Source organism: Hydrogenophaga palleronii, from assembly GCF_031457455.1.
GTDB classification, from domain to species: Bacteria; Pseudomonadota; Gammaproteobacteria; order Burkholderiales; family Burkholderiaceae_C; genus Hydrogenophaga; species Hydrogenophaga palleronii_A.
The window spans coordinates 1-55,874 of sequence record NZ_JAVDWU010000004.1 but is presented as its reverse complement, the minus strand read 5'-3'; the positions used below and the strand labels follow the sequence as shown (position 1 = coordinate 55,874).

At 64.1% G+C, this 55,874-nt stretch carries 53 protein-coding genes and 1 pseudogene (1 of these 54 running past the window's edge); 20 read left to right on the top strand and 34 right to left on the bottom strand.

Features of this window, described 5'->3' with window-relative positions; translation table 11 throughout:
• The 5 genes from J2W49_RS10390 to J2W49_RS10370 form a co-directional block, all read right to left on the bottom strand.
• A protein-coding gene (locus J2W49_RS10390) for a HEAT repeat domain-containing protein (RefSeq protein ID WP_310315381.1) crosses the window boundary here: on the bottom strand, window positions 1–545 show its 5' portion. 433 nt of this gene lie to the left of the window's left edge; the window shows 545 of its 978 coding nt (coding positions 1–545); the start codon lies at window positions 543–545; its stop codon lies off the left edge, out of view.
• A gap of 2 nt (window positions 546–547) precedes the next feature.
• Window positions 548–781, bottom strand: coding sequence for a 4Fe-4S dicluster domain-containing protein (locus J2W49_RS10385; protein ID WP_056273822.1), 234 nt, complete (start codon window positions 779–781; stop codon window positions 548–550).
• 28 nt (window positions 782–809) lie between these two features.
• On the bottom strand, window positions 810–2,546 hold the full coding sequence (locus J2W49_RS10380) for a fumarate reductase/succinate dehydrogenase flavoprotein subunit (RefSeq protein WP_310315373.1): 1,737 nt from the start codon (window positions 2,544–2,546) through the stop codon (window positions 810–812).
• Between the two features lie 49 nt (window positions 2,547–2,595).
• Entirely contained in the window at window positions 2,596–3,354 is a 759-nt protein-coding gene (locus tag J2W49_RS10375) for a GntR family transcriptional regulator (RefSeq protein ID WP_310315370.1), read from the bottom strand.
• 273 nt (window positions 3,355–3,627) lie between these two features.
• Window positions 3,628–5,823: a heavy metal translocating P-type ATPase gene (locus J2W49_RS10370; RefSeq protein WP_310315366.1), complete on the bottom strand. Its 2,196-nt coding sequence runs from the start codon at window positions 5,821–5,823 to the stop codon at window positions 3,628–3,630.
• A 140-nt stretch (window positions 5,824–5,963) separates the two neighbouring features.
• Between J2W49_RS10370 and J2W49_RS10365 the strand changes: the two genes are divergently transcribed.
• The 4 genes from J2W49_RS10365 (at window position 5,964) to J2W49_RS10350 (ending at window position 8,019) form a co-directional block, all read left to right on the top strand.
• On the top strand, window positions 5,964–6,155 hold the full coding sequence (locus tag J2W49_RS10365) for a heavy-metal-associated domain-containing protein (protein WP_310315362.1): 192 nt from the start codon (window positions 5,964–5,966) through the stop codon (window positions 6,153–6,155).
• A gap of 99 nt (window positions 6,156–6,254) precedes the next feature.
• A complete protein-coding gene (locus tag J2W49_RS10360) occupies window positions 6,255–6,797 on the top strand; it encodes a Cu(I)-responsive transcriptional regulator (RefSeq protein ID WP_310315359.1) in 543 nt (180 codons plus the stop codon).
• A 184-nt stretch (window positions 6,798–6,981) separates the two neighbouring features.
• Entirely contained in the window at window positions 6,982–7,395 is a 414-nt protein-coding gene (locus J2W49_RS10355) for a hypothetical protein (protein WP_310315356.1), read from the top strand.
• A 129-nt stretch (window positions 7,396–7,524) separates the two neighbouring features.
• Complete coding sequence (locus J2W49_RS10350) at window positions 7,525–8,019, top strand: hypothetical protein (protein ID WP_310315354.1); 495 nt, start codon at window positions 7,525–7,527, stop codon at window positions 8,017–8,019.
• 61 nt (window positions 8,020–8,080) lie between these two features.
• Here J2W49_RS10350 and J2W49_RS10345 read toward each other — a convergent pair whose 3' ends face one another.
• Window positions 8,081–8,230 carry a hypothetical protein gene (locus tag J2W49_RS10345; protein ID WP_310315351.1) on the bottom strand — a complete coding sequence of 50 codons (150 nt, stop codon included), beginning with the start codon at window positions 8,228–8,230 and terminating at the stop codon, window positions 8,081–8,083.
• A gap of 11 nt (window positions 8,231–8,241) precedes the next feature.
• Between J2W49_RS10345 and J2W49_RS10340 the strand changes: the two genes are divergently transcribed.
• Window positions 8,242–10,587 (top strand): heavy metal translocating P-type ATPase, encoded by a 2,346-nt coding sequence (locus J2W49_RS10340; RefSeq protein ID WP_405001008.1) that lies wholly within the window; start codon window positions 8,242–8,244, stop codon window positions 10,585–10,587.
• Window positions 10,588–10,685: 98 nt separating this feature from the next.
• Here J2W49_RS10340 and J2W49_RS10335 read toward each other — a convergent pair whose 3' ends face one another.
• From J2W49_RS10335 to J2W49_RS10300, 8 genes are all read right to left on the bottom strand, one after another.
• A complete protein-coding gene (locus tag J2W49_RS10335) occupies window positions 10,686–11,444 on the bottom strand; it encodes a carbonic anhydrase (RefSeq protein ID WP_310315348.1) in 759 nt (252 codons plus the stop codon).
• Window positions 11,445–11,776: 332 nt separating this feature from the next.
• Complete coding sequence (locus J2W49_RS10330; RefSeq protein ID WP_310315345.1) at window positions 11,777–12,016, bottom strand: hypothetical protein; 240 nt, start codon at window positions 12,014–12,016, stop codon at window positions 11,777–11,779.
• Window positions 12,013–12,225 carry a hypothetical protein gene (locus J2W49_RS10325; protein WP_310315341.1) on the bottom strand — a complete coding sequence of 71 codons (213 nt, stop codon included), beginning with the start codon at window positions 12,223–12,225 and terminating at the stop codon, window positions 12,013–12,015. The genes J2W49_RS10330 and J2W49_RS10325 overlap by 4 nt, the downstream gene beginning before the upstream one ends.
• 185 nt (window positions 12,226–12,410) lie before the next feature.
• The gene (locus tag J2W49_RS10320; protein WP_310315338.1) at window positions 12,411–12,680 is read right to left on the bottom strand and encodes a GlsB/YeaQ/YmgE family stress response membrane protein; all 270 of its coding nucleotides are present in this window, start codon (window positions 12,678–12,680) and stop codon (window positions 12,411–12,413) included.
• Between the two features lie 105 nt (window positions 12,681–12,785).
• Window positions 12,786–14,069 carry a phospholipase D-like domain-containing protein gene (locus tag J2W49_RS10315; RefSeq protein WP_310315336.1) on the bottom strand — a complete coding sequence of 428 codons (1,284 nt, stop codon included), beginning with the start codon at window positions 14,067–14,069 and terminating at the stop codon, window positions 12,786–12,788.
• Window positions 14,070–14,326: 257 nt separating this feature from the next.
• Entirely contained in the window at window positions 14,327–15,055 is a 729-nt protein-coding gene (locus tag J2W49_RS10310; protein ID WP_310315333.1) for an anti-sigma factor, read from the bottom strand.
• Window positions 15,052–15,621, bottom strand: coding sequence for a sigma-70 family RNA polymerase sigma factor (locus J2W49_RS10305; protein WP_310315329.1), 570 nt, complete (start codon window positions 15,619–15,621; stop codon window positions 15,052–15,054). The genes J2W49_RS10310 and J2W49_RS10305 overlap by 4 nt, the downstream gene beginning before the upstream one ends.
• Before the next feature lie 83 nt (window positions 15,622–15,704).
• The gene (locus J2W49_RS10300; protein ID WP_310315326.1) at window positions 15,705–16,124 is read right to left on the bottom strand and encodes a COG4315 family predicted lipoprotein; all 420 of its coding nucleotides are present in this window, start codon (window positions 16,122–16,124) and stop codon (window positions 15,705–15,707) included.
• A gap of 277 nt (window positions 16,125–16,401) precedes the next feature.
• Here J2W49_RS10300 and J2W49_RS10295 point away from each other — a divergent pair, with 277 nt between their 5' ends.
• From J2W49_RS10295 to J2W49_RS10270, 6 genes are all read left to right on the top strand, one after another.
• Window positions 16,402–17,100 carry a succinate dehydrogenase iron-sulfur subunit gene (locus tag J2W49_RS10295; protein ID WP_310315323.1) on the top strand — a complete coding sequence of 233 codons (699 nt, stop codon included), beginning with the start codon at window positions 16,402–16,404 and terminating at the stop codon, window positions 17,098–17,100.
• Between the two features lie 283 nt (window positions 17,101–17,383).
• Window positions 17,384–18,244 carry a c-type cytochrome gene (locus tag J2W49_RS10290; protein ID WP_310315319.1) on the top strand — a complete coding sequence of 287 codons (861 nt, stop codon included), beginning with the start codon at window positions 17,384–17,386 and terminating at the stop codon, window positions 18,242–18,244.
• Between the two features lie 71 nt (window positions 18,245–18,315).
• Window positions 18,316–19,695, top strand: a complete 1,380-nt coding sequence (locus J2W49_RS10285) for a cbb3-type cytochrome c oxidase subunit I (protein WP_310315315.1) — start codon at window positions 18,316–18,318, stop codon at window positions 19,693–19,695.
• Between the two features lie 20 nt (window positions 19,696–19,715).
• On the top strand, window positions 19,716–20,534 hold the full coding sequence (locus J2W49_RS10280) for a CbbQ/NirQ/NorQ/GpvN family protein (protein ID WP_405001016.1): 819 nt from the start codon (window positions 19,716–19,718) through the stop codon (window positions 20,532–20,534).
• A 12-nt stretch (window positions 20,535–20,546) separates the two neighbouring features.
• On the top strand, window positions 20,547–22,580 hold the full coding sequence (locus J2W49_RS10275) for a nitric oxide reductase activation protein NorD (protein WP_310315313.1): 2,034 nt from the start codon (window positions 20,547–20,549) through the stop codon (window positions 22,578–22,580).
• Window positions 22,581–22,969: 389 nt separating this feature from the next.
• Complete coding sequence (locus J2W49_RS10270) at window positions 22,970–23,137, top strand: H-NS family histone-like protein (RefSeq protein ID WP_310315310.1); 168 nt, start codon at window positions 22,970–22,972, stop codon at window positions 23,135–23,137.
• 48 nt (window positions 23,138–23,185) lie between these two features.
• Here J2W49_RS10270 and J2W49_RS10265 read toward each other — a convergent pair whose 3' ends face one another.
• Both J2W49_RS10265 and J2W49_RS10260 read right to left on the bottom strand, forming a co-directional pair.
• Window positions 23,186–23,638: a cupin domain-containing protein gene (locus J2W49_RS10265; RefSeq protein WP_310315308.1), complete on the bottom strand. Its 453-nt coding sequence runs from the start codon at window positions 23,636–23,638 to the stop codon at window positions 23,186–23,188.
• 11 nt (window positions 23,639–23,649) lie between these two features.
• Window positions 23,650–24,048 (bottom strand): tautomerase family protein, encoded by a 399-nt coding sequence (locus J2W49_RS10260; RefSeq protein WP_310315305.1) that lies wholly within the window; start codon window positions 24,046–24,048, stop codon window positions 23,650–23,652.
• A 113-nt stretch (window positions 24,049–24,161) separates the two neighbouring features.
• Between J2W49_RS10260 and J2W49_RS10255 the strand changes: the two genes are divergently transcribed.
• Window positions 24,162–25,112, top strand: a complete 951-nt coding sequence (locus tag J2W49_RS10255; protein WP_310315302.1) for a LysR family transcriptional regulator — start codon at window positions 24,162–24,164, stop codon at window positions 25,110–25,112.
• On the opposite strand, the gene J2W49_RS10250 is transcribed toward J2W49_RS10255, so the two are convergent.
• The 3 genes from J2W49_RS10250 to J2W49_RS10240 all read right to left on the bottom strand — a co-directional run bounded on the left by J2W49_RS10250 (window position 25,088) and on the right by J2W49_RS10240 (window position 28,000).
• Window positions 25,088–25,675, bottom strand: a complete 588-nt coding sequence (locus tag J2W49_RS10250) for a dihydrofolate reductase family protein (RefSeq protein ID WP_310315299.1) — start codon at window positions 25,673–25,675, stop codon at window positions 25,088–25,090. The genes J2W49_RS10255 and J2W49_RS10250 overlap by 25 nt on opposite strands.
• Before the next feature lie 113 nt (window positions 25,676–25,788).
• Window positions 25,789–26,844, bottom strand: coding sequence for an RNA polymerase subunit sigma-70 (locus J2W49_RS10245; RefSeq protein WP_310315296.1), 1,056 nt, complete (start codon window positions 26,842–26,844; stop codon window positions 25,789–25,791).
• A gap of 133 nt (window positions 26,845–26,977) precedes the next feature.
• Window positions 26,978–28,000, bottom strand: a complete 1,023-nt coding sequence (locus tag J2W49_RS10240) for a saccharopine dehydrogenase NADP-binding domain-containing protein (protein ID WP_310315292.1) — start codon at window positions 27,998–28,000, stop codon at window positions 26,978–26,980.
• Window positions 28,001–28,066: 66 nt separating this feature from the next.
• On the opposite strand from J2W49_RS10240, the gene J2W49_RS10235 reads away from it, so the two are divergent.
• Window positions 28,067–28,759 (top strand): TetR/AcrR family transcriptional regulator, encoded by a 693-nt coding sequence (locus tag J2W49_RS10235; protein ID WP_310315288.1) that lies wholly within the window; start codon window positions 28,067–28,069, stop codon window positions 28,757–28,759.
• A 223-nt stretch (window positions 28,760–28,982) separates the two neighbouring features.
• Here the strand turns inward: J2W49_RS10235 and J2W49_RS10230 are convergent, their stop codons facing one another.
• From J2W49_RS10230 to J2W49_RS10210, 5 genes are all read right to left on the bottom strand, one after another.
• Entirely contained in the window at window positions 28,983–29,456 is a 474-nt protein-coding gene (locus J2W49_RS10230; RefSeq protein ID WP_310315285.1) for a VOC family protein, read from the bottom strand.
• Window positions 29,457–29,651: 195 nt separating this feature from the next.
• The gene (locus J2W49_RS10225; RefSeq protein ID WP_310315282.1) at window positions 29,652–30,035 is read right to left on the bottom strand and encodes a VOC family protein; all 384 of its coding nucleotides are present in this window, start codon (window positions 30,033–30,035) and stop codon (window positions 29,652–29,654) included.
• 191 nt (window positions 30,036–30,226) lie between these two features.
• Window positions 30,227–30,595 carry a hypothetical protein gene (locus J2W49_RS10220; RefSeq protein WP_310315279.1) on the bottom strand — a complete coding sequence of 123 codons (369 nt, stop codon included), beginning with the start codon at window positions 30,593–30,595 and terminating at the stop codon, window positions 30,227–30,229.
• A 440-nt stretch (window positions 30,596–31,035) separates the two neighbouring features.
• Window positions 31,036–31,446, bottom strand: coding sequence for a hemerythrin domain-containing protein (locus J2W49_RS10215; RefSeq protein WP_310315276.1), 411 nt, complete (start codon window positions 31,444–31,446; stop codon window positions 31,036–31,038).
• A 58-nt stretch (window positions 31,447–31,504) separates the two neighbouring features.
• Window positions 31,505–33,805, bottom strand: a complete 2,301-nt coding sequence (locus tag J2W49_RS10210) for a nitric-oxide reductase large subunit (RefSeq protein ID WP_310315272.1) — start codon at window positions 33,803–33,805, stop codon at window positions 31,505–31,507.
• A gap of 244 nt (window positions 33,806–34,049) precedes the next feature.
• On the opposite strand from J2W49_RS10210, the gene norR reads away from it, so the two are divergent.
• The 4 genes from norR to fdxA all read left to right on the top strand — a co-directional run bounded on the left by norR (window position 34,050) and on the right by fdxA (window position 37,829).
• On the top strand, window positions 34,050–35,648 hold the full coding sequence (gene norR / locus J2W49_RS10205) for a nitric oxide reductase transcriptional regulator NorR (RefSeq protein WP_310315270.1): 1,599 nt from the start codon (window positions 34,050–34,052) through the stop codon (window positions 35,646–35,648).
• A 271-nt stretch (window positions 35,649–35,919) separates the two neighbouring features.
• Window positions 35,920–37,137 (top strand): NnrS family protein, encoded by a 1,218-nt coding sequence (locus J2W49_RS10200; RefSeq protein WP_310315266.1) that lies wholly within the window; start codon window positions 35,920–35,922, stop codon window positions 37,135–37,137.
• A 64-nt stretch (window positions 37,138–37,201) separates the two neighbouring features.
• Window positions 37,202–37,495 carry a DUF2249 domain-containing protein gene (locus J2W49_RS10195; RefSeq protein ID WP_310315263.1) on the top strand — a complete coding sequence of 98 codons (294 nt, stop codon included), beginning with the start codon at window positions 37,202–37,204 and terminating at the stop codon, window positions 37,493–37,495.
• A 10-nt stretch (window positions 37,496–37,505) separates the two neighbouring features.
• Entirely contained in the window at window positions 37,506–37,829 is a 324-nt protein-coding gene (gene fdxA / locus J2W49_RS10190; RefSeq protein WP_310315261.1) for a ferredoxin FdxA, read from the top strand.
• A 76-nt stretch (window positions 37,830–37,905) separates the two neighbouring features.
• Here fdxA and J2W49_RS10185 read toward each other — a convergent pair whose 3' ends face one another.
• The 3 genes from J2W49_RS10185 to J2W49_RS10175 form a co-directional block, all read right to left on the bottom strand.
• On the bottom strand, window positions 37,906–41,067 hold the full coding sequence (locus J2W49_RS10185; protein ID WP_310315258.1) for an efflux RND transporter permease subunit: 3,162 nt from the start codon (window positions 41,065–41,067) through the stop codon (window positions 37,906–37,908).
• Window positions 41,068–41,209: 142 nt separating this feature from the next.
• Entirely contained in the window at window positions 41,210–42,328 is a 1,119-nt protein-coding gene (locus J2W49_RS10180) for an efflux RND transporter periplasmic adaptor subunit (protein ID WP_310315255.1), read from the bottom strand.
• Window positions 42,325–43,755, bottom strand: a complete 1,431-nt coding sequence (locus J2W49_RS10175) for an efflux transporter outer membrane subunit (protein ID WP_310315252.1) — start codon at window positions 43,753–43,755, stop codon at window positions 42,325–42,327. The genes J2W49_RS10180 and J2W49_RS10175 overlap by 4 nt, the downstream gene beginning before the upstream one ends.
• A gap of 219 nt (window positions 43,756–43,974) precedes the next feature.
• Between J2W49_RS10175 and J2W49_RS10170 the strand changes: the two genes are divergently transcribed.
• A complete protein-coding gene (locus tag J2W49_RS10170; RefSeq protein WP_310315249.1) occupies window positions 43,975–44,343 on the top strand; it encodes a DUF1428 domain-containing protein in 369 nt (122 codons plus the stop codon).
• 53 nt (window positions 44,344–44,396) lie between these two features.
• Here J2W49_RS10170 and J2W49_RS10165 read toward each other — a convergent pair whose 3' ends face one another.
• From J2W49_RS10165 to J2W49_RS10135, 7 genes are all read right to left on the bottom strand, one after another.
• The gene (locus J2W49_RS10165) at window positions 44,397–46,097 is read right to left on the bottom strand and encodes a response regulator (RefSeq protein ID WP_310315246.1); all 1,701 of its coding nucleotides are present in this window, start codon (window positions 46,095–46,097) and stop codon (window positions 44,397–44,399) included.
• Between the two features lies 1 nt (window position 46,098).
• Window positions 46,099–47,151, bottom strand: a complete 1,053-nt coding sequence (cheB, locus tag J2W49_RS10160; RefSeq protein WP_310315243.1) for a chemotaxis-specific protein-glutamate methyltransferase CheB — start codon at window positions 47,149–47,151, stop codon at window positions 46,099–46,101.
• A gap of 114 nt (window positions 47,152–47,265) precedes the next feature.
• The gene (locus J2W49_RS10155) at window positions 47,266–49,587 is read right to left on the bottom strand and encodes a hybrid sensor histidine kinase/response regulator (protein WP_310315240.1); all 2,322 of its coding nucleotides are present in this window, start codon (window positions 49,585–49,587) and stop codon (window positions 47,266–47,268) included.
• Window positions 49,588–49,610: 23 nt separating this feature from the next.
• Window positions 49,611–51,338, bottom strand: a complete 1,728-nt coding sequence (locus tag J2W49_RS10150; RefSeq protein ID WP_310315238.1) for a methyl-accepting chemotaxis protein — start codon at window positions 51,336–51,338, stop codon at window positions 49,611–49,613.
• Between the two features lie 42 nt (window positions 51,339–51,380).
• On the bottom strand, window positions 51,381–51,941 hold the full coding sequence (locus J2W49_RS10145) for a chemotaxis protein CheW (RefSeq protein ID WP_310315235.1): 561 nt from the start codon (window positions 51,939–51,941) through the stop codon (window positions 51,381–51,383).
• Window positions 51,938–53,404: a CheR family methyltransferase gene (locus tag J2W49_RS10140; protein ID WP_310315232.1), complete on the bottom strand. Its 1,467-nt coding sequence runs from the start codon at window positions 53,402–53,404 to the stop codon at window positions 51,938–51,940. The genes J2W49_RS10145 and J2W49_RS10140 overlap by 4 nt, the downstream gene beginning before the upstream one ends.
• A complete protein-coding gene (locus tag J2W49_RS10135; protein ID WP_310315230.1) occupies window positions 53,401–53,871 on the bottom strand; it encodes a chemotaxis protein CheW in 471 nt (156 codons plus the stop codon). Before J2W49_RS10135 ends, J2W49_RS10140 begins: the two co-directional genes overlap by 4 nt.
• A 405-nt stretch (window positions 53,872–54,276) precedes the next feature.
• Between J2W49_RS10135 and J2W49_RS10130 the strand changes: the two genes are divergently transcribed.
• On the top strand, window positions 54,277–55,152 hold the full coding sequence (locus J2W49_RS10130; RefSeq protein WP_405001007.1) for an alpha/beta fold hydrolase: 876 nt from the start codon (window positions 54,277–54,279) through the stop codon (window positions 55,150–55,152).
• Window positions 55,153–55,519: 367 nt separating this feature from the next.
• Window positions 55,520–55,874, top strand: a pseudogene (locus tag J2W49_RS10125) (IS110 family transposase); the annotation flags it as partial.

The window sequence follows — 55,874 nt, the reverse complement described above, 5'->3', positions numbered from 1 at the left end:
ACCGCCACCCGCCGCACTTCAGGCTCGGCATCGTGGGCGGCGATCTGGGTGAGATCCGCGATGGCCTGAGGCCGTTTGAGGTAACCCAGCACGCCCACGGCTTCGCGCCGCACTGCGGGGTCCGCATCACTCAGTGCCTGCAATGCAGGCTCGAAGGCCTCCTCCACCCGCAAGGCCTTCACGGCATGCAGGGCCGCCGCCTTGACGCCCGGATCGGCATCGACCAGGTAAGGCAGGAGGGGTCCCGCCGACGCCGACTCTTTCAGTTCTGCCAGGGTGTAGGCCACAGCGTCGCGCACGTCGGCGTCGCTGTCCTTGAGCAAGGGCACCAGGGCGATGAGCACTTCCGGCTCTTCGATGCCCTCGAGCGCCTTGGCGGCCTCCAGCCGCACCAACGGGCTGCTGTCGCCCAGGGCTGCAATGAGCAGCGGCGCGGTGTCGTCTTCTTCGTCGGTGTAAGGGAGTTCGAGCACGGCGACACGGCGCACGCCCGGGTCGCTGTCCTGCAGGCGCTGGCGGATGCTCTGGTGAAGGATCTGGCTCATGCTCACCTCACCAGGTAGGGAATGTTCACGTGCACGGCGCCGGTGGGGCAGTCCTTCTCGCAGGGCATGCAGTACCAGCATTCGTCGAACTTCATGAACGCCTTGTTCTTCACCAGGTCGATGGCCAGCACATCGAGCGGGCAGACATCGACGCAGACGGTGCAGCCCTTGTCGGCGATGCACTTGTCGTCGTCAACGACGACGGGTGCCTGGGTGCGTGTGGTGGTGATGGTCATGGTGGGGCCTTTCTGTGATTGGGGCGAGTCAAGCGGCTTTCGCGGTGGCAGGGCTGGCCACGCGCAGCCGTTGGTAGGCGGCCTTTTCCTGGTCGTTGAGCTCGACCACGTACGGCTCGACCTCGCGCTTGCGGAACCTGGCGTTGCCGTTGGCGTCGCTGGTCACGTTGGTGTGGCAGAACCAGTTGGCGTCGTCTTTTTCCGGGTGGTCCACGCACAGGTGGTACAGGCCCCAGCGGCTTTCGGTGCGGAACAGCGATGAGCGCGCAGCCAGTTCAGCGCAGTCGCGGATGGTGTGGGCTTCCATGGCACGCATGAGTTCGTGCGGGTCGGCGGCCACCATGTGGTCCAGGTCTTCGCGGATCTCGTCGAAGCGCTGCAGGCCAATCTCCATCTTGCGCGTGACCTTGGGCGGCTGCAGGTAGTCGTTGACCACGCGCCGGGTCTTGTATTCGACCTGGAACGGCGTGGGTCCTTCGCTGCGCGACAGCGGTGCGGCGACGCGTTCACGCTCGATCTGCACACGGTCCTGATCGATGCGCGGATCGCTGGCGCCGGCCACGTAGTCGGCCGCGTTCTCGCCGCAGAACTTGCCGTAGACGAAGGCGCCCAGCATGTAGTTGTGTGGAATGCTGGCGCAGTCACCCGCCGCGTACAGGCCAGGGATGGAGCACTCGCCACGCTCATTGGTCCAGATGCCGGAGGCGCTGTGGCCACTGCAGAAACCGATCTCGGAGATGTGCATCTCGATCATGGCCTTGCGGTAGTCGGTTCCGCGCCCTTCGTGGAAGCGGCCACGGCTGGGCCGTTCGTTGGTGTGCAGGATGTGCTCGATCTCGCTGATGGTTTCTTCCGCCAGGTGGTCGAGCTTGAGGAACACCGGGCCCTTGCCGCCTTCGAGTTCGTTGAAGAACTCCATCATCATCTGGCCGCTCCAGTAGTCGCATTCGATGAAGCGCTCGCCCGCGTTGTTCGAGGTGTAGCCCCCGAAAGGACCGGTCACATAGGCACAGGCCGGGCCGTTGTAGTCCTTGATCAGCGGATTGATCTGGAAGCACTCGAGGTTGGTGAGTTCGGCGCCGGCGTGGTAGGCCATCACATGGCCCTCGCCGGTGTTGGTCGGGTTCTCGTAGGTGCCAAACATGTAGCCGGAAGCCGGCAGCCCCAGGCGGCCCGCAGCGCCGGTGCAGATCACCACGGCCTTGGCCTTGATGACGTAGAAGTCGGCGGTTCGGCAGTCAAAACCCATCACGCCCGTGATCTCGCCACCGGCACCGGTGAGCAGCCGGGTGGCCACCACGCGGTTGGTGATCTCCACGCGCGCTTTCTTCAGCTGGCGGTAGAGCACGCGCTTCATGTGGTGGCCTTCGGGCATGGGCAACACATAGCTGCCGATGTGGTGCACCTTGCGCACCGCGTAGTCGCCGGTCTCGTCTTTCTCGAACTTGATGCCCCACTTGTCCAGCTCCTCGATCATGGCGAAGCTGTTGGCCGCATAGGCGTACACACCCTTCTGGTCCACGATGCCGTCGTTGGCCACCGTGATTTCCTTGGTGTACTGCTCGGGCGTGGCGTGGCCCGGTATCACCGCGTTGTTCAAACCATCCATGCCCATGGAGATGGCGCCGCTGCGTTTCACGTTGGCCTTGTCCAGCAGCAGCACACGCAGCTTGGGGTTTTTCTCCTTGGCTTTCACCGCAGCCATGGGGCCGCCGGTGCCGCCACCGATCACCACAATGTCGTACTCAAGTTCGATGGTTTTCATGTTGACCTTTCCGGTTGTTCAAGGCTGAGAAGCGGATTCAGACAGGCGTTCAGATGGGCGCGCGATCGACGCGCACCTTGTACTGAAAGGCGTCGCCGCGGTAATAGAGGTGTTCGTAGTCGATGGGTTTGCCGTCGGTGGTGTGCGTGGTGCGCTCGATCACCAGCACCGGCGAGCCCTCTTCCACCTGCAGCTGCCCGGCCAGGCGCTCGTCGGCCAGCGTGGAGCCAATCTGCAGGTCGGCATGCCCCAGCGACATGCCGTAGTCGTTTTCCAGGATCACGAAGATGTCGCGGCTGGCGAGGTCTTCCTTGGCCAGGCGCGCGCCGATGTCGGCGGGCAGGTAGGTGACGTCGAGCGAGATGGGTTCGCGGTTGAGGAAGCGGATGCGCTGCAGCTCGGTCACCTTGGCCCGCTTGCTCAGCTGCAGCCGCTCCTGCACCTGCGCCGATGGCGCCACCGTGCGCATGGACACCACACGCGCGAAGGTCTCATAGCCCATCTTGCGCATGGCTTCACCAAAGCCCTGCAGCCGGCCCAGATCCTGAAAGGCCTTGGGCTTGGACACGAAAGTGCCCTTGCCATGAATGCGGAACACCAGACCTTCGTTCTGCAGGTCGTTCAATGCCTGGCGCACCGTGATGCGGCTCACATTGAAGGCCGTCATCATTTCGCTCTCGGAGGGCAACTGCTCGTGCGGCTTGTAGGTGCCATCGAGCACGCGAGCACGCAGGATCGCTTTGATCTGCTCATACAAAGGCGTCGGCGAGGACGCCTGTATTTCGTCCACCGTGCGTGGGAGAGGCAAGTTGGTGACAACTGCACGCAAACCGTTTGAGGCCATTCGTCTGCTCACTTCTCAACTCGTTATGACAAGTCATGTTGAGCAAAAGCTGTGCCAGGCCAAAAACCGACATTTCGCACTGCAAATGAGCACCTATTGCGCCAAATCAACGACATCACGCCGCCGCTGGTGCATGCCCATCCCTAGGCTGGTGCATCGCGGGTGGCCGCCATCACGTTCTTGTGCGTTCGGCCTCCCATTGATTCACTCATGCGCCACCCGGATTCTTTGAGGGCCTCAGCCTCGCCGCTGCCAGCCCCGCAGAAGCAGCGCATTGCTCACCACACTCACGCTGCTCAGTGCCATGGCCGCGCCGGCCACCACCGGGTTGAGCAGGCCGGCCACGGCCAGTGGGATGCCAATGACGTTGTAGGCAAAGGCCCAGAACAGGTTCTGGCGGATCTTGCGGTAGGTGCGGCGCGAGATGTCGATCGCGTCGGCCACCAGCGCCGGGTCACCGCGCATGAGCGTGATGCCGGCCGCGTGCATGGCCACATCGGTGCCGGTGGACATGGCAATGCCCACATCGGCCGACGCCAGGGCCGGCGCGTCATTGATGCCGTCGCCCACCATGGCGACTGAGCGGCCCCCTTCCTTGAGGCGGTTCACGATGGCGGCCTTGTCCGCCGGCAGCACCTCGGCCTCGATATGGTCGATGCCCAGTGCGCGACCCACGGCCAGCGCACTGCCCAGGTTGTCGCCGGTGATCATCACCGTGCGCACACCCAGGGCCTGCAGGCTTTTCACGGCGGCCGCCGCGCTGGCCTTGGGCGCATCGCCAAAGGCCAGCATGCCCACGAGCACAGGCGATGCCGTCACGTCCGCCAGCCAGGACACGGTGCGTCCTTCATCTTGAGGCTGTCGAGCGGCTTCGCCCAGCACGGATGTGTCCACCCCCAGCTCCTGCATGTAGCGCGGGCTGCCCAGGCGCAATGCGTGGCCCTGCACTTCGGCCGACATGCCACGCCCCGGCACGGCACTAACCTTGGCGGCCGAGAGCAGCGGCAGGCCGGCCTGCTCTGCCGCCGTCATCACCGCACGGGCCAGCGGGTGTTCGCTGCCGGCCTGCAAGGCCGCGCTCCACGACAGCAACCGGTCTTCATGGCCCGGTGCGGCCAGGGCGGCCACCAGTGTGGGCTTGCCTTCGGTGAGCGTGCCCGTCTTGTCAAACGCCACGGTGTGGATGCGGTGCGCGATTTCCAGCGCCTCGGCGTCCTTGATCAGAATGCCCTGGCGCGCGGCCACGCCGGTGCCGGCCATGATGGCCGTGGGTGTGGCCAGACCCAGGGCACACGGGCAGGCAATCACCAGCACCGCCACAGCGTTGAGGATGGCCTGCTCCCAGTCACCGGTGGCCAGCCCCCAGCCCAGCAGGGTGAGCGCCGCGATCAGCAGCACCACTGGCACAAAGACGGCACTCACCTGGTCCACGATGCGCTGGATCGGGGCCTTCTTTGCCTGCGCCGACTCGACCATGCGCACGATGCGCGAGAGCGTGGATTCGGCACCCACGGCGGTGGTTTCCACCAGCAGCAGGCCTTCGGCATTGACGGCACCGCCGGTGACCTTATCGCCTGCGTGCTTGGGCACGGGCAGGCTCTCGCCGGTGACGAGCGACTCGTCCACCTGGCTGGCGCCGATGGTGACCACGCCGTCCACCGGAATGCGCTCACCCGGGCGAACCACCACGAGATCGCCCGCCTTCACCTGTGCGATCGCCACCTCCACATCGCCGTAGGGCATGCGCACGCGCGCCACTTCGGGCTTGAGCGCGTTGAGGGCCGCAATGGCGGCGGTGGTCTGGCGCTTGGCGCGCGATTCCAGCCACTTGCCCAGCAGCACCAGCGTGATGATCACCGCCGAGGCTTCGAAGTACAGGTGCGGCGTACCGTGGTCGGCATGCTTGAACAGCAGGTACACGCTCAGGCCATAGCCGGCACTGGTGCCCAGGGCCACGAGCAGGTCCATGTTGCCTGCGCCGGCACGCAGGGCCTTCCAGCCTGCGCGGTAAAAGCGCGCACCCAGCCAGAACTGAACGGGTGTGGCCAGCACGAGTTGCAGCCAGCCGTTGATCGTCCAGTCAGCGCCAAAGAGCATGGCGATCATGGGCAGCACCAGGGGCACAGACAGCACGGCGGCCAGCGCCACCGGCCACCAGGGTTCTCCTTTGCTTCTGGCGGGCTTGGCGTGGGGGTCAGCGCTGGGCGCCTGAGTCACTTCGTAGCCCGCCTTCTGCACGGCAGCCACCAGGCTGGCGGCCAGGGTGGACGGCTCGGCATTCACCGTGGCCCGTTCGGTGGCCAGGTTGACGCTGACGGCCTTCACGCCGGCCACGGCCTTCAAGGCCTTTTCAACGCGGCCGACGCAGGAGGCGCAGGTCATGCCTTCGATGGGGAACTGGTGCTCGATGAGCGATGCGGTTGCAGTGTTCATGAAATTTCTCCATGGGTGGGTGATGGAGAGGCGGATGTTTGGCCTTGCCACGGTGTCAAGCGCAAGCCTGCCGTGCGCTTGACCTTGCCCCCGTGGCAATGCCCAGAGTGAGGTCTCCCTCAACTCTTACGGAGTCATCCATGCACGAATTTCATCTCCCCGACATGACCTGTGGCCACTGCGCCTCCAAAGTGAGTGTCACTCTGAAGCTGGTCGATCCGGCTTGCGAAATCGAGGTCGATCTGGCGCAGCACCGCGTCGCAGTGAAAAGCACCGAAGTCCGCGAAACCCTGCTGGAAGCCCTCACCGACGCCGGCTACCCGCCGGGCTGAGTGGCTGCCACAAGACCCTCCTGGCGAGGGTCTTGACCTTCCCACGGTGGCAAGGTACATCATTCACCTCACGCAGCCCCCCGGAACACGGAGCACACCATGAACCCCCTCATGAACATCGGCGAAGCGGCCAGCGCCGCGGGCGTGTCGGCGAAGATGATTCGCCACTACGAACAGATCGGCCTGTTGCCTGCGGCCGAGCGCAGCGATGCGGGCTACCGCCTGTACGGCGAGCGCGAAGTCTCGGTGCTGCGATTCATCCGGCAGTCGCGGCGGCTGGGGTTCTCAGTCCCGCAGGTCGCAGAGCTCATCGGCCTGTGGAGCGATTCGCAGCGCAGCAGCCGGGAAGTCAAGACCGTGGCTCAACGCCACCTGGCCGACCTGGAAGAAAAGCGTCGCGAAATCGAGCAGATGATGGATGGGCTCTCCGTGCTGGTGAAGGCCTGCCATGGCAACGACCAGCCCCACTGCGCGATTCTGGAAAAACTCGCGTGGGGCAGCCCGGCCGAGCACCGGCCCCAACACAAACCACAGATCAAGAAGACCCATGGCAAGGCAGAAGAGCCAGGTACGGGCGCCGCCAGTCACATCGATCTCATGGCCTGGATGCGAGGCGTGCAGGTGCACCATGATGCGCATTGAACCGGGCAGCCTGTCACGGTCGCGGTGCAGCGATCCGTTCGGTGGCCAACCGACGGCGGCAGCGCGCGGTCGCACACTGCCCAGGCTGAGCTTCGTGCCATGGTCGCCTTTCTTGACCTGCGTCAAGGCGACAAGAGCGCCAAGATTTAGCCTTGGTTCGCTGCCTCCCCAACCCTGAACGAACATGCTCCTGTCCCGCCGCCCGCTGCGACACATCACCAGAATGATCCTGGCGGTGTGGCTGTTTGCGTTGGGCGCAGGCGTGGCCAATGCCTGCCTGTTGAACTCGCCGGACCACGGCAGCGAGACATCGTTCTCTGCAGCATCCTCCAGCACATCCCTCGCCCATACCCATCAAAAGGAACCGCCGGATCCCGGCACCGCCGGATGCTTCAAGTTCTGCGATGAACCCGCGCTGGCCATCAAGAAGCTGGAACCGCCCATCGGCGATGGTGGTGCAGGCATGGTGGGCACCCTGCCCCGGGCACTGGCACCCGCAGTGACTTCGGCCACAGCCAATCGACCTTTGGTGCTCAGCCACCGACCCGCGCATCTGGCCTTGCCCATTGCGGCGCGACCCCATCGCTTGACGCTATAGGACGCATCGCGGGCCACCGCGATCAGCCCTCCTGCACGCTGGCCGGTCCCAGTGGCCCGCCCCTTTCCAGGTTTCCCCCGTCTTGTCGCCTTTCCCGGCGGCGCCCCTATTCATTCACAGGACACCACCATGAAAAAGCTTGTCACCCTCATTGCGCTCTCCACCACAGCCTTCCTGACCGCATGCGCGAACCCCACCCCACCGGGCGCAGGCCTCGCGCCGGCGACAGACGGCGCCGCGCATGCCGAGCACCATCCAGCCACGGCAGCGGCTCCCGCGCCTCCAGCACCTGCACCGGCAGCCGCTCCCGCCATGGACGACCGCATGAAGCAAATGCAGGCCATGCGCGACAAGATGATGAACGCCAAGACGCCTGCCGAACGGCAGGCCTTGATGGACGAACACATGAAAGCCATGCACGAAGGCATGGCCATGATGAAAGGCATGAAGGGCAAGAAGGGCATGGGAAACATGCAAGGCATGGGGGGCATGAAGGACATGCCGATGAAAGACATGGCCAAACACCATCAGATGATGGAGATGCGCATGGACATGATGCAGACCATGATGGAAATGATGATGCAGCGCATGCCAGGTGCTGCCACGCCTCCTGCGGAGAAATGACTGGCCGCCGCCCACTGAGACATGCGCCCCCCCCCGACAACCGCTTCTTCTTCGTGGCCATTCAAGGCAGTCGGAAAAACCCTGGCAATACGGTGAGCGTGATCGACCTGGCGGGCGCTGGACCCAATGACATCAGCGTGACGCCCTGAAGGTCGGCCAGCGACGGCGCAGCGGTGAGTGGATCGAACGGGTTGAAATAAAGAATCAGCAAGGAGCACCTCCATGGACATGACAGCACACCGGCACCCCGCCGGCCATTCTGAGGACCACCAGAACGATCCGGCAGCGCTCAAGGACCGTGTTTGCGGCATGAAGGTGACCGAGCAATCGGCTCACCGCACGGTGCACGGAGGTCAGACCTTTTATTTCTGCAGCGCGAAATGCCAGGGCAAGTTCGTGGCGAATCCCCGGCAATACCTCGCCCCGGCGCCTGCGCCAGCCCAAGCGCCTGCGGCGGCGGGCACGGTGTACACCTGCCCCATGCACCCGGAGATCCGGCAGGACCATCCCGGCAACTGCCCCAAGTGCGGCATGTCGCTGGAGCCCCTGCTTCCTGAACTTGAGGAACAGGAGAACCCCGAACTCAAGGACTTCCAGCACCGCTTCTGGTGGACCCTGCCACTCACCGTGGTCGTCACCGTGCTGGCCATGTTTGGCCACGGCCTGGGCTGGTTCGACATGGCGGTACAGAGCTGGATCGAACTCGCGCTCACGGTACCCATCGTGTTGTGGGCGGGCTGGCCCTTCTTTGTGCGCGGCGCGCAGTCGGTGGCGAACGGAAGACCCAACATGTGGACCCTCATCGGGCTGGGTACCGGGGCGGCGTTTGTCTACAGCACGGTGGCCACGGTGACACCCCAGGTGTTCCCCGAGTCGTTTGTATCGATGGGACGGGTGGCGGTGTATTTTGAAGCCGCTGCGGTGATCATCTCGCTGACCCTGCTGGGGCAGTTGCTGGAACTCAAGGCGCGCTCACAGACCTCGGCCGCCATCCGCTCGCTGCTGGGCCTGGCACCCAAAACCGCGCGGCGTATCAAGGCCAACGGGCAGGAAGAAGACGTGCCGCTGGCGCATGTGCATGTGGGCGACCTGCTGCGCGTGCGCCCAGGTGAGAAGGTGCCTACCGACGGCACCGTGGTTGAAGGCGCCAGCGCGCTGGATGAATCGATGCTCACGGGTGAACCGCTGCCGGTGACGAAACGGGTCGGCGACAAGCTGATCGGCGCCACGCTCAACACCAGTGGCGCCTTGGTGATGCGGTCTGAACATGTGGGCTCCGCCACGGTGCTCTCGCAGATCGTGCAGATGGTGGCCATGGCACAGCGCTCGCGCGCGCCCATGCAGCGCATGGCCGACCAGGTGGCTGGAAAATTTGTGATGGGTGTGGTTGCGGTGGCTCTGCTCACCTTTTTTGTCTGGGGCCTGTTCGGCCCCGAACCCCGTTGGGTTCATGGACTCATCAACGCCGTGGCCGTGTTGATCATCGCCTGCCCATGTGCCCTGGGCCTGGCCACACCCATGTCCATCATGGTGGCCACCGGGCGCGGCGCCACCAACGGCGTGCTGTTTCGCGATGCCGCCGCCATCGAGAACCTGCGCAAGGTGGACACCCTCATCGTGGACAAGACCGGCACCCTCACCGAGGGCAGGCCGCAGTTCGAGCGAGCGATCGGCCATGGCCGGTTTTCCGAAACCGAGGTCCTGCGCCTCGCGGCCAGCCTGGACCAGGGCAGTGAACACCCGCTGGCCGCCGCCATCGTGGCCGCGGCCAGGCAGCAGGAGCTGGAGCTCGACAAGCCCGAGCAATTCGACTCCGAGTCCGGCATTGGTGTGCGCGGCGTGGTGAGTTCGAACACCCTGGCCCTGGGCAACACGGCGCTGATGCAACAGCTGAACGTGGACGCATCGCCCATGGCCACTGAGGCCGAAGCCCTTCGTTCAGAGGGTGCCAGTGTCATGTACCTGGCGGTGAACAACACATTGGCCGGCCTGCTGGCCGTGTCCGACCCGATCAAGTCCACCACGGCCGAAGCGCTCGCATCGCTGCGCCAGGCCCACATCCGCGTGGTCATGGCCACCGGCGACGGCCTGACCACGGCGCGCTCGGTGGGCCAACGCCTGGGCATTGACGAAGTCCACGGCGAGGTGAAGCCGGAGGACAAACTCAGACTGGTGGAGAAGCTACAGGCTGAGGGCCGCGTGGTGGCCATGGCGGGCGACGGCATCAACGACGCGCCGGCACTGGCGCGGGCTGATGTGGGCATTGCCATGGGCACCGGCACCGATGTGGCCATGAACAGCGCACAGCTCACGCTGGTCAAAGGCGATCTTCGCGGCATTGCCACGGCCAGGGCGCTCTCGGTGGCCACGGTGGCCAACATGAAGCAGAACCTGGCGTTTGCCTTTCTCTACAACGCACTGGGCATTCCGCTGGCCGCTGGCCTGCTGTATCCCTTCACCGGCTGGCTGCTCTCGCCCATGATCGCTGCCCTGGCCATGAGCCTGAGCTCTGCCTCGGTCATCGGCAATGCCTTGCGGCTGCGAGGGGCGGCGATCCGGGACCGGTGAGGAGCAGGCAGATCACGCAGTCCACTTGGGAGCCTGCGCCTGCCATCAGCCAAAGCACCACAGAGCATGGTCTCCTGGCGCCATGCGGCAAACCGACGTCAGACGCTTTCCTTGACCACGCGCCCGTTGAGCGGCTGCAGCGGTCGCGCGTTGGCGTTGTACAGCTGGCGGAAGGCCTTGATCTGCTTGTCGCCCAGCTTCACGGGCTCCTTGAGCACCATCCATTTCACGCCCTCGGAACAAGGTGGCGTGGTCAGCGAACCGGCAAAGCTGTAGTAGCCCTTCTTGGTGGGCAACAAAGCGCCAGGATTCAGCGTGAGGCCGTCCACAGTCAAGGTTTCGCCCATGCGGGGCAGGTGCTCGAAGATGGGTGCCCAGGCCGCGTTGGTCTTGCCTGGCTGGATCAGCACGGCCACCACACCAAGGGCGCCGTCCGTGTCCTTGTGCACAAAGTGCGCCACCATGGCCGCGCGCTTGCCACCAATGGCCTCTTCGCTGGGGGTGTGGAAGTGGAACTGCAGCAGCTCCATGGCCTTGCCTTCCACCACCAGCTTGCTGCCTGCGGGCATGTTGACCTGCACGGTATGGCCGTTGTTGACCAGCGTGGGCGCACCGGCGGTGTACTGGAAGTCCAGCGCGGGCAGTTCTTCTTTCACGGTGTTGCGGATGTCGATCGGGCTTTGCGACGCGCCGCGTGCGCAAGCCTCAAAACCAGGCTCCAGTTCGCCCCAGTGGGCGGCGCCGTGTTTGCCCTCGTATTCCCAATGGGGGCGAGGCCCCTCGGCGTTGGCCCAGGTGGCGGCGCAAAGTGCCAAAGCGGCCATTGTGAAGTGTCGAATCAGTTTTTGGAGTTTCATGGTTGGTTTGAAGACAGGTGAAGAAACGCTGGAGCCTGTCTGCCCATCCACCGCGTGCCCCGGGGCCCGCGCCCTGCCATGCAACCTGGAGAATTTCTGGCGGCACAGTCCAAACACGCAGACTGGCACGCAGCGTCGGCACCCACACAGCGTGCAGGCCCGACCGGATTCTCGACAAAGAAAATTACGAAATAATTAAAATCAGTGAGACCATGACGTCATATCGGGTACTTGGCCAAGCGAGACCGGCCCCATCTTCCAACACGCACCGATCCCCCGCATGGCTTCTGCGCCATCACCGGTCCTCATGGCAATTCATGTGTCAACAGACCCTAAGAGCCGTTCGACAACGGTGGCTTGTTGCGGAAGCCGGGCACCAGGCAGGCGCGGATTTTCGCGTCCAGGCTGGCGGTCGCCAGCAAGTCGGCGTCGAGGTAGTGCCTGGCATTCACCGTCAGGTGCAAGGGCTCCTCGGGGGCGACGTCCGTCGATCCGCTGCGTTCTGGAGACAGATCCCGGTCTTTGAGTGGCGAGCGCCCGGCACCCTGCCGGGCTCCAGGGTTCTGGCTCATCCGGCCACTTCGATGGCGCTACGGGCGCCCTGGATCGGCAAGGTCTCGTTCGCACCGGGGTTGGGGGCGCGCTCCTGCTCGGGATCGTCCGGGATGAAGGCAGGAACCGGCCCTTCGTCGGGTTCGACAGGCGGCGCACCGGGCTCGAACTCTTCCGGCACGTCTTTTTCAGGGTGGTGGGGCTTGTGCAGTTGGGTGCGAGACAACATGGTGATGTCCTTCTCAAACAGGGTGTGGCGCCGGCAGACGCCACGGCTGGTGCGGCTCACTGCGACGTGCTGAGCGGCGCCGAGTGATCGTTGTTCTGCCCGGGATCGGTTTGAGCACTGGCATCGCTTCAGGTTCCTGTGAAGGTGGACAGCTTGCGCTGTGTGCGTGGAACCGGGGCCGTCCATCAGCGAGCACGACCGCGATGGAAAGCATTCACGACCGCCAGCAGAATCGCGGCGCCCAGGAATGAAACGATCAAATCGGGCAGGCTGAAGCTGCTCTGATCGATGGTGCCCACACCCGTCAGCGGTGAGATGAACAAGCCTCCGAGCATGGCGCCAACCACGCCCACGCCCACGTTGAGGAACACGCTTTGCTGGTCATGGGTCCTCATCCACATGCTGGCAAGCCATCCTATGGCGCCGCCGACGAACAGCCAGATGAGAAAGTCCATGGCGAGCGCTCCTGAAAACCGGGGGTGTCCCATGCGGGATGCGCAGGACTCAAGTGACCAGTTTCTCGCCGAAGCCCGGCTTCGTCTGTACGCCTGCGAACATGGTCAGAGTTGCGTGTCGATCAGCGAGGCCAGCCACTCGGTGAGCCTCTCCCGTGCGGGCCTGGCCTGCCACTCGTCGTAACTTACCCGGTGCGACAGGGCGAGATCGGCTTCAAAGGCAGCGGTCTGGGCGCTGGCGAATGCCTTGTCGACGATGTTCAGCGTCGCTTCGTCGTTGAGGCGAAACGACCGGTTGTCGAAGTTGGTTGAACCCACGGAAGTGAGCAGGCCGTCGACGATCATGAGCTTGCAGTGGTACATCGTGGGCCCGTATTCGGCAATGGTGGCACCGGCTTCGAGCAGCGGCCCCCAGGTGGCCCGAGAAGCCCTGCGCACCGTCTCGCTGTCGATGTGCTTGCCGGGCACCACAATGCGCAGCTTGACGCCCCGCTTCAGTGCGTCGGACAAGGCCTGCAGGGTCAGCTCGTCAGGCACAAAATACGCTGCGGACAAGTCGATCGAACGCGACGCCGCCGTCACGGCCAACAGGTACATCAGCTGCATGCTCTCGCTGCCCCCGCTCGGTGAACTGCTGAACATCTGCGCCCATGCCGGGCCGGCCGGCGCCAACACGGGAAAGTAGTCCGGGCCATGGAGAACATCGCCTGTGACCTTGATCCAGTTGTCAATGAAGACCGACTGCATCTGTGCGACCACGGGACCTTCAACTTCAAAGTGAGTGTCCCGCCAGTGATCGGGGTCCTGTGCACGACCCGTCCATTGCGGTGCCACCCCGACGCCACCTGTGAAGCCGACGCGGCCGTCGGCAATCAGCAGCTTGCGGTGGGTCCGGTTGTTCATGCGCCCCAGGTTCGACCAGTGCGGTGGATGAAACCGCCTGACCTGAACGCCGGCCTGCTCCATCGTGGTCACCAAACGGGTGTCCATCTTCTCGCTGCCAACCCAGTCGAGCAGCACATGGACCTTCACGCCCTGGCGCGCCCGCTCGGCCAGGGCCTCAGCAAACGCGCGGCCGATGTCGCCCGCCCAATAGATGTAGGTTTCGAAGGTGATCGAAACCTGGGCAGCGCTGATCGCCGCCAGCATGGGCGGAAAGATCTCATCGCCGTTCATCAGCGCACGAACCTTCGTTCCCTGCAAGAAAGGTGGCCCGAGCAGCACGCCGAGCTCTTGCACGAAGCGGGGGTCATCGAGCGGATACAACCGCTCGATGCGGCGCTCGACCTTCGTTTCACCCCCCACGAAGTTCGAGACCAGCAGCCCGACAACCAGGCATAGGCCGGCCACGACACCTGCGATCAGTGCGCATCGGAACTTGTGACGCATGAGATCAAGGCCGCAATCAGCCACATGCTCATGAAAGGATCTTTCTTCAACCAGGGAGTGGGCATGTCTTTCCTTTGGTGGTGGGTGATCTCAGGGTCTGAGGCCGATCGCAAACTGCCCCTCGACAAGAAAGCATCTGGAACAGTCACCTTAGTGAGGCAGGCCGTGCCGGGTCTGTGCGCTTGCGCACGCGGGCCATGTCGATGCGCACACTGCCGTTGCGGCAGTGTCAGATCGCGTGGGATGCTGCGGGAGGCTCAGCGCCAGAGCTTGCCGCACAGCCCGCGATAGACAAAGGGCTGAGAGGGTGCCGCGGGTTGAGCTCCCACAGGCTCCAGGGACACGGCCAGCTCCACCGCCGGAAAAAACACCTGCTCGGCGGTTTCGGTCAATGTCAGGTGCGTGAACCGGCCGTTGGGAAGGGGTCCCACCGCAGCAACATCGCCCGCCTTGTCGATGCGCCACAGGTACAGCGTCTGTCCTTGTGGCACGTTGACCGGCGTCACCTGCTTGATGTCAACCACCTTGCCCCGACGCAAGCTGGAAATGATCAGGCCCGGTTGCCCCTGGGCCGTGCCCAGCACACCCACGTAGCTGTCGGGCAGTTCCATGCCGCGCTGATAGTCGCCGTGGGCTTGCCACACCGCCGGCACCAGGGTGCCCAGCAACAGACCCAAAGCCAGGGCCGCTGCGGGTACCGGCGCCAGCAGGCTGCGCCACCAGGGCATCTTGGTGATGGGGGTTGTTGCAGAGGCGGTCGCGGTAGCCTTCGATATGCGGCCCCACAGCTCGGCGCTGGGCGTCTGGGCTGGCAGGGCGCTGTGCAGCGGTGCCAGGCGTTGTGTCCAGTCGTTCACGGCTGCCACCAGGGCCGGCTGGCGCTGCATGACGGCTTCGAAACGGCGGCGCGCCCTGCCCTGCAGCGTGCCCGCCACATAAGCCGCGGCCAGTTGATCCACCACCGAAGGATGCTGGTACCAGTTCATGCCAGGGCCTCCATGCAGCCCTTGAGCCGCATCAAGCTGCGCCGAGTCCAGGCCTTGACGGTTCCCAGGGGCCGCTGCATGCGCAGCGCGATCTCGGGATGGGTCAGGCCATCGTAAAAGGCCAGCAGCAAGGCCCGCCTGGGTTCGGGCTCGAGGGTGCCCATGCAACGCGTCAACCGCGCATCGTCTTCATGCCCCAGCAGCTGCTCCATCGGAGATGCGCCTTCCGCCTGGACATCGTGCATGTGCTCTTCTCCCTCCTCGTCCCGCCAATACAGCGATGCTTCGGGTTTGCGCTTGCGCAGGAGATCGATGGCCCGGTGGCGCGTGACCACGCACAGCCACGCCAGCGTCCGGTGCTGCCCGGGTGCCGCCGCTTCGGACCGGTTCCAGATCGAGACGAACACCTCTTGCAGCACATCCTCGGCCATAGCGGGCTCTTGCGTCACGCGCAGGGCGACCGCCATCAGCCGGCTCGCGACCAGAGAAAAAAGGGCTTCGAACGCTTTCGCATCTCGCAGCGCAATGCGCGCCAGCAACTGGCTCACTTCATCACGGTCATCCATCAGGAAGAGCTCCGGGGGTGCTAGGTGGATGAGCATATCGCACCGACACGCCCATCCCCTGCCCCAGCCACCGGGCGTCCGGCTCAGTAGGTCAGGCTGACGGCCGCCTTGGGGTCGGGCTGGGCGTCAAGCCGGGCGACAGGTTTGGCAGGAACCACATGCCACACACCGCCCTGACCATTGCCGTTGCGGTCGCCGGGCTTGGCGTCGCCGGCAAAGTAATAGAGCGGCTTGCCGTTCACCGTCCACTGGCGCACACCGTTGGCGTTGATCAGGCCAAACTCACCCTTGGCCACCGCCTCGGGTTTGGCGGTGAAGGCCGGCCAGGCGGTCAGGCAGGCACCACTGCAGTTGCTCTTGCCTGCTTCGTCCTTGTCAAAGGTGTAGACCGTGCGGCCGGTCGCGTCCGCCAGCACGCCCTCCCGCATGACTGGCTGCGCCTGGACGGCACCCGCGACGAAGATGGAGAGAGCGAAGGCGGCCAAGTGTGAGCTGTGTTTCATGATTTGATCATCCTGTGGTGTTGGGTTTGAAGGTCGCAACATTGCGTCCCACCTACAGAACGGCTTGAAATGGCGCCTGGATGCAGGGGCCTGAAAAAAAATGCAAAGGTGATCCGAGGTCGCTGGGTTCGCTGCCGCACAGACGCTCAGGGGCGCTGGGCACAGCCTGCGCTTTGATGGTCCTTGATGCGTCAGGTCGGCGCCTGGAAGCTGTGTCGCTGACTGCACTTCGTTCGCACCAGGGGAAACGTGTTGACCAGTCAAGTCCCCGCCCCCCATGCACACTTTCAAGATCTACCGCTACAACCCCGACACCGACGACAGACCTTACATGCAGGAGATGGCGCTGGAGGTGGGCGGCGGTGACCGCATGCTGCTGGATGTGCTCATGCGACTGAAGTCCGTCGACCCGAGCCTGAGCTTCCGGCGCTCCTGCCGCGAAGGCGTGTGCGGTTCAGATGCCATGAACATCAACGGCAAGAACGGACTGGCCTGTGTGACCAACATCCACTCGCTGCCGAACACCGTGGTACTGAAGCCGCTGCCGGGGTTGCCGGTGATCCGCGACCTGTTTGTGGACATGAGCGACTTCTTCAAGCAGTACCACTCCATCAAGCCGTGGCTGATGAACAGCGATCCCCCGCCCGAACGGGAACGGCGCCAGTCACCGGTGGCACGCGATGAGCTCAACGGCCTGTACGAATGCATCCTTTGCGCCTGCTGCTCCAGTGCCTGTCCGAGCTTCTGGTGGAACCCCGACAAGTACGTCGGGCCGGCAGGGCTGTTGCAGGCCTATCGCTTTCTGGTGGACAGCCGTGACCAGGCCAGCAGCGAGCGACTGGACGATCTTCAGGACCCCTTCCGCCTCTTTCGCTGCCGCACGATCCTGAACTGCAGCGACGTCTGCCCGAAGGGTTTGAATCCGGCGCTGGCGATTGGAAAGATCAAGGAAATGATGGTGCGGCGTAGTGTCTAGCCCTGCACCCGCGACCGGTTGGCTGCCGGCTTGCGCAGGCCCTTCGTACGCTACCGAACGGACAGCGCAGACCTGACTGAACAACATGCCCTCCTGAGGCCGCACTCCACCCCGGGCCTTTGCAGCCGAACCTTTCAGAGAGGCCTAAACCATGAGTGCGTACCAGGGCATCAGGATCTTCAGCAGTGTCGTGCTCGGTTTGATGGGCGCCGGCATTGCCTACGCAGCCTACATCGCGGTCACCTACTGGACGGGCATCAGCGTCTGACGCGGGTGCAGACACATGAACAAGCGCCAGGCACGTTACTTTGCGATCGGTTCCACCCTGCTGGCCACACTGGTGTTTCTCGGTCTCACGCTCGACAGCCACCGCCAGTTCCCGAAGCTGACCAACGCGCAGAACATCACGCCGGCCGTTACGCTGGGCAAGGATGCCTGGCACAAGCACAACTGCATCAACTGCCACACCATCTTCGGTGAGGGTGCGTACTACGCTCCTGACCTCACCAAGATCGCGCAACAGCGCGGTGCGCCCTACCTGCGCGCCTTCCTGAAAGACCCCTCAAAGTTCTACGACGAGCAGCGCCACCGTCGGCTGATGCCACAGCAGAACCTGAGCGACGAAGAAATCGATGGCCTGATCGCATTCCTGGACTGGGTCAGCAAGGTCGACAACCAGGGCTGGCCACCGCGCCCGATCGTGGTCACCGGCCTGGGCGCAGGCGCAGCCAACGCGACGATTCCTTCAACCACCACCGCCACAGACCCGTCCACGTCTGCAGAAGGAGCGGCAACGGCCATGACCGGCAAAGACCCGGTGGCCTTGGGCGAGCGCGTGTTCATGGCCGCTGCACCGGCCTGCACCGCCTGCCACTCGCTCACCGCAGGCGCCGACATGGCGGGCCCATCTCTGGCCGGCATTGCCACGCGCACAGAGAAAACACTGGCGTCGCCCGACTACAAGGGCACCGCCACCGACCTGACCTCCTTCATTCGCGAATCCATCACCCAGCCGAGTGCACACCTGGTCCCGGGTGCCATGTATTCCGCCAACGGCGCGTCCTTCATGCCGGATACCTATGGCAAGGACCTGACACCCGAGCAGATCGATCAGCTCGCTGCCTACCTGGCGACCTTCAAGTAGCGGGAGAGGCCGCGAATCCGTCCAGCCCACAAAGACTACGGGCCACCGCTGCCCCATCCAGGAGTTTGTTCATGCGCTACAGGTCTCAATCGGTTGCCTACTGGTATTTCGCGGTGGCCATGGTGTTGTTCGGGTTGCAGCTGGTGTTCGGGCTGCTGTCGGCCGCCAAGTACCTGGGCCCCGATCCGCTGCTGAATATCCTGCCGTTCGATGTGACCAAGGTGATCCACACCAACCTGCTGATCGTGTGGGTGCTCACCGGGTTCATGGGTGCCACCTACTGGATGGTGCCCGACGAATCGCGCACCGAGCTCTACAGCACCAGGCTTGCCTACATTCAGCTGGTGCTCTGGACCCTGATGGGCGCGACCGCCGTGGTGGGCTATCTGTTTCGCTATGGCACCGGCAACAAGCTGCTGGAACAGCCGCTGCCCCACAAGATCGTTATCGTGATCTGCATGCTGATCTTTCTCTACAACATCGGCATGACGATCTGGCGCTCCAAACGCTTCACCACCACCGAAGGCGTGCTCGTGCTCGGCCTGGGTCTGGCCGCGTTGTTGTACCTGCCCGCGCTGCTGCACTACGAGAACTACACCGTTTCCATCTACTACCGCTGGTGGACCATCCACCTCTGGGTGGAGGGCGTGTGGGTGATGATCCAGGGCGGCTTCCTGGCCTACCTGTTGATCCGATTGTCAGGCGCCGACCGCGAGGTGATGGAGAAGTGGCTGTATGTGATCGTGGGTCTGGTCTTCATCGCCGGCATTCTGGGCACGGCGCACCACTACTACTGGGTGGGCGTGCCGTCGTACTGGTTGCCCATTGGCGGCATCTTCAGCGCGCTGGAACCTGCGGCCCTGGTGGGGATGGCGATGTTCGCGTATTCGGCCATGCGGCGCGCCGGCTTTTTGCACCCCAATACGTTGGCCCTGCACTGGACCATCGGCAGCGCGCTGTTCACCCTGTTCGGTGCCGGTCTGCTGGGTCTGGCGCACACCTTTCCAGACGTCAACAAATGGACCCACGGCACGCTGATCACCGCCATGCACGGACACGCCGCCTTCTACGGTGCCTACGCCATGATCGTGCTCGCGATGATCACCTACGCCTTGCCTGCGATGGTGCCGGGGCGCAGCGAAAAGGGCAGCAGCCTGGGCTACTGGGCTTTCTGGATGCAGCTGGGCGGCATGTTCGGCATGACGCTGTCGTTTGCCACCGCCGGCATTGCGCAGGTGTATCTGGAACGCATCATGGGCATGGGGTATCTCGACGCGCAGCTGAAGATACAGGTGCACTTCGTCATGCTGGTCGCCACCGGTTCGTTGTTTGCCGTTGGCGTGGGGCTGTTCATCTACGACTTCTTCCGCCATGCTCCGCGCTTCGATGTGGAGCCGGGTGCCCCTGAACCACACGCTGGCCACGCCGAACCCGTCCTTTCGACGCCGTGAGAGCTCCCTTGGCCGCGCCCCTGCTCCACACCGTTGTCCCGCCACAAGGATCCGTTCCGTCGTCCCCCGAGCCGTACTACCTGCCATCGGGTGCGGAGGTTTCCATCTTCGCGCACTGTCATGCGCTGGAGCTGGCTGTGATGCTCAAAGGCCCCACCGGGTGTGGCAAGACGCGATTTGTGGAGCACATGGCTTGGAAGCTCAAACGCCCCCTGATCACCATCTCCTGCCACGACGACCTGAGCGCGAGCGACCTGATCGGCCGCTTCCTGATCCGCCACGACGGCACCGCGTGGCAAGACGGGCCACTGACCCGTGCCGTGCGCGAAGGCGCCATCTGCTACCTGGACGAAGTGGTCGAAGCACGCCAGGACACCATGGTGGTCCTGCACTCCTTGACCGACCACCGCCGCAGCCTCCCCATCGACAAGACGGGCGAGTCGTTGGTGGCCGCGCCCGGGTTCCTGCTGGTCATCTCCTACAACCCGGGCTACCAGCGCATGCTGAAAGACCTCAAGCCCAGCACCCGCCAGCGCTTCGTGGCACTCGACTTCGACTTTCCGCCGGCATCGCGTGAGGCGGCAATCATTGAGCGTGAATCCGGCACGGACCATGGCACGGCCATGGCGCTGGTGTCGCTGGGGCAACGCCTGCGTGCACTGCGCGACCGGGGCCTGGCGGAAGTGCCGAGCACCCGGCTGCTGATCGCAGCGGCCGCGCTGGTGGTCAGTGGCATACCCATTCGGCAGGCATGCCTCAGCGCGGTGGTGTCGCCGCTGTCGGACGACGAAGCGCTGGTCAGTGCGATGCGCGATCTGGTCGACGCCACCTTCGTCTGACGACGCCACCCGATGGCCGAAGCCGAGGATGTGATCACCGACGTGGCGCGGCATGTCACCGTCTTCACGCATGGCTTGTGGCAGCGTCACAGAGCCAAGGCGCCCACCCGGCCCGTGACCCTGCTGGCAGACGTGGCGCCGCGGCTGGACTTGCTGATCGAGGCGGTGTTCGGCACCTCATACCGCTTGCGCACGGCGCAGCTGCCGGCGCGCCCCACCTTGCTGGCCCAGGCGTTTCAACGGGCATCCTTCCCGCGAGCGCGTGTGGCGCTGCCGGCCACCGATGGCCAGTGCCTCTGGTTGCCGCCGGAAACCGGCCTCGCGGACAGCAATCTGGCCATGGACCGCTTTCGCGCCCTGGCCCTGTCGCAGGCCATGCGGGCGAGCCGAGGCAGCGCCGCAGGCCTGGCTCTCTGCGCCTCGCCGCTGGTGCGGGACATCTACCTGCTGGTGGAGGCCATTGCGGCCGACGCAGCGCTGGCGCAGCTGTTGCCCGGCATGGCGAGGTCCTTGAATCACTTGCGCAACGCAGCACTCACAGCCCGCCCACCCCGGGGCCAGTTCGCCAAATCGCGCCTACCGCTGGAGGACCTGGCACGGAGCTGGATGGCGCTGCTTTGCGATCAGCCACCTGCGCAGGCGCCTTTCAGCGGGTCGCCGAACCACTCGGTGCGCCTGGCTCAACGCCTGGCCGCTGACATGGTGCGCGAGCACCCCGGCATCGCCCGCCTGGGCCCATCGCCCTTGTTTCGCGACTGCTGGACCGGCGACTTGCGCAGCCCCGGCGCAGCCACAGACGCCACCCTTGCCGACCGCAACGGCGAAGGCGACGCCGCCACCCGAGCACCGCGCAGCGCACGGCTGACGCGCCGCCCCGAAGTGCGCGAAGGCAGCGAGCAGGAGGACGAGAAGTCGCCTGGCGCGTGGATGATCCCGCCCGACGTGCCACACGAACAGGCCGAAGATCCGCTGGGCATGCAGCGGCCCACCGATCGCGATCAGGCGGCGGGTGCCGACGAGTTCGCTGACCTGGTCTCCGAGCTGGCACAGGCCCGCTTGATCTGGACACCGGGTCAGGCCCCGGAGGTTCTGTTGTCCGATGACCCGCCGACCACGCGTCCCAGGCACAGCAACAACAATGCGTCAGGCGCACCCCATGCCATCTGCTACCCCGAGTGGGACTTCCGGATCAAGGCCTACCGCCATCCCGGCGCCACGGTGCGGCTACGCGAAGCACCGTCTGGCGCGCAGCAGTGGGTGGACGACACCCTGGCTGCGCATAGATCTCTGCTCGGCGCCATCCGACAGCGCTTCGCGGCCCTGCGCCCCCAGCGCACCTTGCGGCGCCGCCAGACGGATGGCGACGACATTGACCTGGAAGCCTGCGTTGAAGGCATGGCGAACATGCGCGCCGGTTGGCCCATGGCACAGGACCTGTATTGCTCGCAGCAACGCACCCGGCGCGACATGGCCATCCTCATCCTCATCGACGTCAGCGGCTCCACCGATGGCTGGATCTCCAACAGCCGCCGCGTCATCGACGTGGAACGCGAGGCCTTGCTGCTGGTATGCATCGCCCTGGGAGCGATGGGTGAACCCTTCGCCGTACAGGCCTTTTCCGGCAATGGCCCTGCCGGGGTGAGTCTGTGGGACATCAAGCGCTTTGACGAGCCTTATGGCCCTCCGGCGTCTCTGCGCATTGCGGCGCTGGAACCCGATCAGTACACACGCACGGGCGCCGCCTTGCGCCACGCCAGCGCCACGCTCATGCGCGAAGGTGCCGCGCACAGGCTGCTGCTGCTGTTGTCCGACGGCAAGCCCAATGATTGCGACGTCTATGAAGGGCGCTACGGCATCGAAGACACCCGTCAGGCCGTGACCGAAGCCAAACTTCAGGGCATTTCACCGTTCTGCCTGGCGGTGGACAGGCAGGCCGCCAGCTACCTCCCTGACGTGTTTGGCGCGCACCACTATGCTCTGCTATCGACCCCTGGCGCATTGCCTGCCGTGCTGCTCGACTGGCTGCAGCGATTGGTGAAAAGCTAGGAACCGCCGCGCATACAGGTTGCGCATGAAACCATTTTCCGGGCAGCGCATCAGAGCATTTGTGTATGGATGAGACGGAGTGACACAAGAGACTGATCGAGTGGCCGCTTGCTGGACGGTCGTAGCGAAGCGCCGCACCTGATTCCGGTGCACAGAGAAGTGGTGTCGGTCTTTGCCGACAGGCCGCTGCGACCATGGCAAATGGGTGTAACAGACGGGGTTTGGTGCAATTGCCTGCATGCCTGAGTGTAAAAATCAGCGGCATCGCCCACCTGAAGTGGGAGTTTCGAGATGCCAGGACCGGCCGTGAAGGCCTTGCAAACATGAATGTTCAGAAGCAACGCGACCGCAGCAGAACCGAGCCGCCTCGCTCCCGAGCGAAGGAGCCCATGGATGAGTCACGGTACCAGGAGCTCATGCGCAGCCTGAATCACCTGTTCGTTGAATCCGAACACGACACACAGGCCCAGGCCGCCGCCGAACGCCAGCGGGTGATCGGAGAAATCAAGGCCCTGATGAATCACCATGGCCTGACGGTGGAGGACCTGGACGGTTGATTGAATCTGGACACGGCGCCGTTTGGCCGGCACCAAGAGTCGCACCTGCTACGCCAGCTTGTTGGGCTTGACGCCGATCACCGCGCAATGTTGGTGGTAGTCGGCGACGCGGTCGGCCGCCGTGATCCGTTGCAACACGCTGTGGTGAGCGCCCAGGTATTCGACGCTGCCTTTGACAACCACGTGCACCAGCAGGTCTTCGTGACCAATCGCCTCCCACCAGTCCACGTTGCCGGCTGGCTCGAAGATGTAGTCGCCGGCTCGCACGATACGGCCGTCGTTCAGGCGCCGCTGGCCCGCCAGCGTCAAGGCGTGGACCTCGCCGGTGTGGCGGTGCAGACCCAACCGGGTACCGGGCTTGAGGCGCATCAGCTCCACCCAGCCTGAACCGTCGGGCAGGAACTGAAGCGGGAGGGACCATTTGCCCTCGCCTTCCGGTATCCAGGTGCAGAGGCCGGCGCGGCGCATTGCCGTGTCCACGAGGACAGTTTCGAGTTTCATGGTGTGTCCTTTCATTGGTCAGGGTGTTGGTGACGGTATTCCTGCGTGCGCCCGCCATAGCCGTAGGCAGAGGCACGCACATCCTGTACATACACGTAGCTTTCGGGGTGCAGGTGGCCCAGGATTCGCTCGAAGGCCGCGAAGGCTTCGGCCACAAAGCGGGCCTTCTCGGCCTTGGTGTTGGTTTCGTCCACCACCTTGACATCGAAGTAGAAGCTGGCCATCTTCAACTCAGCCAGCGACTGGCCGGCGACAAACCAGTCGCGCGGGTCCACATAGTCGATCACCACCGCAGTGAGATCACGGCGTTTTCCGAGCACCTGGCTGGACAGCTCAAGCAAGGTTTCGGTGATGCGCTGGGAGAGTTCGGGCGTGCGGTTCCCAGAGACTTTGACATTGAGGATGGGCATGGCGGTTTTCCTTTTGCGAGGTGGGTAGGTGCACCGATTCTGAAAAAAGCTGCCCGGCCCGGAAACCCTCGCGCTTCATAATTGGTTTTGCTCCAAACGCAAAGGCAAGCCCCATGAGACATTTCCTGCCGGACCCTTCCGACCTTCGGTGGCTCGTTCGATCGATCGAACTGCAGTCCTTCTCAGCGGCCGCAAGAGAGCTGGATGTGGCGGTGTCGGTCGTCACGCGCGGCGTGGACCGCCTGGAAGCCGGTTACGGTGCCACCTTGTTGCGCCGATCCACCCATGGGCTGACACCCACCGCAGAAGGGCTTGAGCTCGCGCAGGAAGCGCGTGAGCTGCTGTCGCGGCTGGAGGACATTTCGGCCTCAATGCTGAAGCAGCGAAATCGCGTGGTCGGCGCGCTGCGACTGGCCTCGAGCCACGAAATCTGCGAAGAACTGGTCGTGCCGCAGTTGGCTCGCTTGCGAGCGAAACACCCGCAGTTGCGCATCGAGCTGGTGGCTGAGGATCGCGTTGCCGACCTCGTGACGGACGGCATCGATGTGGCCCTGCGCACGACGGTGGGCAACAGCGAGGCGGTGGTGGCCCGGGCACTGGGCGCCTTCGAGCGCCGCCTGTTTGCCTCACCGGAATATTTGCGCCAGAAGGGGGTGCCGGCCCACCCTCATGAGTTGCACCAGCACCAGACCGTCGCCCATACCGCACAGGGGCCTGTGGTGACCTGGGGCTTCCGCAAAGGGGGCAAAAAGCTTCAAGTCACCCTGAGGCCGCCCCTCGCAGCGAATTCCACCGCTCTCGTGCATCAAGCCCTGCTGGCCGGCGCGGGCATCGGGGTGCTGTCTGTGCCCTTGGCCGCGGCAGACGTGGCCAAGGGCCATCTGGTGGAAGTACTGGCGCCGTACGCCGCCGGTGCGACCCACACCATGTACGCCGTGTCACTGCCCAACCTGCGCAATGCAGCACGGGTACGGGCCGTGATCGATTTTCTTCAGGAGGCCGCCCGCCGGCATTGGGGCATGGCGAAGGAGAACCCGTCTCAGACCGGAGGGACGCCGGCGTAGCGCAGCATCACGATATCGGACCCTTCCAGCCGGCGTTCCTCGATCAGCACCAATGCGGCTGGCAGGCCCGATTCGAAGAGACGCACACCTTCTCCCAGCACCACATTGCCCATCAGCAGTCTCAACTCGTCGACCATGCCCTGGGCCAGCAGGTCGTTCATCAACACATGGCTGCCATAGGCCAGCAGATCTCGATCGCTGTTTGATTTGAGCGCCTGGATTCGCGCATGCGCCTGCGCGCGGCCAACGACTTCAGCATCCCCCCAAGGGGCGGTCGCGGGCAGAGCGAGTGAGTCGCTGACGACGAGCTTGTCCAGCCGCCCGGTCAGGGCCGCGATCTCGGCCAGCACCGGGCCTGCCGACGCATCCTGTTCGACCTGCGGCCAGAAGTTCTGAAACAGACCGAAGGTGATGCGACCGAAGACCAGCGTACCCGCCGTTTTCAGCAACGCCAGGTTGTGTTCATCGAATACCGGGCCCATGGGCAGGCGGCTGAGGTCGCCGCCCGGGCCAGCGCAGTAGCCATCGAGCGAGACAAGGTTGCTGAAAATGAGTTTGGCCATGAGGGAGTCACCTTTCTGTCGGATTCAGGAGGTCACGGCCCGGGACATCCGGAACGTGCCATCTCTTGAGAGACAGGGCGACGCCCAAACTCATCGGTCAGGGCGGACAGAGATCAATCCATCGCTTCGGCCAGGCCGAATCGCCGGTGCAGCACCGGGTCAAGAAAGCTGTGCAGGCCAGCGATCCGGCCCGCGCGCAGGTTCAACAGCAGGATGGCCCCGAGCCGGAACACGTCGTCGCCTTCGGCCAACATGTAGCAGGCAAAGCCCGCCTGCCCGTTGGCCCACATCGGCACCAAGCGCCAAGGTGTGGCAAACACCCGCTCTGCGATGAACTTCTGGACGAAGACAAGGCCATCAAACCAGGCTGGCAGCGGCGGCATGGTGAAGCGCACGTCTTCAGTGAAGAGGCGCACCAGATCATCGATGTTGCGGCTTTCCCAGGCGGTGACGAACGCGCCCAACAGGTGGTCGAGATCTTCCTCGCCCAGCGACCGCAGCTCGGTGGCCTGCGACACAGCGGGCAGCTTGCTCTTCATCGTTTTCTGCGCACGCTGCAACGCACTGTTCACCGAGGAGACCGTGGTGCCCAGCATGTCGGCGGTTTCAGCGGCCGAATATTCGAGCACATTGCGAAGCAGCAGCACTGCCCGCTGCGTGCCAGGCAGATGCTGAAGCGCGGCGATGAAGGCGAGCGTGACACTTTCACGCCGCGCGAGCCCCTCGGCCGGATCTTCGTGCGCAACGCCATGCCAGGGTGCTTCGTCGTCCGGCAGCGGCTCCAGCCACACTGGCCCGCCGACCATCTGGCCCAGGTCGGCGGTGGTGTCGAATGCTGGTCCGTGGTCAGGCGACATCAGGCGGCGCGAGCGCCGCGAGATCAGGCGAAGGCAGGCGTGGGTGCTGATCTGGTGGAGCCAGGTGCCGAACGCACTGCGTCCTTCGAAAGAACCGATGCTGCGCCAGGCTGCGAGCAATGTTTCCTGCAAGGCATCGTCGGCATCGTGCGGAGAGCCGAGCATGCGGTAGCAATGGGTGTGGAGCCGGCGGCGGTACGGCGCGACGAGACGATCGAAGGCGCTGGCGTCGCCTGCGCGGGCTTGCGGCAGCCATTGCAGGTCAGATGAATAGAGGGCCTCCGGTGGCAACTTGGTTGATTTCCTGTTCATTACCCCATCCTCTCAGAGAAAGGAACCTGCTCAAGAACCCATTCCTCGGTGGTGCACCACCATGCGACCCGCGAATCTGCTCAAGCTTAGGCTCATCCCCGACTTGGCCTTCGTGCCATGCGCAGACCGTGATCTACCCAGGGAAGGTGTCTCCAAAGAGTTGAAGTGCCGATCCGTTCAATGCACGGAGAAGCTCTCTCGGTTCGACTGCTTCTGCCACGGCCAGTGCACCACTGCGCTGATACGAAGGATGCATCAAACGCAACGCGACCTCGGTCACGATCGGCGCCGTCACGGCGTAGATGTCTTGCCCTCGAACACCGGCTGTCTTGATCGCTCCGCCTTGAGTGAGGCGGACCACCAGTTCGAATCGCTGGGCCGAGCGCCCCAGTTCGTCAGCCGCTATGGGAGACGGCGTCGACGCATCCCGGATATCGGCCAGCGCCGAGCTGTTGAGCAGGGAGCGAACCTTTCTGACCTGGAGGTGGTGGGCCAGTGTGATGACCTCACTGAAGGGCATTTCAACCATCGCTTGTCTGCCCAATGGCGCTGAGAACGTCCAGTGCTGTGCTTCATTCGAGGGCTGGAACGGCACCAGGCGCCCGTCCTTCACGACGAGCCTGGGGGCCTTGTTTCGCTCGCCTGTTTTGCGCGTTCCTTCGGTGGGCCACCAGCGATCAAGACCGATCGCAATCGTGATTTCATCAATGACCCCTTCGGTTCCAAGCGCACTGGCCAGAAGGTCGGCCAATCCACCGTAGAAGGCCGCCGCTGGCACCACCACACGGCCAGCCTGACGTGCCGGCTCGTCCAGATCGGCGAACGTGGTTTGCACGCTGGGTTGCTCAGCGGTGACGTCGATGTAGTGGCACTTGGCGTTCAGCGCTGCGCGGGCCACGGCCGCCGCTGTGTCCATGAAAGGGCCAGCGCAGTTGATGACTACCTCGCAGCCAGCAAATGCCTGCTCAAGACTGTCTGGATCATCAATGGCTGCGGTGCGGCGTTCCGCGACGTCGGGCAGCAGTGCTTCAAGCCGTGCCTGGTCGCGCCCGACAGCGACGACCGACACGCCTCGACGCAACAGTTCTTGAACAACGAATCGACCGGTGTGACCAGCAGCACCGAATACCGCGACGCATTTGTTGGCGAAAGTCATGAAAAGCTCCTTGAATAAAAGATACAGACCTGTCTGTTCTTCTTAGATTACAGACAGGTCTGTATCATGTCAAGCATGCAAACAAAATTCTCTTCGCTGCGCTCTGGAGATGAAGCGGGCACCAAGCGCCCAAGCGGAGCTCAGATGCGTCGATTCACCGCAGATGCAGAACGCAACTCGACGGCCGAGCCGGCGCTCGATGTGCGCAATCGCATCCTGGAAACCGCTTCTCGACTGTTCTATGAACGCGGCGTACGCGCGGTCGGTGTTGATCTGGTGGTGCTGGAGGCCGCTGTGGCGAAAACCAGTCTGTACCGGTATTTCCCCACCAAGGACGATCTCATCGTCGCATTTCTGGAGAGGGAAGATCTCGAGTTCTGGGAGCAGTGGAACCGTGTTGCCACGCAGTTTCCTGAAGATCCCCTGGAGGAACTGGATGCGCACATGCGTTGGATCGGTGAGCGGTTGGCTCGCTCCAACTACCGCGGCTGTCCCCAGATCAACGTGGCGGCCGAATTCGCCGAGCAAGACCATCCGTCGCGCCAGGTGTCGCGGCGACACATGCAAATGCTGCGCGAGCGTTTGCTGCACACTGCGCAGCGCCTGAAAGTTTCACAGCCCGATCAACTCGCCGCTCAACTCGCCGTGTTCGTGAACGGCGCATTTGTGAGTTCGGGACTGCTGAGCGCCGCAGAGGCGACGACAGTCTTGCAGTCAGCGGTGAAAGCGCTGGTGGCTGCGGCGCGAAGGAATGCGTGAGCGTAGCGGGCTACCTTTACTCGCGAAACGTCCATGCCTTCTGCGATCGGCGTGCCCATAGGCCGTCGGCACCGTATCCCGTCAATCGATTGCTCCGAGCCTGCAATCGAAACTGCGAGCGGTAACACCAAAAGATGAGCATCCTTCGGCGCCACCTCCCTCGAGGTGGCATCGACAAGCGAGCCACGCGGGCCCAGGAGAGCGCGCGATGACGCGCGGCGGACTACACCGCCTCACGAACCGCTGCTTCGATCGCGGCGATATCGATCTTCCTCTGTTTCATCATCGCCGCCATCGCCGAAGCAGACACCTTCTTGTCGGAACTCGTCGTCAACTCCGTCAGCCGCCGAGGGAAGATTTGCCAGGACACGCCGTAGCGATCCTTCAACCAGCCGCAGACGCTCTCCTCGCCGCCATCCGCAGTCAGCGCCTCCCATAACCGATCGGTCTCTGCCTGGTCATCGGTCGCGACCGATATCGACACCGCCTCGGTCAGCGTGAAGGCCGGCCCGGCATCGAGAATCTGGTAGGGCACCCCGCCCAGCAAAAAATCGATCACCGAGAAGCTGCCGTGCCCGGCATCGCCAGAAAAGCTCGACTCGACCCGGCTTCCCGGGATCAGAGAACAGTAGAAATCAGCGGCCTCACGGCCCCGCCCGTCGCGGAACCAAAGACAGGTACGGATGGAATTGCTCATGGTGTTGCTCCTTGCTCAAGTGGATGAATGGGTCTGAGAGACTGCGCCGGCGATCACCACCGCCTGCGCGGGTATTGCGATCAGTTCTCCCGCGTCAGCACCACATGGGCCCGGCCCCGTAGCCGTCGAGCGACAGAGAAAAACTGCGTACGTCAAATCGGCTCATGGTTGAAACTCCTGTCCTCATGGCAAGCCTCAGTCGTCACCGCCATAGGGCCGGGTGATGATCTCGAGGTAGTGGCCGTCTGGATCGTTCCAGTAGACGCCGCGGCCGCCGTCGTGGTGGTTGATGCTGCCCGGTCGCTGGTGCGCCGGGTCGGCCCAGTACGGCAGCCCACGGGCCTGGATGCGCTCGAAGATCTGGTCAAACTCAGCCTCGCTCACGAGAAAGGCGTAGTGCTCGATGGTCAGGTGCTGATCAGTTTGGATAAACGCCAGCGTGACGTGGTTGTCGAGCTCGACGTCCCAGAACGGACCGAATCGGACGGGGGCCGGACGACCCAGCATCTCGCTGAGGAAGGTGGCCGATACGAACGGATCGCGGGCGTGAACAATCGTGTGGTTAAGGTCAATCGACATCACATGGCTCCTTGCAAGGGTTCGCAACCACTCTGAGCCTTCATCGTGTCCGAACCGATCGGCTAATGTCTGCGTCACCGACTGTTGTCACTGGCTTCGGCGAGGTCTTTGATCTTCTCCTGTTGGCGGTTGTCGACATAGGACTGTGCCTTTCTCTGTCCCATGTTTGCCGTTGCGAAGGCTTGCCCGGTTCAGATGCAGCCAGGTGCGTCCGAGTACTCCATCTCAAGCACCACCCATTCACGTCGCGCGGCGCCGAAGCGCTGTTCGATCTCACACAGGCTGCGGTCCAACTGTTGCAGTGGCTTCAGAGCCGGTGCCAGGGGCAGGCGCGGCGCGTCCAGTCTCGCCGCGTCCACGGCAATCGGCATGCCGCTGCGCAGCCGGGCGGTGCCGGGCGACGCCGATTCGGCCCGCACGCTCACTCGCCCGGTGCGCGACCAGGCGTCCGCGACCAGTGCGAGGGTGATGTCGTCCATGCCCTCTTGCACATCCACGCCCCAATCCTCACGCGACCACAAGGCCACCTTGTTGATCAGGTAGTTCGCACCCCTGCGCAAGTTGAGCGCAAAGGGTGTGCTGTCGTGTTCCGGTGTCCACGAGCTGGTGCCCAGTTCGGCCGCGAGCGTCGCGGCCTACGAGCCCTCATGACTGTGGTGACCAGCGCGCCCCTGCACCGTCGGCACCGTGCCTCCGTCAACTAGGGCCTGTTCACACTATTTTTCCAAATGCGAGTGGGTTGAAAACAGCGCCAATCTAGGCGCGCGACGACGGCCAGACTGGGTGTCTGGCCTAGGAGTGCAACGACGAGTGGCGCTGTTTTCAACCCATTCCCTTCGGGTTGCGGCCAAAAAGGCCATGCGCCGCGTTGCGAAGCCTTGCCGGGGGGGCGACCCCGGCTGCGTTTCGCGCCTTGCGCATGACCTTTTTGATCCGCAACGCATCTTGGAAGAATAGTGTGAACAGGCCCTAACTGCTCCGAGCCAGGGTAAGCAGCCGATCACGCTGCCTCAATCCGCGGATAGAAGTCACGGTTCTCGCGTTGCATGCGCTCGTACAGCATGCGCAGCACGCGGTTGACGTCGTCGCGAAAGCCCTGCTCGTCGCGGCGCACGTTCTCGGGCTGGTTCCAGCGCTTGGCGAAGGCATCGTAGGCCTGGGCGATCGGGCCCATGTCCTTTTGATACTGCTGCCCCATGCGCGCCAGCTCAGGGTTGGCGCCACGCTGCAGCGCCGGGTACAGCGCCGGGTCTTCTACGGCCAGGTGCAGCTTGACGGTGGCGCTCATGCTGACGATGAGTCCTGCGATATGGGCGGCGTTTTGCACCACCCCAGCCTGCGCCAGACCGCGCAGGGCCGAGATGTTGCCCAGGATGTCGGCGTGCTGGTGTTTGAACTTTTCGATATTCATGGAATGCTCCGCAGAAGAAGTGGCCGGCCGGGAGAACCCATGGCCCCCGGCCGGAGGATCATCGCCGTGCACCAGCCAGCGTGACGCCCGTGGGCGCAGCCGGTGCGCGTGCGCCGAACACGCCAATCACCACCTGCCAGGCCACCGAAAGCGCGCCGACGATGAAGACCACGTCACCGAAGGTGCGCACCCAGCGCAGCGTTTGAATGAACGGTTGCTGCATGAAGGCCTCACTGCGCGCGTACCACAGACCTTCGCTCACACTGGCGTGGAACTGGTACAGGGCGATGGGCAGCAGGCTCGTGGCGATCATCAGCACCAGGCCGGCGTTGAGCCACCAGAAAGCCGTCTTCATGAGGCGCTCGTTGAACACCAGATTCGGGCGGATGTAGCGCAGCACCAGCAGCGTAAAGCCCAGCGCCAGGAAGCCATACACCCCGAACAGCGCGGCGTGTGCATGCATGGGCGTGGTGTTGAGGCCCTGGAGGTAGTACAGCGCAATGGGGGGGTTGATGAGGAAACCGAAGACGCCCGCACCCAGCATGTTCCAGAAGGCCACGGCCACAAAGAAGGCCAGCGGCCACTTGAGGTTGGCCATCCACGGCGCCCGGTGCTGCAGGCGCCAGTGTTCCCAGGCCTCATGGCCCAGCACCACCAGCGGCACCACTTCCAGTGCGCTGAATGCCGCGCCCACGGCCATCACTGGCGTGGTGGTACCACTGAAGTACAGGTGGTGGAAGGTGCCCGGAATGCCGCCCAGCATGAACAGCGATGCCGAGGCCAGGCTGGCCGTGGTCGCCATGCGCACCGACACCAGGCCCAATGTGGAGAAGATGAAGGCCAGCGCCGTGGTGGCGAACACTTCAAAGAAGCCTTCCACCCACAGGTGCACCACCCACCAGCGCCAGTACTCCATGACCGAGAGGTGGGTGCGCTCCCCGTAGAAGAAGCCCGCACCGTAGAACAGGCCGATGGCCACCACCGAGGCGGTGAGCAGCGCCAGCAGGTTCTTGTCGGCCCCGGGCGTGCGCAGGGCGGGCACCACCCCGCGAAGCATCAACACAAGCCAGAGGACGATACCGGTGAACTTGCCGATCTGCCACAAGCGGCCCAGGTCCACGTATTCGTAGCCCTGGTGGCCGAGCCAGAAGTTCCACTCGACGGGCATGATCTGGGCGATGGCCAGGTAGTTGCCAGCGAAGGAGCCCACGACGACAACGAAGAGCGCCCAGAACAGCACATCGACGCCAAGCTTCTGGAACTTCGGGTCCTTGCCGCCGTTGATGAGCGGCGCAAGGAACAGGCCCGCAGCCAGGAAGCCCGTGGCGATCCAGAACAGCGCGCTCTGGATGTGCCAGGTGCGCACCAATGAGTACGGGAACCACTGGGACACGTCAATGCCGTAGAACTGCTGCCCTTCCACCGTGTAGTGCGCGGTGAAGCCCCCCATCATGACCTGGAAGGAAAACAGCGCCACGACGAGGAACAGGTATTTGCCCAGCGCGCGCTGCGAGGGCGTGAGCGGCACGCGCGAGAGCGGGTCGTGCGGCGGCGGCACGGGGTCTTGCTCGTCGTGTTTTCTCAGGAAGGCCCAGGCCCACACCAGAAAACCCACGCCCGCGATCAGCAGCACCACGCTGACGACGGACCAGATCATGTTCTCGGCCGTGGGCTTGTTGTCGATCAGCGGTTCGTGCGGCCAGTTGTTGGTGTAGGTGGCGCCGGTGCCGCCGCCCACGTCTGCAGGGCGCTCGGTGGCGGCGGCCCAGGCGGTCCAGAAGAAGAAGCCTGCCATCTGCGCACGCCGCTCGGCGCTCGGCAGGGTGTTTTCCTTCATGGCGTAGCTCTCGCGCGTCTTGCGGAACGCCGGCGCGTCGCTGAACAACTGGCTGTAGTACGTCACATTGCGGGCAATGGCCTGCTCGCGCAGGCTGGACACTGTCATCGAGCCCGTGCTTACGTCGTAGGTGTTGGTACGGTATTCCTTCTTCAGGCGCGCACGCAGCACGGCCTGGCCGTCTGCATCGATCTGGTCGAACGGTTTGCCATACGCCTGCTGCGCGGCCAGGTCCAGCCAGGCCAGCAGTTCGCGGTGCAGCCAGTCGGCGGTCCAGTCGGGCGCCTGGTAGGCGCCATGGCCCCAGATGGAGCCGAGCTGCATGCCACCCACCGACTGCCAGGCGGTCTGGCCGTCGAGGATGCCCTCATCGGTATAGAGCACGCGACCGTCTTCGGTCTGCACAGTCTGCGGAATGGGCGGAGCGGTGCGGTACACCTCAGCCCCGTAGTAGCCCAGCAGGCTGAAGCAAACGATCATCACGCCGATCAGCGTGAACCAGAGCTTGCGGTAGTTACCCATGGGCCACCTCCGCTGCGGAATGTCCGCTTGGGGCGGGGTGCGCCGTGGGTAGATCGGGGCGCCCCCTCAGGCGCAGGAATGCAAGTGTGTGGTGCATGAATGTGGTCTTTTGCAAAAGTGAATGACGAATGCATATTTGCAAAGAGCGGGCCAACCTGGAAGACTCAACAAATCAGGGGGTTTACAAGCATGCCGGGTGATACTTACCCTGAATGGTCATGGTGATTGATACCATTCAAGGGTAATGAATACCCATGATGCTGCCGCCTGGCTGGTCGACCTGACCACCGAACTGCCCTCCAACCTGCGCCTGCAGCGCCTCATCGGTGGCCTGCGCGCACACTTCCGCTGCGGAGCCGTGGCCTTGCTGCGCCTGGAGGAAGGCCACCTGCAACCGCTGGTGGTGGATGGGCTGGTGAGCGAATCGCTGGGACGCCGCTTTGCCGTGGACCAGCATCCCCGGCTGGCGGCCATTCTGGCGCGCGGTGAAGTCACCTCCTTTGACCACGACAGCCAACTCCCCGACCCCTATGACGGTCTGCTCGACACCCTGGTGGGCGAGCCGCTACCGGTGCACGATTGCATGGGTATCGCGCTGCGTGTGGACGGGCGGCCCTGGGGCTTGCTCACGTTAGACGCACTGCAGACGGGCACCTTCGACGCCGCGGCGCGCGCCTCGCTGGCCCGATGCGCCGTGCACGTGGAGGCTGCCGTGCGCGTCACCCGGCTGGAGCAGCAGGTGCACGCGCTGAGCCGCGCTTCCAGCCTGCACCTGATCGAGCCCGCCGACGAGCAGCTCCTGCGCTCTGCGCTGGACGACAGTGAAATCCTGGGCCAAAGCGAGGCCCTGCTGCGCCTGCTGGAAGAGGTGAAGGTGGTGGCCAGCTCCGACCTGCCCGTGCTCCTGCTGGGCGAAACGGGTGTCGGCAAGGAGCTGTTTGCGCGCTTTCTTCACCGTCATTCAACGCGCCAGGACAAGCCGCTGGTGCATGTGAATTGCGCAGCGCTGCCCGAGTCGCTGGCCGAAAGTGAACTGTTCGGTCACCGTCGTGGCGCCTTTTCTGGCGCGGTGACGGACCGGCCCGGGCGGTTTGAGGCGGCCGAGGGCGGAACCCTGTTTCTGGACGAAGTGGGCGAACTGCCCTTGCCGGTGCAGGCCAAGCTGCTGCGCACGCTGCAGAACGGCGAAATCCAGCGCCTGGGCGCCGACGAACCCCGGCGCGTGAACGTGCGCGTGGTGGCCGCCACCAACCGCAGCCTGCGCGAGCTTGTGCGCGACGGCAGCTTTCGTGCCGACCTGTACCACCGCCTCTCGGTGTATCCCGTGCCCATCCCGCCGCTGCGCGAGCGCGGCGACGACGTGCTGCTGCTGGCAGGGCGCTTTCTGGAACTCAACCGCGCCCGCCTGGGCGTGCGCAGCCTGCGCCTATCAGCCAACGCACAAAGCGCACTGCGCCACTATCACTGGCCAGGCAATGTCCGCGAGCTGGAGCATGTGATCAGCCGCGCCGCCCTCAAGGCCCTGAGCCGCGGCGCAAGCCGCAATGACATTGTCACGCTGGAACCCGCGTTGCTGGACCTGGACGCCCAACAGCCCTCACCGGGCGCCGCAACACCGGTCGCGGCATTCCCAGCAATCCCACCCGCGCGGACCTTTCCCTTCATGCCTTTCACGCCCCATGGTCCCATACCTCTGCGCCAAGCGCTGGACGCCTGCCAGCGCCAGACCATCGAAGCGGCTCTGGCCCGCCATCGCGGTCAGTGGGCCGGCGCCGCGCGCGAGCTGGAGATGGACCCCAGCAACCTACACAAGCTGGCCAAGCGGCTAGGGATGAAAGCATGACGCATCGGCTGCGGGTCGAGACGGTCGACCAGGCGGAAATCGCTCTCTGAACTGCTCGACCAGCTCGCGGATGCGCACCCTTTGATGCGGGCAGCCGCGCAGCACATCTGCACGCGCAAGCTGTCGTCGGTGTACCCGGCAAGTCGCATGGATACCCCTAAAGAGTCACCAAGCTTGCTTCTTGCCAGTCGTTTTGGATATAAGATTCATTTCATGTGAATCTTATAAAGTTTGCAGATGCACCCAACGGTTCCTGCAACGCCCACACACCATGTCCGCCTCCATCTTGCATGCCCAGCCGACTGAGCCCTTCGCCACGCCACAGCCCCCGGGCTGGCCGTTTCTGAGGCTGGGATTCAGACCCTTTTACCTGGGGGCTGCGTCGTTTGCGCTGCTGTCGATTCCCCTCTGGGTGGCGCTGTTCCTGGGCCAGTGGACCCTCACGATGGCGTTACCACCGCTGCTCTGGCACGCACACGAAATGCTGTTCGGCTTTGCGATCGCGGTCATCCTGGGCTTCTTGCTGACCGCGGTCAAAGCCTGGACGGGACTGGTCACACCGCGCGGCGCCTTTCTGGGGGCCCTTGCCCTGTTGTGGCTGGCAGCCCGGGTGGCCGCCGTGACCGGGCCTTATGCGGTGTACGCCGTGCTGGACCTGGCGCTGCTGCCCCTGGTGGCCGCGGTGCTCACCCTCATCCTGCTGCGCGGGCGCAACAGGCGCAACCTGCCAATCGCGGGGATGCTGATGCTGCTCGCCGTGGCCAACGGCTTCTTTCATCTGGGGGTGCTTGGCGTCCTCAAGATCTCCCCGCTCACACCGTTGTACGCAGCCCTGGGCCTGATCGTGATGATCGAGTGCGTGATCGCGGGCCGGGTGATTCCGGCCTTCACCATGAGCGCGACCCCGGGCCTGAAGCTCAAGGTGCGTGCGCCGGTGGACCGCGCCGCGCTGGCGCTCACCGCGCTGGCCTTGCTGCTGTGGATCTTTGCGCCGGCCGCAGCCAGCTGGAACATGGTCGGTGGCCTGGTCTTGTCGCTCGCCGCAGTGGCCCAGCTGGTGAGGTTGATGCAGTGGCGGCCTGCGTTGACGCGGCACCGCCCGATCCTGTGGATCCTGCACGTCTCCTACGCCTGGATTCCCCTCGGCCTGGCTCTGCTGGCTGCGGCCCGGTTCGGCTGGGTGGGCGTTTCAGCCGGCGTGCACGCGCTGGCAATCGGCGCCACCGCCGGACTCATCATCGGCATGATGACCCGCACCGCCCGCGGCCACACGGGGCGCGCGCTGAAGGTGGCGCGCCCGGAGATCGCCGCCTACGTGCTCGTGATGCTGGCGGTCGCGGTGCGCGTGCTGCTGCCACTGGCCGTACCGCAATGGCTGCCACTGGCTTTGGTGCTGTCTGCAGCGGCCTGGTCTGTGGCTTTTGCCATCTACCTCTTCATCTACACCCCCTGGCTGCTCAAGACGCGCGTCGACGGCAAGGACGGCTGACGCTCTTTTTTTCATCCCTCTCCGCTTTTCGACTCTTTCCCATTCGCCCATCTCAGGAGCTGTCATGAACACCACCCCTCCCGCCCCCACCGTGGACCTTCGCACCACGCCTCCTCACGAACGCCACGCGCTGGTCTTTTCCACCTTCAAAGCCTTGCCACCCGGCGCGGCCATGGAACTCATCAACGACCACAACCCACGGCCACTGCGTGGGCAGTTCGAGAGCGGTCTCTACGGCGCCTTCACCTGGACCCCGCTGGAAAACGGACCCGAACAATGGCGCATCCAGATCGCCAAACCGGTCGAGAGCAAGCCGGTGCACGGCGTGGACGCCTGCTGCGGGTCCTGCGGCGGCTAGGGCCTGCACCATGACCTTTGTGGTGACCGAATCGTGCATCCGGTGCAAATACACCGATTGCGTCGACGTCTGCCCGGTCGACGCGTTTCGAGAGGGACCGAACTTCCTGGTGATCGACCCCGCCGAGTGCATCGACTGCGCCGTCTGTGTCCCGGAGTGCCCGGTCTCGGCAATCTACGCCGAGGATGACGTTCCCAAGGACCAGCGGGATTTCACGCCGCTCAATGCAGAGTTGGCGCTTCTGTGGAAGCCAATCACCCGGACCAAGGCCGCGCTGCCCGATGCCGGCGCATGGAGCACGGTTCAGGACAAACGCGACCAGCTCGAACGCTGAAACCATCCCTGGAACAAACCACACCTGATTTGTCGTTCCAGCCTTTGGGCCAAGCGGGCTTGCATGCACCGGGACCCTAGATGGTCAACGGCGCAGGGTTGACGGCAACCGCAGGGTCAGGCCTGCGGCCAAACAGCCGACCGAACCATTGCGCCACATCATCGACCAGCGTGAACACGGCCGGGATCACCAGCAGGCTCAGGAAGGTCGACGTGATCAGCCCGCCGATCACTGCCACCGCCATCGGAGAACGGAAACTGCTATCGGCCGCACCCCAGCCAATGGCAATGGGGAGCATGCCGGCGCCCATGGCGATGGTGGTCATCACGATCGGGCGCGCGCGTTTGTGACACGCGTCCAGAATCGCGTCCAGCCGGTTCATGCCGTGCTCACGCCGCGCCTCGATGGCGTATTCCACCAGCAGGATGGAGTTCTTGGTCGCCACGCCCATCAGCATGATCAAGCCGATCAGCGATGGCATGGAGAAGCTCTTGCCAGTCAACAGCAAGGCCACAAACGCACCGCCCAGCGACAACGGCAGCGCCGCCAGGATGGTGACCGGATGGAGGAACGCCTTGAACAGCAGCACCAACACGATGTAGATGCACAGCACCCCCGTCAGCATGGCAAGACCAAAGCTGGCAAACAGCTCACCCTGCACCTCGGCGTCACCGATCTCGAGCACCGACACGCCTGCCGGCAGATTGCGCAGGCTCGGCAGCTTCTCCACCGCGGTCTTCATGTCACCCAGGGCAATGCCGGCGAGCTCCACCTCGAAGTTGATGTTGCGCGCGCGGTCGTAGCGGTCGATGACGGCCGGGCCACCACCGAAGGTGAGCGTGGCCACCTGACCCAGCATCACCGGGCCCTTGCTGCCAGGAACGGCCAGTCGTTCCAGGGCTTGCAGGTCTTGGCGGGCAGCCGCATCCAGCTTGACCACGATGGGAATCTGCCGCTGCGGCAGGTTCATCTTGGGCAAGGCGTTGTCGTAGTCACCCACCGTGGCGATGCGCAAGGTCTCGGCAATGGCACTGCTGGTCACGCCCATTTCGGCTGCACGAGCCAGGTCGGGCGTGACACTGATCTCGGTGCGTACGAGCGCAGCTGTGGACTGGATGCTGCCTACGCCGGCGATGGTGCGCAGGTCGCGCTCCACGGCAGTGGCAGCGGTCTGCATCGAGGCAGCGTCGTTGCCCGTGAGTGTCAGGATGTACTTCTCACCGGAGCCCCCCAGGCCCACCTTGCTTCGCACACCGGGCAGGTTGGACATGGTGTCGCGCAGCTGGTTCTCGATCACCTGCTTGCGCGGGCGGGTGCCGCGTGCGTCGAGCTGAATGGTCAGCGCCGCCTTGCGCGATTCGGCCGCGCCCTGTGGCGCGAACGGGTCGCTGCCGGCAGAGCCCGAGCCGATGGTGGTGTAGACCGATTTCACGTGCGGCACAGCCGTCACCAGCAGACGCGCCCGCTCGGCCGTGTCAATGGTCTGCTGCAAGGTGGTACCCGGTGGCAGCTCGATGTAGACCTGCGTCTGCGAGTTGTCGTCGGCCGGAATGAAACCCTGTGGCAGCAAAGGAATCAGCATGAGCGAGCCGACAAAGAACAGACCTGCACCGATCATGGTGATCCAGCGGTGACGGATGCACCAGGCGGCCCAACCCCGGTAGGTGTTGAGCCACGCCGGTTCTTCCTGGTTGGTCATCCAGCGCCATATACCCCCCGTCACCCGGTTGCTGCGTGCCCATGTCGGCATGTCCTTGGCGGTCACCACCGGCTTGAGCAAGTAAGCGGCCATCATGGGCGTGAGCGCGCGAGCCACCACCAGGGAGGCAAACACCGCGAATGAAGCCGTCCAGCCAAATTGCTTAAAAAACTTGCCTGGAATGCCGGCCATGAAAGCCGTGGGCAGGAACACCGCGATCAGCGTGAAGGTGGTGGCGATCACGGCCAGGCCGATCTCGTCGGCCGCTTCCATCGAAGCCTGGTACGGCGTTTTTCCCATGCGCATGTGGCGCACGATGTTCTCCACCTCAACGATGGCATCGTCCACCAGAATGCCGATCACCAGTGACATGGCCAGCAGCGTCACCACATTGATGGTGAAGCCCATGTAATGCATGCCGATGAACGCAGGAATGGCCGACAGTGGAAGGGCCACAGCTGAGACCACAGTGGCTCGGAAGTCGCGCAGGAACAGCCACACCACCAGCACCGCCAGAATGGCGCCCTCGTAGAGCAGCGTCATCGAGCCGTCGAACTCTTCCTTGACCGGGGTCACAAAGTCGAACGACTCGGTGATGCGCAGGTCTGGCCTGGCCTCCTGCAGCGTCTTGAGCTTGGCGCGCACGCCGTCGCCCACCTCGATTTCGCTCGCGCCTCTGCTGCGCGCCACCTCGAAGCCCACCACGGGCTTGCCATCCAGAAAGGCCGCCGCCGTAGGCTCGGCCACCGTGTCCTTGACCTCGGCAATCTGGTCCAACCGGATGCTGCGCCCATCGGACAACGAGAGCTCAAGACGGGCAATTTCTTCCGCCGACTGCAGGGATGAGAGCGTGCGCAGCGGCTGCTGGCTGCCGCCCAGATCCACCCGGCCCCCCGCACTTTCGATCTGCACCCTGGCGAGCTGGCGCGAGATGTCGGATGCGGTGGTGTTGAGCGCCTGCAGCTTGAGTGGGTCCAGCAGCACCTGCACTTCGCGGTCGACACCGCCCACACGATTGATCGCGCCCACGCCCCGCACCGAGAGCAGCAACTTGGCGATGTCGTTGTCGACAAACCATGACAGCGCTTCAGCGTCCATCTTGTCGGAGGCCACCGTATAGGCCAGCACCGCCCCCCCAGCCAGCTCGATCTTGTTGATGATGGGTTCGCGCAGATCGGTGGGCAGGTCACCGCGCACCTTGGCCACCGCCGAACGCACGTCGTCCAGTGCTTCCTGTGTGTTCTTCTCAATGATGAACTCGGCCGTGATGGAGACCGTGCCGTCCTGCACCTTGGTGTAGATGTGCTTCAGTCCCTGCAATGAAGCCAGGCCGTTTTCGATGATGCGCGCGACATCGTTTTCCAACTGGTTGGGCGATGCCCCGGGCAGCGAGGCCAGCACGGTGATGTTGGGCACATCCAGGTCGGGGAAGTTCTGCACCTTCATCTGCTTGAAGGAGAACAGGCCCGCCAGCGTGAGCATGACGAACAGCATCGCCGCCGGGATCGGGTTGCGGATGGACCAGGCAGATACGTTCATATCGGTTCTCCCCCACCCCCGAAGCGCCTCTGGCGCCTCCCCCTCAAGGGGGCAACACCTGCGGCCTGGCAAAGCCAGTTCCGCGGTGTTCCTGGATTAAGTCCGCCTCGCTCGAAGCGTTTCATGCTTGAAGGTAGAGCGTTCATTGCACAACTTTCACAAGATCCGCTTCGTTCAAAAAGCCCGCGCCCTGCACCGCCACGGCTTCTTCTGGCTTCAGGCCTTCCAGCACCTCCACACGTTCCGCCACGCGACGCCCCGTCTGCACCTTGCGCTGGTTCGCCTTGTTCTGCTCGTCGATCACGAACACGTAGTTGCTGCCGTCGCGCACCACGATGGACTGGCTGTCGACCGTGAGCGAATCGCTTTCTCCGAGGTCAAAGCTGCCCTTGGCAAACGTGCCGGCCTTCAGCTCGGCGTGGCGCGGCAGGTCCACGAACACCAGGATGTTGCGCGTTTGCGGGTCTGCACTGGGCGCGATCGCGCGCACCTGTCCGTCGATCTCCAGCCCGGTGGCCGCCGTCACCTGCACCTTCTGGCCAATCCGGATCCGGCCCACCTCGCTGGGCGTGACCTCGCCGCGCCACTCCATGCGGCTCTGGCGGATCATGCGGAAGAGCTCCTGCCCGGCGCCCACCACGGCGCCCACGGTGGCGCCGCGCGCGGAGATCACACCGTCATCGGGGGCGAGCACGCGGGTGTTGCCCAGGCGCACCTCGGTGGCGCCAAAGGCAGCCTTGGCCGCCTCCCACTGCGCGCGGGCCACTTTTTCCTGCGTGAGGTACTGCGCCATCTGGGATTTCGACAGTGCGCCCGTGTCCTGGATCGAACGCGCGCGGTCGGCTTCGGCCTTGGCGTTTTCAAAGCTCGCCTCGGCCTGCATCAGGTTGGCCTGGCTCTGCAGGCTGTCGGCCTTGGTGGTTTCGTTGGCGAACACGGCCAACACCTGGCCTTTGCGAACCACATCGCCCACATTCACGCTGACCGAAGCCAGCCGCAGGCCGCTGACCTCTGCACCCACGCTGGCTTCCTGCCAGGCGGTGATGTTGCCGTTGGCCTGCAGGCGAATGGGCAGGCTGCTGCGCACCGGCTTGGCCACCGTGACGGTGAGCGAGGGCTTGGGTGCAGCATCCTCCGGGGCCTCAGTGGTTTCGGCAGACGTGGCAGGCCGCTTGATGAAGACCCCGGCCACCACAACCAGGACCAAGGCCAGGGCCACCCATGGCCAGCGTTTTCGGGACGGAGAGGAAGCTGCGTTCATGATGGTTCTCTGATGGCGTCGGAAGGGTTCACCGGATCGAAGCCGCCGCCCACGGCGACGTAGAGCTGGATCCAGGCGTTGATGCGTTCCTGTTGCAGCGCGACGGCGCTGCTGTCGGTGTTGAGCTTGAGGCGGCGCGCCTCTTCCAGCTCGTTCAGGTTGGCCAGGCCCGCGCGGTACCGGGCCTCCGTTGCCTGCAGCGACTGGCCGTAGCCAGCCACAGCCACCTCGCTGGCTGCCTCACGTTCGCGAAGACCAGAGAGCGTGACCAAGGCCTGCTCCACCTCGGCCACGGCTTGGCGCAAGGTGGCGGCATAGGCAACTTTGGCCGCTTCATAGCGCGCCACCGAACTGTCCGCCTGAGACTGCAGCGCCTCACGCCCCACCAGAGGAAAACTCAGCGAGATGGGGCCGATGGACCAGGTGTTGAAGCTGACCTCTGTGCCGCCGCCAGAGAGGCGGTTGCGCAGCACGCTGCCCGAGAGCGACAAGCTGGGCAGCAAGGCGGCCCGTGCCACGCCCACGTCTTCGCTGGCGGCCACGAGTTCGCGCTGCGCGCGGTACACATCCGGCCGCTGCCGGATCACCTCGGCCGGCACGGCGTTCACCGACAGCATGCGATCCATCTGGGGCGACTGCAACAAGGCCTGAAGGTCTGGCGCTTGCGCCAAACGCTGTCGCACCTCGGGTTCTGGAATGGCGGTGAGCGCCGTGAGTGACTTCAATTGCCGCTCGCAGGCTTCGTCCTGTTGCCGGTAGCGCGCCGAACCTTCGGCGCCACTGGCGCGGGCCAACGCAGCCACGGCCGGTGCCGTCAGCCCGGCACGCTCTGAAATGGCATTGTTCTCAGCGGTGATGGCGCGGGAGTCGCGGTCACGCTCGGCCACGGCCAGCTGCGCCTGGCAAAGCCGTTGCCCGAAATACAACTGCGCGAGCTCAGATGCCACCAGCACACGGGCTTCATGCCAGCCTGCGTTGGCGGCTTCCTGCTGAGCCTGCGCACTGCCCCGGCGCGCCGGCGCCTCGCCCCACAAACCCACGGCCCACGAGGCTTGCAAGCCAGCCCCCAAAGCGGTGCCCAGCGGCACCGTGGGGTCGGTGATGCCACGGCTGGCGTTGGCCACGGCGCTCAGTTGCGGGTTGTTCTGGGCGTCGGCACCAGCACGCGCCGCCCGGGCGGCGAAGACCTGCGCACGCGCAGCAGCAACGGTCGGGCTCTGCGTCTGGGCGCGGGCGATCCAGTCGGTGAGCACGGGGTCTTCGAAACGGCCCCACCAGGCGGTGAGCTGCTCCGGGCTGCCCTGGTGTGCCACTGGGGATGCGTACCAGGTGGCAGGCAATTCCACGGATACGTCGGCCGGCGGCTTGGTCACGCTGCACGCGCTCAACACCGCCGCGCTGACCGCCGCGGCAAGCAATCGGTTCATGAGAAGGGGGTCCCTGAAGGTTTGGTGATCCGGAACGAGACTCTATTCGATCTGGCGCGCCGAACATTTCAATATTTTTCAGAGCGGTTTCGTTTTTTGACAACTCAGCGTCACCATGCAGGGCGGGCCATGTCGATTTGGCTTGCCCCCGTTCGTCGTGGAGATACGGGGTGCCCATCAGCGGGCGCGCTGACCGATCAACCTCACAGGAGTGAAGACATGTCATACATTGATGGTTTCGTGATCGCGGTCCCCACCGCCAACAAGCAGAAGTTCATCGAGCACGCGCGCCAGTTCGACCCAATATTCATCGAACTGGGCGCCATCCGTGTGATCGAGGGTTGGGGCGACGACGTTCCCGACGGCAAGGTCACCGACTTCCGCCGCGCGGTCCAGGCCACGGCCGACGAGACAGTGGCCTTTTCGTGGGTCGAGTGGCCGGACAAGGCCACGCGCGACGCCGGCATGAAGAAGATGATGGAAGACCCGCGCATGGACCCGTCCACACCCGGCAACCCGCCCATGCCCTTCGACGGCAAACGCATGATCTTCGGCGGCTTCGAACAGGTGGTCGAAGTGAAGGCTTGAGCAGCGAGAAAGGCACCCGTCGTGGACGTGCCACGCGAGTGCCCTCTTTGCGCTCAAGCACCAGCCGGCTTCAAAGTGAAATAGAAGGTCGCACCCTTGCCCACTTCGGCCTCGGCCCAGATCCGGCCGCCATGTCGGGCAATGATGCGCTGGACATTGGCAAGGCCGACGCCTGTGCCTTCGAACTCATCGGCCCGATGCAGCCGCTGGAACACGCCGAACAGCTTGTCTGCGTATTGCATGTCGAATCCGGCACCGTTGTCGCGCACAAACACGACGATGCGGCCATCTTCTTCACCTGCGGTGCCCATCTCGATCCGCGCCGGGTCGCGGTGGCGGGTGTACTTGACCGCGTTGCTCAGCAGGTTGACCAGCGCCTGCTTGAGCATTGCCGTGTCGCCTGCCACCGTGGACAAAGGAAGAATGTTCCAGGTGATATTGCGTCCCTGCGTTTCTGGCTCCAGCGTGGCCACCACCTCCTGTGCCAGATCGCCCAGATCCACCCGCGCTTCGCGCATGTCGGCCAGTTTCATGCGGGAGAACTCGAGCAGATCGTCGATGAGTTGCCCCATCTGCCGGCTGGCCTCGGCAATCACCTTGAGGTAGCGCCGCTGCTCCTCGCCGAGCTGCTCACCAAGATCCCCGGCCAACATCTGCACATAGCCGTTGATGTGGCGCAGCGGTGCGCGCAAGTCGTGCGAAACCGAATAGGAAAACGATTCCAGCTCCTTGTTGGCGTCGTCAAGCTCGGCGGCCCGTTGCGCCAGTGCCGCGTTCAGCCTGAGGATCTCCCGCTCCCGCTCCTTCTGTTCGGTGACGTCCTCGGAAATGCCCAGCAGATAGCGGGCGCGGCCGTGCTCGTCGAGGATGGGGATTTTTTTGGTGTGCAACTGCCGAATGCCCTTTTCCCGGGTCCTGATCGGCTCTTCGGGAATGTCTTCCACCGTGCCTGCTTCCAGGGCTTGGTGGTCCTTGGCGGTAAAACGATCCGCCTGGTCCCTGGGAAAGAGGTCATGGTCGTTCTTGCCCAGGAACTCCGAACGGGAGTAGCCCAGCAGTTGTTCGCCGGCGCGGTTCAGGCGCACAAAACGCAGATCGACGGCATCCTTGACGAAAACCATGTCGGGAATGTTCTCGATCACCGAATCCAGGAACTGGTTCGCCGCCACCAGTTCGGAAGAACTCTTCTCCAGCGCTTCCCGGATTCGGCTCAATTCCCTGTTGCGCTGGATGGCGGCGTCGTAGGTGGACAGCAGCAGGTTGAGGATCTGCAAACGGCCGGCGGTGATGAAATGCCGCTGGCCGTTGAAATAGATCTCCACGCCCATGCCTGCATCTTCCGGACGGCGCATCTGGTGATTGATGACCGCGTAGCGCACGCGATCGAGCAGATAGCGTTCGTCATAGGGTTTGAGGACGAAGTTGTCGGCCCCACACTCCAGACCGCGGATCACGTCCTGGGGATCGGACATCGTTGTGACGAGGATCACCGGGATGTCGCCGAGCCCGGTGCTCGCCTTGACGCGGCGGGAAAGTTCGTAGCCGTCCATCTCCGGCATGACCACGTCGCTGATGATCAGCGCCGGCTGGAATTGCGGCGCCATTTCCAGGGCCACGCGGCCGTTGGCGGCCACACGCACTTCGTAGCCTTGCTGCTCAAGAATATGCCGCAACCGCTGGGCTTGGGTGGGGCTGTCTTCTGCGATCAGGACTCTTGCAGGGTCTTGCTCGACCCTTGAATGGGAATCGGCCATTTCAGTTCCTCACTTTGTCGCTTTTGTTATTGACCAACGAAACCAGCGCGGCAGCAATCTTGTCGGCGGGCAACACATGCGTCACGCCCTCCAGGGCGATGGCTTCACCCGCCATGCCGTGCACGATCGAGCTTTCGCTGTCCTGTGCAATCGTGATCGCGCCCTTGTCCCGCATCAGCTTCAGCTCTGCTGCACCGTCCTTGCCCATGCCGGTGAGCAGCACGCCCAGGGCGTTCGGGCCGTATGTCTTGGCCAGCGAGCGGAACAGGAACGATACCGCTGGCCGCATGCCGTTCTCCGGTTCCTCTCGCGTGAGGATGATCTGGCCACTTTTACCGATGCCCATGTGGAAATCGTCGGGGGCCAGATACACGTGCCCCGGCAGGGGCTGGGTGCCGTAGGCGCCGATATGGACCTGCAGACCGGAGGTCTGCCTCAGCCATTCGGCCATGCCGGTCAGAAAGCCGCGCGCGATGTGTTGCACGATGAGGACCGGCGCAGGGAAATCCCTTGGCAATGCGGCGAGCACGGATTGCAGCACCGGCGGCCCGCCCGTGGAGGTGCCGATGCCGACGAGCTTGATCTCCGCGGGAGCGCGCTGCCATGGCGCGGCGCGGGTTGCTGGGGCGGGTGCCTGCCGTGAGCGCTTCAGGCGGCGCACGACCTTGACCTCGGACATCAGCTTGACGGTTTGCAGGAGGTTCGCGGCATTGGTTTCGAACTGCACATGGCCGCTGCCGACCGGTTTCTCGATACAGGCCACCGCCCCGGCCTCCAGCGAGCGGAAGATGATGTCCAGGTCCTTGGGGTCGGCGACGGCGCTGCAGATCACGATCGGCAGCGGCTGCGTTTCCATGATCTGGCGAGTGGCCTCAAAGCCGTCCAGCCTGGGCATGTACAGGTCCATGAGCACGACGTCGGGCTGGTTCTTCAGAACGAAATCCACAGCGGCCTGGCCGTCGCCCACCGCACCCACGACGCGGATCTGCGGGTCGGATTCGAGCAGGTGCACCAGGAACATGCGCGTCACCGCAAAGTCCTCGGCCACCAGCACATCGATCTTGCCTTCGGTCATGAAAGTCTGCTCGTTTGACTGTCCGTTGTCTGGCCCTCTCACTCCCGCCTGCGGGATTGAGAGGGTGCTTCACCCTTCGCTTGAGGCGTCGTCCTAAATCAGCCGTCTCACTGCCTCCAGCAAATGGTTTTGATCAAAATTGCCCTTGACGATGTAGGCGTTGGCGCCGACGTCGATGCCGCGCTCGCGATCCTCCCGCGTTTCCAGCGCCGTCACCAGCACCACCGGAAGCTCGGCGAGTCGCCGGTCGGCGCGGATCTTCGCGGTCAGATCGAAGCCGTTGAGGCGCGGCATTTCCACGTCGGAGACCACCAGGTCGAAATCTTCCGCCCGCAACAGGGTGAAGGCGTCCAGGCCATCCACCGCGGTCTTCACGTGGTAGTCCGCCGATTCCAGGATGGTCTTGAGCAGCATGCGCGAGGTGATCGAATCCTCGACGATCAGAATGCGACGGGTCTTGTCGGGCACGGCAGCGCTGATGGGGCCGGCCAGCGCCGCGGTACCCGATACCTTGCGGGCGGACTTGAGCAGGTCCGCCACATTCAGGATGGGTGCGATCAGCCCGGATCCGAGCACGGTCGCGCCGGCGATGTTGCGCACGCGCAAAAGCGGTTTGCGCAGGGGTTTGACCAGCACTTCCTGTTCACCCATCACCGCATCCACGGCGAACGCCACGCGTTGCTCGCCACTGCCAAGAACCAGGATCGCTCCCCCGCCGGGGACCAGGTCTTGCCGTTCCACCGGCGGCTGCGCCAGGGCATCGGCCAGGCGCACCAGGGCGACGGCGCGCCCGTCGAAGGCAATGGTTTCGCGGCCTCCAACGGTCTGGATGTCTTCGGACCTTGCACGGATCACGCGCTCCACCTGCAAGGTCGGCACCACCAGATGCTGCCCGGCCGCTTCGACCAGGATGCCGCGAAAGATCGCCCGTGTCGCGGGCACCACGATGCGGAAGGTGGTGCCGAGGCCCGGATGGCTCTCGACCGAAACCTCTCCGCCGAGTTTTTCGGTTTTCTCGCGCACGATCGCCAGTCCCAACCCGCGCCCGGACAAGGGCGTGATGATCGGACTGGTGGACACATCGGAGCGGAACACCAGCGCCAGCGCTTCGGCTTCGCCAAGCCGCTCGGCCTCTTCCGGCGAAATCAGGCCGTGTGTGACGGCCGAGGACTTGACCTTGAAGGTGTCGATGCCCGCTCCATCGTCGGACAGCTGCAATTGAACCTTGTTGCCATTGAGCTGGTTCACGGCGAGCGTGATGGCCGCCCGGGCCGGTTTGCCGCGACGCGTGCGTTCGGCCGGCGTTTCGATGCCGTGATCAATGCAGTTGCGCAGCAGGTGCACCAGGGGGTCCTTCATCTCCTCCAGGATGCGCTTGTCAATTTCAACGTCCTCGCCCTGGATGCTCAGGTCGGCCTCCTTGCCCTGGTCGCGGCAGAGATCGCGCACCAGCTTCCGCAGCGGGGCCGAGATCGCCGCGAAAGGCAGCAGAAGCAGCTGCTTGGCGTCCTCCAGCAGATCGTCCACGAGCTTGCCAATGGCATGGCGGTCCTGCTTCGCGGTCCGGCCCAGGGCCTCCGTCCGGCTCTCCACCGTCTCCAGGTAGTCCATGCTCCAGTCAAAGAAGTCCAGCAAACGCATCCACCCTGGAGCAGACCGCTGCGCCTCATCGGCGAACGCCCGCTCGCACGACTGTCGCAGCTGGCGTGCCTCAGGTTCGACCGCCGTCCAGGCCTTTCGCCAGTCGCCGAAACGCCCGGTCAGTTCTTGCAAGTCGGCCGCCCGCTGGCCGGCATTCAACTTTGCAATGAGCATTTCCTCCGATTCCAGCAACAGGGTTTCCAGCTTGGCCACGGCGATGCGCACCGTTTCCTGGCCTGCGGGTTCTTCCGTTGCGGGAGAAGTCCGCAGCGGCGCGGTCTGGGGCGGGGCCGCAGCTTCCGGCGCCGTGCTGGCTGCGGGCATCGCCTCAGTGGAAAACGCCTTGTCGCTCCGCGGAGCCTGCGAGGTGTCCGCCTGGCGCAGAGACTGGCGCAGCGAGACCAGATCTGGTGATGCGCCCCGGCCCACCGAGCCATCGGGCGCGGCAAGCGCGGCCGAGATCGCGTCGAGGGTGCGGTGCAGCGTGTCCAGCGCAGCAGACGACGGCGAGCTGTCCCGCCGTTTCCAGGACGCGAACACGTCTTCCAGCAATTGGCACAGTGACTCGATTTCGACGTGGTCCACCGCACGGGCGGCACCCTTCAAGCTGTGCGCCGCGCGGAACACCGTTTCAACGGTCTTGCCCTGGGCCTCGGGCGCAGAGGTTTTCTCCAGGTCCAGCAAGCCGGCCCCGATCGCCTGCAAATGTTCGCCGGCTTCGACCTTGAAGGTCGCGCGAAGCTGGTGGAGGAACGCCTCGTCTTTGGGAGTCATGACAGGTAAGCTGGGACGGGACCCTAAACTTTGTAGCGTTCGACCATGAATTTGAGCCGCTGGCCCAGTTCGTTGAGATTGCTTGCAGCGGTCTCCAGTTGCTTGGCGCTGGCCACGTTCTGGGCAGCGGCCTGCTTGATGCTTTCCATCGCGCCGGCGACTTGACCCACGCCCACCAGTTGCTGCTGGCTGGAGGCAGCGATCTGGGTGGCCGCCTGTGCTGCTTCATTGACACTGCTCGCCAAGGCCTGGATCGAGTCGCCTGCGGCTTCGGTCTGGCGGGTGCCCGCTTCCACGGCCTTGCCGCCTTCCTCGGTCGCCATCACTGCCGCGCCGGTGGCTTTCTGGATGTCGCCGAGGATGGTGCGCACCTGGTTGGTGGCCTGGCGCGACTGCTCGGCCAGACTCTTGACCTCCTGCGCCACCACGCCGAAGCCCTTGCCGTGTTCACCCGCCTTGGCCGCCTCGATGGCGGCGTTCACCGCTAGCAGGTTGGACTGCGTGGCCAGATCTTCCACCGTGGCGATGATCTGGCCGATGGCCTGGCCCTGCTCGGAAAGGCGCATCATGGCGGCCGAAATCGCATCCATCTGCTGGCGGATGCGGTTCATGCCGTTGGTGACGTCTTCGGCCGCCTTGCGCCCATCGCTGGAAATCTGCGCCGCTTTCTGCGCGTTGTCAGAGACCTGCCTGGCCTTCTGGCTTGCCACTTGCGCGGTCTGCCGCACTTCTTCCACCGTGGTGGTGGTCTCGCTGACCGCCGCCGCCGATTCACTGGCGCTGGAGGCCAACTGGCTGGTCGAGGCGACAATCTCGCTGGCCGAGGCGCCCAGCACGCTCGCCCCTTCCACCAGCCCCTGAATCTGCGCCCGCAGATCCTCGGACATGCGGGCGAAGGCGTTGCCGAGCACGTCTTCGGCGGATTGAGGTTTGACGGTGGTACGCAGATCACCGGCGGCGATCTGCGCGGCTGCGTCGGCCATGGTGCGCAGCGACTGCGTCATGCGCTCGAACGCCTGCGCCAGCACGCCCACTTCGTCGTTTCGGGTGTCCGCCGGCAGCTTCGCGCTGAGATCACCCACGGTGATCCGATCGGCCACTGCGGTCAACTGCTGGAGCGGCCGTGCGATGTTGCCCGTGATCAGGAACCCGGCCAGCATCGCCAGCGCCAGCGCGGTGAGGGTGCCGAAGAAGATGATGCTTTTCGCATGCTCACCATCGTCGTCGGCGGCCGTCGCACGCTGGGCGAGTCGCTCTTCTTCGTCGGCTCTCATCTGGTCGATCCATTCACGGATCTGATCCGTGGCCGCCTTGCCCCGGCCGGTCTGGATGAGTTCAAGGGCGGGCTGCGCGCCCTGGGTGCGGCGCAGCTCGATCGCCTGGTTGGCCAGGTCGATCCGGCTCTTGACCAGCGGCTCCAGGGCATCGAGACGCTGTTCCTGGCGCGGGTTGCCTGCGATCAGGCTTCGGAGTTCCTGCAGGCTCGGGGCCACCCTGTTCACCGCAGCCAGATACGGCTCCAGGTAACTTTCCTCGCCCATCAGCGCAAAGCTGCGCGATCCGATCTCGATGTCCTTGAGCAAGGACAGCGCCTCATCGAGATGCCTCAGCACTTCATATGTGTGCTGCCGCAAATCCGATGTCTCGATCAACTGGGTCGTGCTGCGGTAAGAGGTCATCCCCACCAGCACAAACACGGCCAATGCGAGGCCGAACCCGGTGGCGATCTTGGTTCCGACATTCCATTTCATGGCGCAGTCCTCCCTTGCTTGTCCGCGTTCAACGATCAATGTTCAACTGTCCGCATCCTGATGCACCAGGATATCCGGGTCCGTCAGAATCCGGTCGATGTCGAGCACCACCAGGCGCTCGGCAGTGATGCCCTTCAGATAGTGCGCACCGATCCCGGTGAAAGTGGGCGGCGGCGGTTGCACGCTCTGGGCCGCAATGGTGAGCACACCCTCGCCAACATCCGCCAGCAGGCCGAGTTCGAGATCGTTGCCACCGACAAGAATGATGCGGTGCAGATCGGTCAAGCCGCTTTCTGGCGGGCCGAAGAATTTCCGGATGTCGTACACCGGCACGATGCGGCCGCGCACGTTGACGATGCCCAGAATGAACGGCGGCGTGGAGGGTAGCGGCGTCAGATGCTTCAACGGATGGACCCCTCGCACGTAGCGGGTTTCCAGTGCGTAGCGTTCCCGGGCCAAGTGGAATTCCAGCAACTCAAGCGGCGCTTCTGGGGAGGGCGTGCTTTCCGGTGGACGCGCCAGCGCCTGTGCGCGGGCACGCAGGATCTGTCTGGCCTCGGCTGTGGATGCCGGCGGCGAAAGAGCGTCGGCCCCGTCGGTCATTTTGAAGTGTCCATGCAGATCACCGAATGGATGGTTTCAGCAAGCTGGCCGGCGGTGAGGCCGTCCGCCTCGGGCATCGGGTCTTCTGGCTGGCATGTGCGCAGCAGATGCAGGGCGTTGGCGAAGTGCTTGTCGGCCTCGCGAGGCTTTCCATGACCGCGCTCAAGATGGCCCAGGGCAACATGCGCCAGAACAAAACCGGGGTCGAGATAGAGCGCTCGCTGCAGCGAGGTGCGCGCCTGCGCGGCATCACCTTGCTCCAGGAGGGCCACTGCGCGCAGGTAGTGTGCGGCGGCGTCCAGCTTGTCGGCAGCGATCCAGCGCTCGCACCAGATCAGCGCATCCGCCAGCTTGCCCTGGTTGGCCAGTGCACGCGCCAGCAAGGCACAGGCCGCCGGTTCGGGCACGCGCCGTGCAGACAGGGTGAGCAAGGTGTCTACCACCTCGCCATAGCGGCCCTCGCGATAGAGCAACGCCGCCACAGCCAATGAATCCTGCGCCGCCGTCGCCACCGGATCGCTCGGTGCTGAGGGCAAGGCTGCTTCGACCTCAGGAAAAAATAACGCCGGCGCCGGGCTGGGCGCCGCCACAGGGGGTTCCGGTGGACGCAGGACCGCGTCTTTCTGAAACAGGATCGCCCCCGGAAAATTCACCGCCGTGAATTGCGGAAACAAGGCCTTCGACGCTTCGGTCGGACTGACCGCCAGCCAGCCGCCTTCGACCAGCGCGTGGCGAAGCTTGCCAATCACCTTGCCCATCTGCGGCGGCGTGAAGTACATCAGCACATTGCGACAGAAGATCACATCCATCGCATGGACGTCGATGGCCATGGAGGGCTGGATATCGTCCACCAGATTCTGATGCGCAAAGCGCACCAGCCGCTGGATCGCCGGTGCGATGGCGTAGCGTCCGTCTTCAGTGCGCTTGAAATAACGCGACCTGAGCCAGGCCGGTGCCCCGCGGAAAGACCAGTCGCCGTAGATGCCCGCAGCGGCCTTGTTCAAAGAGTGCGCGTTGATGTCGGTGGCGGTGATGGTGATGTGCCAATCCGCCAGATCCGGCAGCAATTCATGCAACAGGATCGCCAGCGAATACGGCTCCTCGCCGCTGCTGCAGGCCGCACACCAGAAGCGCAAGCGCCGTTCGCCAGCACGCCGTTCGAGGATCAATGGGGGCAGGATGTGTTCGGCCAGGGCGTCCAGTGTGGGCTGGTCCCGGAAGAAATAGGTTTCGCCGATAGTGAGATGGTTCGCCAGCACCTGCAGTGGTACCTGGGTCGGTGGTGCCGACAACAGCCAGTCGATGCATGTCGCAGGGTCCCTGAAACCGAATTCCTGCGCCGCACCGGACAGGCCCCGCTGCAGGTCGTCCCATCGCTCGATGGGGAAGTGCAGACCCATGCTGCTGGCGATGAATTCGCTGAGTCGCGACCACTGCTTGACTTGGACTGGCGCCGCCATCATGGGTCGCACGCCATGGCCGCGTCAAGAGCGCGCGCCTCATCCATTGAGAGAAATTTTTCCAGGTCCTGAATCAGGATCAGGCCATCGTCGAGTTTCACCACGCCCTGCAGATGTTCAGTGCCGGGGAGGATGTCTGCGGCGCCCACCAACTGCTGATCTGTGTAGGTGATCACCCCGATCACGGCGTCGACCACCAAGGCGACGGGCCGCCGTGTCGTGTGGGCGACAATCATTTCATCACTCAGGGTGGGCTCGCGCCAGGGAAGGCGGAACCGGTGGCGAAGGTTCACGACCGGCACCAGCCTGCTGTGCACATTGATGAGCCCGAGGACAATCGCGGGCGCTTCGGGTAACGGGGTGATCTCCACAAGGCGCGTGGCGCGCTCCACCGAGGCCAGCGGCAGGCCGTAGCGCTGGTCGTCAAGGATGAAGACGACAAGCTGATGCGGTGTTTCCATCGACTTCATGGAGTGCCCGTTCAACATCAAATTCAAACGCAGGCGCCTCGTGAAAACACGGGCAGCCGGCATCGCGTGAATTTCAATCCCCCCGGAGTAACGTGGCTCCGACAATCACTTGCACCGGCAGTGTATAGCCAAAGAAAAAGTGCCGCTCGTTCTTTGGCCAGCCCCCTTTGCGCCGAAGAACAGGCTCAGAAACGGCGGCAAGGTTTCGCCGAATTCGAAACAAGCGGAACCTCGGCCTCAGGGTCTGACTGAGCGGCACACCCCCAAGGCCTATCGAACCCAACGTGATCTCGACTGCATTGTCAATACCCTCCTTCGCCACAGTGCCTTCCTGCGGTGCCTGCGGGGCTTGAGGGAATTCGGCGTTTAACCTAGCCATTCGAGAATTGAAGCGGGAGATGGCTCATGGATACGTGCGTGCGACACCACCGCATTGCGGTCGACCAAGTGGATACGTTCTATCGCGAAGCAGGCCCGACCAGTGCACCGGTCCTGTTGCTTCCGCATGGGTACCCATGCTCTTCCTATGAATTCCGCAACCTGTTGCCGCGCCTGGCCGATCGCTGGCGGCTGATCGCGCCGGACTACCCGGGCGCCGGGTACAGCGACACGCCTGAGGCGTTCGACTACAGCTTCGACGGCTACGCCGAGTTCCTGGACCGCTTCGTGCGTGAACTCGGCTTGAATCGTTTCGCGCTCTATCTGCACGTTTTCGGTTCTCCCATCGGAGCCCGGCTGGCCATTCGGGCGCCTGAGCGCATTGTGGCTCTCATCATCCAGAACGGCGACATTCCCTATGAGGATGCGCTGGGTCCCAAGTACGCCGAGATCGAGAAGACCTGGGCGCTTCCGGCCGCCGAGATGCGCGCGGCACTGGCTGAATCGATCCGTGAAGAGACGTTCAAGGAAGAGTTTCTGAACGCGGTCGGGTCAGAACTTGCGGATCGGATTCCTCCCGACTTATGGAAACTTCACTGGTCGCTGATGACGCCGAGGCGGCGGGACATCGCGGTCAACCTGATCGCAAGCCTGAAGGAGAACCGCGCCTGGTTTCCGCAACACCGTAATTACCTCAGCACGCATCGCCCGCCCACCCTGATCATTTGGGGACCGCACGATGGCTACATGCCGGAGAAGTCGGCCCGCGCCTACCTGCGTGACCTGCCCGACGCCGAACTGCACTTGCTCGACGGCGGCCACTGGTTGCTGGAGACCCACCTTGATGAGGTGGTGGCGCTTGTTCGCGACTTCCTCGTGCGTGTTCACCCGCATTCTGCATAGCCGGTCCCGGTCCGCTTCCAACCAGACCAGCTTTATTCCTCTCGGTCACTTTTGATCGTCGGGAATAAAGATGGTCGGGCTTTACCTAATGTGCCTGAGTTGGGGAATGTCCTCTGATGTTGTCGGGCACCCCACTCGCGATAATGCATTCGAACGACAGAGGAATAAAGATGGTCGGGGTTCGTCACATCTCTCCTGAGATAGCAGCTCAATCACCCGGCGGATTCAAGTCTGAAGATGGCATGGTCCGCCCACCTACAGCGCTGCTGAAATGAGGCTGCCATCGGTCGACGGTGGGACCTCGCAGATACGGCATCCGAGTGCCAAAGTGGAGGTTCTTGCAACCACTTGATCTGGAGGCCCCGCCATGCAATCTACTGCAAGTCTGCCCGTCATTGGTCTGGATCTGGCCAAGTCCGTCTTCCAGCTGCACATCGTCGATATGCAGACTGGTGAAATCCAGCGTCGCCAGATCAAGCGCGCCAAGCTCACCGAGTTCTTCGCCAAGTGCCAGCGCAGCCTGGTTGCGATGGAGGCGTGCGGCACAGCCCACCACTGGGCGCGGGTGATCAGTTCCCTGGGGCACCAGGTCAAGCTGCTGCCTGCCCAGCACGTCAAGGCCTTCTAGCTGCGCGACAAGACCGACGCCATGGACGCGCAAGCAATCTGGGTGGCCGCTCAACAGCCGCACCTCAAGCCCGTGCCTGTCAAGACGGAGCGCC

Excerpts from the sequence above, each read along its gene's own strand:
- J2W49_RS10385 (WP_056273822.1), bottom strand. The coding sequence starts at position 781 with ATGACCATCACCACCACACGCACCCAGGCACCCGTCGTCGTTGACGAC.
- J2W49_RS10380 (WP_310315373.1), bottom strand. The coding sequence starts at position 2,546 with ATGAAAACCATCGAACTTGAGTACGACATTGTGGTGATCGGTGGCGGC.
- J2W49_RS10370 (WP_310315366.1), bottom strand. The coding sequence starts at position 5,823 with ATGAACACTGCAACCGCATCGCTCATCGAGCACCAGTTCCCCATCGAA.
- J2W49_RS10365 (WP_310315362.1), top strand. The coding sequence starts at position 5,964 with ATGCACGAATTTCATCTCCCCGACATGACCTGTGGCCACTGCGCCTCC.
- J2W49_RS10360 (WP_310315359.1), top strand. The coding sequence starts at position 6,255 with ATGAACCCCCTCATGAACATCGGCGAAGCGGCCAGCGCCGCGGGCGTG.
- J2W49_RS10355 (WP_310315356.1), top strand. The coding sequence starts at position 6,982 with ATGCTCCTGTCCCGCCGCCCGCTGCGACACATCACCAGAATGATCCTG.
- J2W49_RS10350 (WP_310315354.1), top strand. The coding sequence starts at position 7,525 with ATGAAAAAGCTTGTCACCCTCATTGCGCTCTCCACCACAGCCTTCCTG.
- J2W49_RS10340 (WP_405001008.1), top strand. The coding sequence starts at position 8,242 with ATGGACATGACAGCACACCGGCACCCCGCCGGCCATTCTGAGGACCAC.
- J2W49_RS10335 (WP_310315348.1), bottom strand. The coding sequence starts at position 11,444 with ATGAAACTCCAAAAACTGATTCGACACTTCACAATGGCCGCTTTGGCA.
- J2W49_RS10330 (WP_310315345.1), bottom strand. The coding sequence starts at position 12,016 with ATGAGCCAGAACCCTGGAGCCCGGCAGGGTGCCGGGCGCTCGCCACTC.
- J2W49_RS10325 (WP_310315341.1), bottom strand. The coding sequence starts at position 12,225 with ATGTTGTCTCGCACCCAACTGCACAAGCCCCACCACCCTGAAAAAGAC.
- J2W49_RS10320 (WP_310315338.1), bottom strand. The coding sequence starts at position 12,680 with ATGGACTTTCTCATCTGGCTGTTCGTCGGCGGCGCCATAGGATGGCTT.
- J2W49_RS10315 (WP_310315336.1), bottom strand. The coding sequence starts at position 14,069 with ATGCGTCACAAGTTCCGATGCGCACTGATCGCAGGTGTCGTGGCCGGC.
- J2W49_RS10310 (WP_310315333.1), bottom strand. The coding sequence starts at position 15,055 with ATGAACTGGTACCAGCATCCTTCGGTGGTGGATCAACTGGCCGCGGCT.
- J2W49_RS10305 (WP_310315329.1), bottom strand. The coding sequence starts at position 15,621 with ATGGATGACCGTGATGAAGTGAGCCAGTTGCTGGCGCGCATTGCGCTG.
- J2W49_RS10300 (WP_310315326.1), bottom strand. The coding sequence starts at position 16,124 with ATGAAACACAGCTCACACTTGGCCGCCTTCGCTCTCTCCATCTTCGTC.
- J2W49_RS10295 (WP_310315323.1), top strand. The coding sequence starts at position 16,402 with ATGCACACTTTCAAGATCTACCGCTACAACCCCGACACCGACGACAGA.
- J2W49_RS10290 (WP_310315319.1), top strand. The coding sequence starts at position 17,384 with ATGAACAAGCGCCAGGCACGTTACTTTGCGATCGGTTCCACCCTGCTG.
- J2W49_RS10285 (WP_310315315.1), top strand. The coding sequence starts at position 18,316 with ATGCGCTACAGGTCTCAATCGGTTGCCTACTGGTATTTCGCGGTGGCC.
- J2W49_RS10275 (WP_310315313.1), top strand. The coding sequence starts at position 20,547 with ATGGCCGAAGCCGAGGATGTGATCACCGACGTGGCGCGGCATGTCACC.
- J2W49_RS10270 (WP_310315310.1), top strand. The coding sequence starts at position 22,970 with ATGGATGAGTCACGGTACCAGGAGCTCATGCGCAGCCTGAATCACCTG.
- J2W49_RS10265 (WP_310315308.1), bottom strand. The coding sequence starts at position 23,638 with ATGAAACTCGAAACTGTCCTCGTGGACACGGCAATGCGCCGCGCCGGC.
- J2W49_RS10260 (WP_310315305.1), bottom strand. The coding sequence starts at position 24,048 with ATGCCCATCCTCAATGTCAAAGTCTCTGGGAACCGCACGCCCGAACTC.
- J2W49_RS10255 (WP_310315302.1), top strand. The coding sequence starts at position 24,162 with ATGAGACATTTCCTGCCGGACCCTTCCGACCTTCGGTGGCTCGTTCGA.
- J2W49_RS10250 (WP_310315299.1), bottom strand. The coding sequence starts at position 25,675 with ATGGCCAAACTCATTTTCAGCAACCTTGTCTCGCTCGATGGCTACTGC.
- J2W49_RS10245 (WP_310315296.1), bottom strand. The coding sequence starts at position 26,844 with ATGAACAGGAAATCAACCAAGTTGCCACCGGAGGCCCTCTATTCATCT.
- J2W49_RS10240 (WP_310315292.1), bottom strand. The coding sequence starts at position 28,000 with ATGACTTTCGCCAACAAATGCGTCGCGGTATTCGGTGCTGCTGGTCAC.
- J2W49_RS10235 (WP_310315288.1), top strand. The coding sequence starts at position 28,067 with ATGTCAAGCATGCAAACAAAATTCTCTTCGCTGCGCTCTGGAGATGAA.
- J2W49_RS10230 (WP_310315285.1), bottom strand. The coding sequence starts at position 29,456 with ATGAGCAATTCCATCCGTACCTGTCTTTGGTTCCGCGACGGGCGGGGC.
- J2W49_RS10225 (WP_310315282.1), bottom strand. The coding sequence starts at position 30,035 with ATGTCGATTGACCTTAACCACACGATTGTTCACGCCCGCGATCCGTTC.
- J2W49_RS10215 (WP_310315276.1), bottom strand. The coding sequence starts at position 31,446 with ATGAATATCGAAAAGTTCAAACACCAGCACGCCGACATCCTGGGCAAC.
- J2W49_RS10210 (WP_310315272.1), bottom strand. The coding sequence starts at position 33,805 with ATGGGTAACTACCGCAAGCTCTGGTTCACGCTGATCGGCGTGATGATC.
- norR (WP_310315270.1), top strand. The coding sequence starts at position 34,050 with ATGAATACCCATGATGCTGCCGCCTGGCTGGTCGACCTGACCACCGAA.
- J2W49_RS10200 (WP_310315266.1), top strand. The coding sequence starts at position 35,920 with ATGTCCGCCTCCATCTTGCATGCCCAGCCGACTGAGCCCTTCGCCACG.
- J2W49_RS10195 (WP_310315263.1), top strand. The coding sequence starts at position 37,202 with ATGAACACCACCCCTCCCGCCCCCACCGTGGACCTTCGCACCACGCCT.
- fdxA (WP_310315261.1), top strand. The coding sequence starts at position 37,506 with ATGACCTTTGTGGTGACCGAATCGTGCATCCGGTGCAAATACACCGAT.
- J2W49_RS10185 (WP_310315258.1), bottom strand. The coding sequence starts at position 41,067 with ATGAACGTATCTGCCTGGTCCATCCGCAACCCGATCCCGGCGGCGATG.
- J2W49_RS10180 (WP_310315255.1), bottom strand. The coding sequence starts at position 42,328 with ATGAACGCAGCTTCCTCTCCGTCCCGAAAACGCTGGCCATGGGTGGCC.
- J2W49_RS10175 (WP_310315252.1), bottom strand. The coding sequence starts at position 43,755 with ATGAACCGATTGCTTGCCGCGGCGGTCAGCGCGGCGGTGTTGAGCGCG.
- J2W49_RS10170 (WP_310315249.1), top strand. The coding sequence starts at position 43,975 with ATGTCATACATTGATGGTTTCGTGATCGCGGTCCCCACCGCCAACAAG.
- J2W49_RS10165 (WP_310315246.1), bottom strand. The coding sequence starts at position 46,097 with ATGGCCGATTCCCATTCAAGGGTCGAGCAAGACCCTGCAAGAGTCCTG.
- J2W49_RS10155 (WP_310315240.1), bottom strand. The coding sequence starts at position 49,587 with ATGACTCCCAAAGACGAGGCGTTCCTCCACCAGCTTCGCGCGACCTTC.
- J2W49_RS10150 (WP_310315238.1), bottom strand. The coding sequence starts at position 51,338 with ATGAAATGGAATGTCGGAACCAAGATCGCCACCGGGTTCGGCCTCGCA.
- J2W49_RS10145 (WP_310315235.1), bottom strand. The coding sequence starts at position 51,941 with ATGACCGACGGGGCCGACGCTCTTTCGCCGCCGGCATCCACAGCCGAG.
- J2W49_RS10140 (WP_310315232.1), bottom strand. The coding sequence starts at position 53,404 with ATGATGGCGGCGCCAGTCCAAGTCAAGCAGTGGTCGCGACTCAGCGAA.
- J2W49_RS10135 (WP_310315230.1), bottom strand. The coding sequence starts at position 53,871 with ATGAAGTCGATGGAAACACCGCATCAGCTTGTCGTCTTCATCCTTGAC.
- J2W49_RS10130 (WP_405001007.1), top strand. The coding sequence starts at position 54,277 with ATGGATACGTGCGTGCGACACCACCGCATTGCGGTCGACCAAGTGGAT.